The organism is Methylomonas sp. HW2-6 (genome assembly GCF_052474525.1).
Window position 1 is genome coordinate 3790573 of sequence record NZ_CP184124.1, and the last position, 57671, is coordinate 3848243.

At 56.7% G+C, this 57671-nt stretch carries 51 protein-coding genes (2 of these 51 only partly in view); 2 read left to right on the forward strand and 49 right to left on the reverse strand.

The genetic code is table 11. The features are described from left to right. Window positions 1-924, forward strand: the 3' portion of a protein-coding gene (locus ACH518_RS18250) for an OmpA family protein (RefSeq protein WP_445371109.1). Its footprint begins 258 nt before the window's first position; only the last 924 of its 1182 coding nucleotides appear in the window; the start codon falls outside the window, past its left edge; the stop codon is at window positions 922-924. Window positions 925-1114: 190 nt separating this feature from the next. Further along, window positions 1115-1501: a hypothetical protein gene (locus ACH518_RS18255; RefSeq protein WP_445371110.1), complete on the forward strand. Its 387-nt coding sequence runs from the start codon at window positions 1115-1117 to the stop codon at window positions 1499-1501. 154 nt (window positions 1502-1655) lie between these two features. Here ACH518_RS18255 and ACH518_RS18260 read toward each other — a convergent pair whose 3' ends face one another. The 49 genes from ACH518_RS18260 to rfbC form a co-directional block, all read right to left on the reverse strand. Next, window positions 1656-2306, reverse strand: a complete 651-nt coding sequence (locus ACH518_RS18260) for a retropepsin-like aspartic protease family protein (protein WP_445371111.1) — start codon at window positions 2304-2306, stop codon at window positions 1656-1658. Window positions 2307-2425: 119 nt separating this feature from the next. Next, on the reverse strand, window positions 2426-5914 hold the full coding sequence (dnaE, locus tag ACH518_RS18265; protein WP_445371112.1) for a DNA polymerase III subunit alpha: 3489 nt from the start codon (window positions 5912-5914) through the stop codon (window positions 2426-2428). 4 nt (window positions 5915-5918) lie between these two features. Beyond that, window positions 5919-6509 carry a ribonuclease HII gene (gene rnhB / locus ACH518_RS18270; protein ID WP_445371113.1) on the reverse strand — a complete coding sequence of 197 codons (591 nt, stop codon included), beginning with the start codon at window positions 6507-6509 and terminating at the stop codon, window positions 5919-5921. After that, complete coding sequence (gene lpxA, locus ACH518_RS18275) at window positions 6484-7254, reverse strand: acyl-ACP--UDP-N-acetylglucosamine O-acyltransferase (protein WP_445371114.1); 771 nt, start codon at window positions 7252-7254, stop codon at window positions 6484-6486. The genes rnhB and lpxA overlap by 26 nt, the downstream gene beginning before the upstream one ends. Then, window positions 7255-7698 carry a 3-hydroxyacyl-ACP dehydratase FabZ gene (gene fabZ / locus ACH518_RS18280; RefSeq protein ID WP_140911332.1) on the reverse strand — a complete coding sequence of 148 codons (444 nt, stop codon included), beginning with the start codon at window positions 7696-7698 and terminating at the stop codon, window positions 7255-7257. A gap of 106 nt (window positions 7699-7804) precedes the next feature. Continuing rightward, a complete protein-coding gene (locus ACH518_RS18285) occupies window positions 7805-8305 on the reverse strand; it encodes an OmpH family outer membrane protein (protein WP_445371115.1) in 501 nt (166 codons plus the stop codon). Window positions 8306-8384: 79 nt separating this feature from the next. After that, complete coding sequence (gene bamA, locus ACH518_RS18290; protein ID WP_445373016.1) at window positions 8385-10718, reverse strand: outer membrane protein assembly factor BamA; 2334 nt, start codon at window positions 10716-10718, stop codon at window positions 8385-8387. A 203-nt stretch (window positions 10719-10921) separates the two neighbouring features. Then, window positions 10922-12223 (reverse strand): FCSD flavin-binding domain-containing protein, encoded by a 1302-nt coding sequence (locus tag ACH518_RS18295; RefSeq protein ID WP_445371116.1) that lies wholly within the window; start codon window positions 12221-12223, stop codon window positions 10922-10924. After that, a complete protein-coding gene (locus ACH518_RS18300) occupies window positions 12223-12510 on the reverse strand; it encodes a c-type cytochrome (protein WP_445371117.1) in 288 nt (95 codons plus the stop codon). The genes ACH518_RS18295 and ACH518_RS18300 overlap by 1 nt, the downstream gene beginning before the upstream one ends. Before the next feature lie 4 nt (window positions 12511-12514). Beyond that, window positions 12515-13258 (reverse strand): 23S rRNA (guanosine(2251)-2'-O)-methyltransferase RlmB, encoded by a 744-nt coding sequence (rlmB, locus tag ACH518_RS18305; protein ID WP_445371118.1) that lies wholly within the window; start codon window positions 13256-13258, stop codon window positions 12515-12517. Further along, on the reverse strand, window positions 13255-15573 hold the full coding sequence (gene rnr, locus ACH518_RS18310; RefSeq protein WP_445371119.1) for a ribonuclease R: 2319 nt from the start codon (window positions 15571-15573) through the stop codon (window positions 13255-13257). Before rnr ends, rlmB begins: the two co-directional genes overlap by 4 nt. Before the next feature lie 62 nt (window positions 15574-15635). Continuing rightward, a complete protein-coding gene (locus ACH518_RS18315) occupies window positions 15636-17231 on the reverse strand; it encodes a hypothetical protein (RefSeq protein ID WP_445371120.1) in 1596 nt (531 codons plus the stop codon). 91 nt (window positions 17232-17322) lie between these two features. Beyond that, entirely contained in the window at window positions 17323-17649 is a 327-nt protein-coding gene (locus ACH518_RS18320; RefSeq protein WP_140911340.1) for a hypothetical protein, read from the reverse strand. Window positions 17650-17709: 60 nt separating this feature from the next. After that, window positions 17710-18156 carry a hypothetical protein gene (locus ACH518_RS18325; protein WP_140911341.1) on the reverse strand — a complete coding sequence of 149 codons (447 nt, stop codon included), beginning with the start codon at window positions 18154-18156 and terminating at the stop codon, window positions 17710-17712. 192 nt (window positions 18157-18348) lie between these two features. After that, window positions 18349-21366, reverse strand: coding sequence for a DUF748 domain-containing protein (locus tag ACH518_RS18330; RefSeq protein ID WP_445371121.1), 3018 nt, complete (start codon window positions 21364-21366; stop codon window positions 18349-18351). Next, entirely contained in the window at window positions 21338-23113 is a 1776-nt protein-coding gene (locus tag ACH518_RS18335; RefSeq protein WP_140911342.1) for a hypothetical protein, read from the reverse strand. The genes ACH518_RS18330 and ACH518_RS18335 overlap by 29 nt, the downstream gene beginning before the upstream one ends. A 207-nt stretch (window positions 23114-23320) precedes the next feature. After that, the gene (locus ACH518_RS18340) at window positions 23321-23719 is read right to left on the reverse strand and encodes an RNA-binding S4 domain-containing protein (RefSeq protein WP_445371122.1); all 399 of its coding nucleotides are present in this window, start codon (window positions 23717-23719) and stop codon (window positions 23321-23323) included. After that, complete coding sequence (locus ACH518_RS18345) at window positions 23712-24071, reverse strand: rhodanese-like domain-containing protein (protein WP_140911344.1); 360 nt, start codon at window positions 24069-24071, stop codon at window positions 23712-23714. The genes ACH518_RS18340 and ACH518_RS18345 overlap by 8 nt, the downstream gene beginning before the upstream one ends. A 16-nt stretch (window positions 24072-24087) precedes the next feature. Then, window positions 24088-25044: a 4-hydroxy-3-methylbut-2-enyl diphosphate reductase gene (gene ispH / locus ACH518_RS18350; protein ID WP_140911345.1), complete on the reverse strand. Its 957-nt coding sequence runs from the start codon at window positions 25042-25044 to the stop codon at window positions 24088-24090. Window positions 25045-25081: 37 nt separating this feature from the next. Next, entirely contained in the window at window positions 25082-25567 is a 486-nt protein-coding gene (gene rraA / locus ACH518_RS18355; RefSeq protein WP_445371123.1) for a ribonuclease E activity regulator RraA, read from the reverse strand. Between the two features lie 15 nt (window positions 25568-25582). Continuing rightward, complete coding sequence (trhP, locus tag ACH518_RS18360; RefSeq protein ID WP_445371124.1) at window positions 25583-26938, reverse strand: prephenate-dependent tRNA uridine(34) hydroxylase TrhP; 1356 nt, start codon at window positions 26936-26938, stop codon at window positions 25583-25585. Between the two features lie 118 nt (window positions 26939-27056). Further along, a complete protein-coding gene (locus tag ACH518_RS18365; protein WP_445371125.1) occupies window positions 27057-28196 on the reverse strand; it encodes a glycosyltransferase family 4 protein in 1140 nt (379 codons plus the stop codon). Continuing rightward, the gene (asnB, locus tag ACH518_RS18370; protein WP_445371126.1) at window positions 28193-30148 is read right to left on the reverse strand and encodes an asparagine synthase (glutamine-hydrolyzing); all 1956 of its coding nucleotides are present in this window, start codon (window positions 30146-30148) and stop codon (window positions 28193-28195) included. The genes ACH518_RS18365 and asnB overlap by 4 nt, the downstream gene beginning before the upstream one ends. Window positions 30149-30151: 3 nt before the next feature. Then, window positions 30152-31315: a glycosyltransferase family 4 protein gene (locus ACH518_RS18375; RefSeq protein WP_445371127.1), complete on the reverse strand. Its 1164-nt coding sequence runs from the start codon at window positions 31313-31315 to the stop codon at window positions 30152-30154. Then, window positions 31302-32105, reverse strand: coding sequence for a class I SAM-dependent methyltransferase (locus ACH518_RS18380; RefSeq protein ID WP_140911351.1), 804 nt, complete (start codon window positions 32103-32105; stop codon window positions 31302-31304). Before ACH518_RS18380 ends, ACH518_RS18375 begins: the two co-directional genes overlap by 14 nt. Window positions 32106-32214: 109 nt before the next feature. After that, on the reverse strand, window positions 32215-33114 hold the full coding sequence (locus ACH518_RS18385) for a class I SAM-dependent methyltransferase (protein ID WP_140911352.1): 900 nt from the start codon (window positions 33112-33114) through the stop codon (window positions 32215-32217). Continuing rightward, window positions 33111-34511 carry a capsular polysaccharide export protein, LipB/KpsS family gene (locus ACH518_RS18390; protein ID WP_445371128.1) on the reverse strand — a complete coding sequence of 467 codons (1401 nt, stop codon included), beginning with the start codon at window positions 34509-34511 and terminating at the stop codon, window positions 33111-33113. Before ACH518_RS18390 ends, ACH518_RS18385 begins: the two co-directional genes overlap by 4 nt. Continuing rightward, window positions 34508-35629, reverse strand: a complete 1122-nt coding sequence (locus ACH518_RS18395; RefSeq protein ID WP_445371129.1) for a polysaccharide pyruvyl transferase family protein — start codon at window positions 35627-35629, stop codon at window positions 34508-34510. The genes ACH518_RS18390 and ACH518_RS18395 overlap by 4 nt, the downstream gene beginning before the upstream one ends. Next, a complete protein-coding gene (locus tag ACH518_RS18400) occupies window positions 35622-36872 on the reverse strand; it encodes a glycosyltransferase (RefSeq protein WP_445371130.1) in 1251 nt (416 codons plus the stop codon). The genes ACH518_RS18395 and ACH518_RS18400 overlap by 8 nt, the downstream gene beginning before the upstream one ends. 12 nt (window positions 36873-36884) lie before the next feature. Further along, window positions 36885-38039, reverse strand: a complete 1155-nt coding sequence (gene wecB, locus ACH518_RS18405; RefSeq protein ID WP_445371131.1) for a non-hydrolyzing UDP-N-acetylglucosamine 2-epimerase — start codon at window positions 38037-38039, stop codon at window positions 36885-36887. Further along, on the reverse strand, window positions 38039-39124 hold the full coding sequence (locus ACH518_RS18410; RefSeq protein WP_445371132.1) for an acyltransferase family protein: 1086 nt from the start codon (window positions 39122-39124) through the stop codon (window positions 38039-38041). Before ACH518_RS18410 ends, wecB begins: the two co-directional genes overlap by 1 nt. A 15-nt stretch (window positions 39125-39139) precedes the next feature. Further along, window positions 39140-39925 (reverse strand): cephalosporin hydroxylase family protein, encoded by a 786-nt coding sequence (locus ACH518_RS18415; RefSeq protein WP_278211303.1) that lies wholly within the window; start codon window positions 39923-39925, stop codon window positions 39140-39142. Then, window positions 39922-40830: an NAD-dependent epimerase/dehydratase family protein gene (locus ACH518_RS18420; RefSeq protein ID WP_445371133.1), complete on the reverse strand. Its 909-nt coding sequence runs from the start codon at window positions 40828-40830 to the stop codon at window positions 39922-39924. Before ACH518_RS18420 ends, ACH518_RS18415 begins: the two co-directional genes overlap by 4 nt. Beyond that, window positions 40830-42056: a methyltransferase domain-containing protein gene (locus ACH518_RS18425; protein WP_445371134.1), complete on the reverse strand. Its 1227-nt coding sequence runs from the start codon at window positions 42054-42056 to the stop codon at window positions 40830-40832. The genes ACH518_RS18420 and ACH518_RS18425 overlap by 1 nt, the downstream gene beginning before the upstream one ends. Beyond that, complete coding sequence (locus ACH518_RS18430; protein WP_445371135.1) at window positions 42053-42613, reverse strand: dTDP-4-dehydrorhamnose 3,5-epimerase family protein; 561 nt, start codon at window positions 42611-42613, stop codon at window positions 42053-42055. Before ACH518_RS18430 ends, ACH518_RS18425 begins: the two co-directional genes overlap by 4 nt. Beyond that, window positions 42600-43676, reverse strand: a complete 1077-nt coding sequence (gene rfbG / locus ACH518_RS18435; protein WP_445371136.1) for a CDP-glucose 4,6-dehydratase — start codon at window positions 43674-43676, stop codon at window positions 42600-42602. The genes ACH518_RS18430 and rfbG overlap by 14 nt, the downstream gene beginning before the upstream one ends. Then, window positions 43666-44445 (reverse strand): glucose-1-phosphate cytidylyltransferase, encoded by a 780-nt coding sequence (gene rfbF, locus ACH518_RS18440; RefSeq protein WP_445371137.1) that lies wholly within the window; start codon window positions 44443-44445, stop codon window positions 43666-43668. Before rfbF ends, rfbG begins: the two co-directional genes overlap by 11 nt. Before the next feature lie 153 nt (window positions 44446-44598). Then, complete coding sequence (locus ACH518_RS18445) at window positions 44599-46380, reverse strand: ATP-binding cassette domain-containing protein (protein WP_445371138.1); 1782 nt, start codon at window positions 46378-46380, stop codon at window positions 44599-44601. 42 nt (window positions 46381-46422) lie between these two features. Next, window positions 46423-47295, reverse strand: coding sequence for a class I SAM-dependent methyltransferase (locus ACH518_RS18450; protein WP_140911364.1), 873 nt, complete (start codon window positions 47293-47295; stop codon window positions 46423-46425). A 1-nt stretch (window position 47296) separates the two neighbouring features. Further along, a complete protein-coding gene (locus ACH518_RS18455) occupies window positions 47297-48193 on the reverse strand; it encodes a glycosyltransferase family 2 protein (RefSeq protein WP_445371139.1) in 897 nt (298 codons plus the stop codon). 132 nt (window positions 48194-48325) lie between these two features. After that, window positions 48326-49396, reverse strand: a complete 1071-nt coding sequence (locus ACH518_RS18460) for a FemAB family protein (protein ID WP_445371140.1) — start codon at window positions 49394-49396, stop codon at window positions 48326-48328. A gap of 3 nt (window positions 49397-49399) precedes the next feature. Then, a complete protein-coding gene (gene pseI, locus ACH518_RS18465; RefSeq protein ID WP_445371141.1) occupies window positions 49400-50443 on the reverse strand; it encodes a pseudaminic acid synthase in 1044 nt (347 codons plus the stop codon). A 3-nt stretch (window positions 50444-50446) separates the two neighbouring features. Then, entirely contained in the window at window positions 50447-51973 is a 1527-nt protein-coding gene (gene pseG / locus ACH518_RS18470) for a UDP-2,4-diacetamido-2,4,6-trideoxy-beta-L-altropyranose hydrolase (protein ID WP_445371142.1), read from the reverse strand. Further along, complete coding sequence (locus tag ACH518_RS18475; RefSeq protein ID WP_445371143.1) at window positions 51970-53259, reverse strand: aminotransferase class III-fold pyridoxal phosphate-dependent enzyme; 1290 nt, start codon at window positions 53257-53259, stop codon at window positions 51970-51972. The genes pseG and ACH518_RS18475 overlap by 4 nt, the downstream gene beginning before the upstream one ends. 8 nt (window positions 53260-53267) lie before the next feature. Then, window positions 53268-54041, reverse strand: a complete 774-nt coding sequence (locus ACH518_RS18480; protein ID WP_445371144.1) for a cytidylyltransferase domain-containing protein — start codon at window positions 54039-54041, stop codon at window positions 53268-53270. Beyond that, the gene (locus ACH518_RS18485) at window positions 54038-54931 is read right to left on the reverse strand and encodes an aldo/keto reductase (RefSeq protein WP_445371145.1); all 894 of its coding nucleotides are present in this window, start codon (window positions 54929-54931) and stop codon (window positions 54038-54040) included. The genes ACH518_RS18480 and ACH518_RS18485 overlap by 4 nt, the downstream gene beginning before the upstream one ends. Then, window positions 54928-56094: a UDP-4-amino-4,6-dideoxy-N-acetyl-beta-L-altrosamine transaminase gene (gene pseC, locus ACH518_RS18490; RefSeq protein ID WP_445371146.1), complete on the reverse strand. Its 1167-nt coding sequence runs from the start codon at window positions 56092-56094 to the stop codon at window positions 54928-54930. Before pseC ends, ACH518_RS18485 begins: the two co-directional genes overlap by 4 nt. Next, window positions 56091-57089, reverse strand: coding sequence for a UDP-N-acetylglucosamine 4,6-dehydratase (inverting) (pseB, locus tag ACH518_RS18495; RefSeq protein WP_445371147.1), 999 nt, complete (start codon window positions 57087-57089; stop codon window positions 56091-56093). Before pseB ends, pseC begins: the two co-directional genes overlap by 4 nt. Window positions 57090-57132: 43 nt before the next feature. Next, window positions 57133-57671: the 3' portion of a dTDP-4-dehydrorhamnose 3,5-epimerase gene (gene rfbC, locus ACH518_RS18500; RefSeq protein WP_445371148.1), read on the reverse strand. Its footprint extends 10 nt past the window's final position; the window shows 539 of its 549 coding nt (coding positions 11-549); its start codon lies beyond the right edge, outside the window; it ends in the stop codon at window positions 57133-57135.

Below are 57671 nucleotides of genomic sequence, written 5' to 3' on the forward strand. Positions count from 1 at the left end.
AACAAAACCATCCCCTCCATTCCGTTAATGTCCGGCTTGCGCAGCTTCGGCTACGGGCCTTGCCTGGATTGGAGCGCTACCAAGCTGAACCAGCCCGTGCAAAACTACACCCAAGCCGGCTTCGACAGCGCGCTCACCTCTTTGCAATGCTCCAGCGGCGGCACCCCTTTAGCCGACGCGCTGCAGGAAACCAGCCACGATTTGGCTAACGCCTCCGGCAACATCGCGATGATCGTATTGAGCGACGGTATCGAGGAAAGCTCTCCGGCTCCCACAGCCGAATCGCTGAAAGCACAATACGGCGACCGCTTGTGCATCTACACCGTGTGGGTAGGCAACGAGCAAGACGAAGCAGGTCAAGCCGTACTGCAAAGCATTGCCGACGCCTCCGGTTGCGGGTTCTCAACCACCGCAGAGGCGATCAGCACTCCGCACGGCATGAGCGAATTCGTCAAAAACGTCTTCTTCAAAGCCGGCACCCCAGTCGCCGACTGCTCGAAACTGGATGACGATAAAGACGGTGTCAACAACTGCGCCGATAAATGCGCCGACACGCCTAAGGGTGCCATTGTCGATAAAAACGGCTGCTGGGCATTCCGCGGTCTGCTGTTCGATTTCGACAAAGCCGACATCAAATCCAAATACAGCCCGTTGATCCAGAATGCGGTGGAAGTGATGAAATTGAATCCCAGTCTGACCGTTGAAATTCAAGGCCATACCGACAGCTACGGTACCGACGCTTACAATGAGAAATTGTCCGAGCGCCGCGCCAATGCCGTCAGAAACGAGCTGATTAAACAGGGCGTGGACGGCAAACGCTTAACTGCAGTCGGCTTCGGCGAATCAAAACCGGTCGAAAGTAACGATACCGACGAAGGCCGCGCCTACAACCGCCGCGTCGAATACAAGCGTACCGACCGCTAAGCGTTAAAACCGAGGAGTTAATTCCGGAAGGGAGGCTGAGGCCTCCCTTTTTTATGCGCGTCAGCCCTGCTTAAGAGCACGACAAGTATCTCAACCCCAATCGGAAACCGAATTTTACCGATAGAATCGCCAACGAGATTCAACCCGCAATTCAATGCCGCGCCGTCAATCGGCCTCACCGGAGCAGCGTATGAAATACATTATCAAACAGATCGGCGACGACTTCATTTTCGACGAGCTGGAAGCCGCGCGCCTGCAGTTTATCGAGTCGCTAAATTACTCGATGGAAAGTGCGAAGCTTATTTTCGACAAAAATCCCAAGGAACCCCTGGATTTTTACATTGCCTACGATTTTCAACAAAAAAGCGGCGAACCGGTGGTGTACGGCTTCAATCTGCGCGATGAGTTGCTCAAATATTTCAAGCTCGACACCGATAAATACCACAACTCCAAATGGCTGCTGACCATCGGCCAAAACCTGAAAGCGTTAGCGGACGAACTGGCCGAGCGTTACGACCCTGAGCCGCCCAAAACCATCGCGAAAGAAAAAGACAAACAACAAGCCGAATACGCCTAGAGCGTTAACCGCTCCTACCGCGACGTGCTGAGGGAGGCCAAAGCCAAAGACGAAGCGGACCGCCAAGCCGACGGAAACGCCAATTTCGAGCGCAAGGATCGCCACCTTTGGCAAACGCTGATGCTAAAAGGCCGATTTAAATAGCTTAGAAGGATCAATTGCCGAACCTGGTGACGCAATGGTTGCGTGAATCGCACTCCACCGATTTAGTTATCGGGTTGGGCGACACGTAATAGTCGGTTACCGGCTGGCCTTGGCTATGCGGACGGGCTTCTTCCAGCGCTGTCACCCGATCCTCCAGATGGTTCTGTTTGATCAATTGCTTATTCAACTGCAAGGTCAGCAGATCGCCGGATTGGGTCATTTTGAAAAACCTCAGAGTATTCATACCCAATAAAATCTCGGTCAGGTGCTGATTCAGAACCGCTTCGACATGTTTCAACTCGGTGTCACCGATCACCAGACTGTCGATAACCGTCTGTTTGTCGATTGTTCTGCCGCCGGCGGTAGCCATGTCCACTTGGCTGCCGAACGGTAAGCGCGCTTCCAGCGCGAACTTCATCGGAATCGCGATGACGGTGGCCCCAGTGTCGATTAAAAACGGCAGTTCTTTACCGTTAACCCATAACTTGCCGCGAAAGTGGCCGCTGTGGTCGGCGCGCAGCACAATACCATTGGTCACTTCGGCCTTGGCGGCTTGAGCTTTCTGATAGCCCCCATCATCGGCGCAAACTGCGCCCGCACACACCAGCCACAAATGAGCTGCAATAAATCTACAGGAGATAAAACCAAGCGATCCGCGCATTCTTCCCCCCATAAAAATCAGCCAGGTGTCGGACTACACATTCACATACAAGCAGCCTAGCACCATCCAGGCAGAATCCAAAGCCTGGGCAACGGTTAGCATTGCCAAATCAACATTGCTTAATATCTGACTTTAACGCTGCCTTCGTTTAACAGCCTGCGCAAACGGATCAACAATTCGTCCGCCGGGCGCACCCGCCATTCGTCGCCTAATTTCAGCGCCGCCTTATCGCTGGCCGTGCGATATTCCAATTCCAGCGGACATTGCCCGCCGCGGAACGGTAACAGCGTATCCCGCAAACGCGCCAGCCAGTCGCTTGGCAGATCGGCGCTCGCGATATCGATTTCCAGCGTTATGCTGCGCGCAAATATTTCGCGCGCATCTTCCATGCCGTACAGTTTCTCGGCGGTCATGCGTAGACTATTGGTAAAGTCGTCCATGGCCAGCGAGCCTTCGGCAATCAAAATCGTATCTTTGCTCAACAGATTCCGATATTTATCGAAAATACCGCTAAACGCGGCGACTTCCAGGCGACCGGTACGGTCGTCCAATGTGGCAAAACCCATCATCTTGCCCTGCTTGGTCTGGCGGGTGCGCATTTCCACAATCAGGCCGGCCACCCGGGCTTCCATCTTGCCGCGCGCCCGGCCGGCATCGACTTCCAGGCTGCCCAGAGTGCCGTGAGTGATGTGCTTCAACTCCGGCAAGTACTCGGCTATGGGATGACCGGACAGGAACAAACCCAGGGTCTGCTTCTCGGCTTCCAGCTTTTCTTTTTCGGTCCAGGGCTCGACCATAGTCGAATAGGCGTCAGCCTCGTTGTCGCTTGCCTCGACTTCGACGCCCAAGCCAAACAAGTCGTTCTGGCCGGCCAACGCCATTTTGCCGTGTTGCTCGGCGACCCGCAGCGCGGTGGTCAACTCGGCCATGTGCGCGGCGCGGTTCGGGTCGATCGAATCCAGCGCGCCGGCCTTGATCAAAGCTTCCAACACCCGACGATTGACTTTGCGCAGATCGACCCGCTTGCACAGGTCGTATAAGCCGGAATAAGGGCCGTTGGTGTTACGTTCTTTTAGCAAATCGTCGATCGCGTTTTCGCCGACGCCCTTGATCGCGCCAATGCCATACACGATCTCGCCCTTATCGTTGACCGTGAAACGGAAGTCGGACAGATTGATATCGGGCGGGCAGATTTGTAGTTTCATCTCCCGACATTCCTCGATCAACACCACCACCTTATCGGTGTTGTCCATGTCAGACGACATCACTGCCGCCATGAACGCGGCCGGGTAATGCGCTTTCAGCCAGGCGGTCTGATAGGCCACCAGTGCGTAGGCCGCCGAGTGCGACTTGTTGAAACCGTAGCCGGCGAACTTTTCCATCAAGTCGAAGATGTAGGTCGCAATGCTCTGGTCGATCTGGTTCTTGATCGCACCCTCGGTGAATTTGGCACGCTCCTTGGCCATTTCTTCCGGCTTTTTCTTACCCATCGCCCGCCGCAGCATGTCGGCGCCGCCCAGGGTATAGCTCGCCATTTCGCGGGCGATTTGCATCACCTGCTCCTGGTACAAAATCACGCCGTTGGTCGGCTTGAGAATGGGCTCCAGCAACGGATGGGCATACTCGGCCTTGGCGCCGTGCTTGACGTTGATGTAGTCGTCAACCATGCCCGACTCCAGCGGGCCGGGTCGGAACAGCGCCACCAGCGCGATGATGTCATCGAAGCAATCGGGTTTGAGCTTTTTGATCAGCGCCTTCATGCCGCTGGATTCGAGCTGGAACACCGCCGTGGTCTGGGCGTTTTTCAACAACTCGTAACTGGGCAAATCGTCACGCGGAATCTGGGCGATATCGATCGGCGGCTCGCCTTTTTCGGCGCGCTGGCGGTTAATGGTCTGTAACGCCCAATCGATAATGGTCAGCGTGCGCAGGCCCAAGAAGTCGAATTTAACCAACCCGACCGCTTCGACGTCGTCCTTGTCGAACTGCGTCACCAGGTTGCCACCACCCTGCTCGCAATACAGCGGCGAAAAATCGGTGAGTTTGGTCGGCGCAATCACCACGCCCCCAGCATGCTTGCCGGCGTTGCGGGAAATACCTTCCAGCGAGCGGGCCATGTCGACCAGTTGTTTGACCTCTTCTTCGGCTTCGTACAGGTCTTTCAGCTCCTGGCTTTCCTGTAAGGCCTTGTCCAGCGTCATGCCGATTTCGAACGGAATCAGTTTCGCCAGCCGGTCAACAAAACCGTAGGCATGACCCATCACCCTACCCACGTCGCGGATCACCGCCTTGGCCGCCATCGAGCCGTAGGTAATGATCTGCGAGACGTGATCGCGACCGTAATGGCGGGCAACATAATCGATCACCTCGTCGCGGCGTTCCATGCAGAAGTCGATGTCAAAGTCGGGCATCGACACCCGCTCGGGATTCAAGAAGCGTTCAAACAGTAGATCGAATTCGATCGGATCGAGGTCGGTGATCTTCAACGCATACGCCACCAGGGAGCCGGCGCCGGACCCCCGGCCCGGCCCGACCGGAATGTCGTTGTTCTTGGCCCATTGGATGAAATCGGCAACGATCATGAAGTAGCCGGGGAAACCCATCTGCACGATCACGTTCAGCTCGATTTCCAGCCGTTGGTCGTAGACCTTGCGGTTTTCCTCGAAGCTGCCGTTACCAACAGGCGCATGCTGTTGCAAGCGCTCCTCCAGACCTTCGCGCGAGGCTTGCTTGAAATAATCGGCCAGCGTCATGCCATCCGGCACTTCGAAATCCGGCAGAAAGTTTTCGCCCAGGCGCAATTCGACGGTGCAACGCTTGGCGATTTCGACGCTGTTTTGCAAAGCTTCCGGAATATCGGCGAACAACTCGGCCATTTCTTCGGCGCTACGCAGATACTGCTGATTGGTATAGTCTTTCGGCCGCCGGCTATCGTCGAGTACCCGACCCTGGTGAATGCAGACCCGCACTTCATGGGCTTCGAAGTCGCTGGGGTTTAAAAAGCGCACGTCGTTAGTGGCAACGACCGGCAGGTCCATTTCGGCGGCTAACTCCACCGCCAGAGCAATATAGCGTTCTTCGTCCGACTTGCCGACGCGTTGCAATTCCAGATAAAAACAATCGGGGAACAAACCGCTCCAAAATTCGGCGCAGGCGCGGGCCTGAGCCCGATTCTCCGCCAGCAGCGCGGCACCGATGTCGCCCTGCATCGCCGCGGACAACGCGATCAAGCCGTTGTGGTTTTCGGCAATCCAATCTTTCTGCAGCATCGGAATGCCCTGGTGTTGGCCCTCCTGATAACCGCGGGAAACCAACTCGGTCAGCGTCACGTAACCCGGCTGGTTGCGGGCCAGCAAGGTCAAGCGATGCGGCGCCGTCGGCTCTTCGGGGTTATAAATCCAGACATCGGCGCCGGCTATCGGTTTGATTCCGGCCCCTTGCGCGGCCTTGTAGAATTTGACCAGCGAGAACAGATTGCTCTGTTCGGTGATAGCTGCGGCCGGCATTTGAAATTCGCCGAGTTTTTTTACCAGCGGCTTGATCCGGACGATGCCGTCGACCAGCGAAAACTCGGTATGAATACGCAGATGAACGAAGCTCGGACTCATCGGCTTAGAGGAATTTTTTCACGGGCGCGTAGGAACGGCGGTGCTGCGGCGTAACGCCCAGTTGTGCCAACGCTGCCAGGTGGACTTGAGTGGGATAGCCTTTGTGGCCGGCAAAATGGTAGCCGGGATACAGCCGATCCAACACCGCCATTTCGCTGTCGCGGGCGACTTTAGCCAGGATCGAGGCCGCGGAGATTTCGGCGATCAGCGCGTCGCCGCCGACGACCGCTTCGCCGGGACACGTTATGCCGGGCAGGCGATTGCCGTCGACCTTGATGTAATCGGGCTTGATCGGTAATTGCGTATAGGCGCGCCGCATCGCGACAAAGGTGGCTTGCAGGATATTGATGGCGTCGATTTCGCTGGCTTCGGCCCGACCGACCGCCCACGCCAGGGCCTGGGCCTGGATCTCTTCGGCCAGCGCGACGCGGCGTTTTTCGGTGAGTTTTTTCGAATCGGCCAGCCCGGCGATGGGCCGGGCCGGATCCAGAATCACCGCTGCCGCGACCACCGGGCCGACGATGCAGCCGCGTCCGACTTCGTCGATGCCGGCGATCAGTAGCGGGGAATTAGCGGAGGATGCCGCGCGTGACATTACGCAAGAAACTGACCATATTGGAGAGTTCGTTGCTTTCGCCGGCCATGCCTTCCATTTCTTCGATCGCGTCTTCCAGGCGCAGATTGTTTTTGTACAGGATTTTGTAGGCCTGACGAATCTGGCGGATCACTTCCGGCGACTTGCCGTTGCGCTCCATACCGACCGAGTTGATGCCGTGCGGACGGGTCGGCCGCCCCCCCACCATCACGTAAGGCGGAATATCCTGGGTGATCGCGCTGCCCATTGCCGAAAAGCTATACTCGCCGATCTGGGTAAACTGATGGACCAAGGTAAAACCGCCGAGAATGGCATGGTCGCCGAGGTGAACGTGACCGGCAATCGATGCGCCGTTGGCCATGATGACATGGTCGCCGATCACACAATCGTGGGCCACGTGGGTGTAAGCCATAAACAAGTTATCGCTGCCGATCAAGGTCAAGCCTTGATCCTGCTGAGTGCCGCGGTGCATGGTGCAGAATTCGCGGACCACGTTGCGGTCGCCGATTTCCAGCCGAGTAATTTCGTCGGCGTATTTTTTATCCTGCGGGTCTTCGCCGATCGACGAGAATTGGTAAATTTTGTTATCTCGGCCAATCGCGGTCGGCCCCTTGATCACCACGTGCGGCCCGATCTCGGTCCCGGCATCGATTTGCACGTCCGGCCCGATTACCGTGAACGGGCCGACGCTAACGTCTTCCGCCAAATCGGCGTGTGGATGGACAATCGCTCTGGGATCGATCATTTAAGCCACCGACACGGCGCACATGATTTGCGCGCTGGCTGCCAGTTCGCCGTCGACTTCGGCCCTGCAATCGAACGACCACAAATGGCGCTTGTGTTTCAGGTAAGTCACATGCAGACACAGCTGGTCGCCCGGCACCACTTGCCGCTTGAAGCGGGCATTGTCGATTCCGGCCAGATAATAGACGGCACCCTCGCCCAGCTTGTCGTCGCTTTGCGAAGTCAACAAAGCCGTGGCTTGCGCGAGTGCTTCCATAATCAATACGCCGGGCATGATCGGCTGGCTTGGGAAATGCCCCTGAAAGAAAGGCTCGTTGAAAGTGACGTTTTTCAAAGCCTTCAAGCTAATGCCGGGCTCGCAATCAACCACTTTATCCACCAACAAAAACGGGTAACGATGCGGGAGTAGTTTCTGAATCTGCAGAATATCGAGTGTTCCGGCCATAGCGCTTAGATGAAGACGGGTGGACTGGAAGGCGCGACAAACTCAAGCCTTCCGTAAAACTGAGCGGCGGCTTTCCGATATTTGGATCAGGAAAGCCGCGAAGAATTTACTGCGACAGGGTTTCCAGCTTTTGTTGGACGCGACTGGTGACATCAATTTGGTCGTTGGAGTAAATCACGCCGTCGGTCAACAACAAATCGAAAGATTCTTCTTTCGCCAGCGCTCTGACAGCTTCTACGATGCGTTTTTGCAAAGTACCCAACTCTTCATTGCGGCGCATCTGATAATCTTCACTTAATTCCTGTTGCGCTCTAGTGAATTCGCGTTTTTTATCCAATACGTCTTTTTCCAGTCTGCGGCGCTCGTCGTCACTCATCACGGCACTATCACGACCCAATTTCTCTTCCAGCGTTTTGATTTCTTTTTGTTGGGCAGCCAACGCTTTGTCCCGGGGCGAGAATTCGGTTTCCAGGCGGTTTTTTGCTTTTGCCGCTTGCGGCGCTTTCTCCAATACTTTAAGCACATTAACAAAGCCGATTTTCAGCTCCGCGTGGCTTATGCCGGCAAAAATCATCAGCATTAAAAACAAAGAAATTCTATTTTTCATGGTTAAAACCATCTCCGGTCAATTATGAGTTAAGACAAAACGCAGCGACGATTATAGGGCAAAACCGGCCTGAACTGAACTAAAATCCGGAACCGAAGGTAAACTGGAAAGCCTGGGTCCGGTCGGTATCTTCGGTATTCATCGGCTGGGCGACACTAACGGCCAAGGCCCCGAACGGCGACAACCATTCGCCGCTCAAACCGACCGAATAACGGAAGTATTTTTTCAGGTCCCCGGTATTGAGTCCCGGCGCCAAAGTTCCGGCGTCGATAAACGAACCGATCCGGACCGACTTGACGTCGCTCAAAAATGGCACTGGGAAAAACAACTCGGCCTTGCCGATCATTTTGGTGGAACCACCGACCGGGCGCCGGAAAGTATTGGTCGGATTCAAGTCGTTGGTATCGATGATACCGAGCGTATTCTGCATGAAACCACGTACGTCGTTGGTACCGCCGGCGAAATAGTTTTCGAAGAACGGCAGACCGGAATCGCCGCCATAACTGTCGCCGTGAGCGACTTCGCCCAGCAAGCGGAAGGTAAAGTCGTTGGACAACGGAAAATAATGCTGATGCTTGTAACCGATCTTGAAATATTCCAAATCACTGCCCGGCACCGTGATCAAACCCGATACCCGCTGCTGACCGCCGCTGTGAGCGAAGGTGGCCCGGTCCAGCGTATCGTGGGTCCAGCCCATCGAGGTGGATAAGGTGTTGAAACTTTTGGACTTGGTTACCAACGGATCGCCCTTGCTAAACCCCAAAAACCTCAAAATCGTATCCGACGACAAGGTCGTGTTTTCGATTTCGGTGCGCTTCAATTCGACGTCGAAACCGATCCGGTCGAATTCGTTCAACGGAATCCCGAAATTGACGCCGGCATTGGTAATGTTGGTGTTGTAACTGGCCAGGTTGGCGGCGTACGCGTTACGCGAGGTATAGCCCAGGTTATAACCGAGCGCCACGCCATCCAAGGTGTAGTAAGGGTCGGTAAAGCCCAGGTTGTAGCGGGTCAAGATACTGCTGTTATTGAAGGCGAAATCGACGCGTTTGCCGGTACCGAAAATATTGTCCTGCGACACGTTGGCATTGAAGATGATGCCTTGCACCTGGGAATAACCGATACCGGCCTGCAAGTTACCGGAAGCTTTTTCCTTGATCGAATAATTCACGTCGATTTGATCCGCCGCGCCAACCACCGGCGGAGTCTCGACGCCGACTTCTTCGAAATAACCCAAGCGGTCGAGACGGGTTTTGGTGCGCTCGATCTTGCTGCTGGCAGCCCAGCTGGACTCCATCTGCCGGGCTTCGCGGCGGATAACTTCGTCGCGGGTCTTGGTGTTGCCCTTGATATTGATGCGCCGCACGTAAACCCGCTTACCCGGGTCGACGAAGAACGTCATCGCTACGGTTTTGTTTGGTTCGTTGATCTCCGGCACCATGTTGACGTTGGCAAAGGTATAGCCTTCATCGCCCAGCCGATCGGAAATCGCTTTGGAGGTTTCGGTTGCGTTCTTGCGCGAGAAAATTTCGCCGGGACCGACCTTGACCAGTTTGATTAGCTCTTCCGGCGGCACGATCAAATCGCCCGACAATTTGACCTTGTCCAGCATGTACACGTCGCCTTCCTTGACGTTGATCGTTATGTAAATTTCCTTTTTATCGGCCGTGATGTCGACCTGGGTCGATTCGATCGAAAAATTGATATAACCGCGGTCCAGGTAATACGAGCGCAGCTTTTCCAAGTCGGCGGACAGCTTCTGTTTCGAATATTGGTCGTCTTTCGAATAAAACGACAGGAAGTTGGTAGTGCTTAATTCGAATTCCTTGCGCAATACATCGTTGGAAAACGACTTGCTGCCGACGATATTGATCTGTTTGATCTTGGCAACCCGGCCTTCGGAAATATCGATGTGAATGCCGACCCGGTTACGGGTGAGTTCGGTGACTTCGGTCTTGATTTTGAGACCGTATTTACCGTGACTGAAATACTGGCGGCGCAGCTCTTGTTCGACCTTATCCAAAACCTGCTTGTTGTAGACCTTGCCCTCGGCCAAACCGATTTTCTTCAAAGCTTCGGTCAGATCTTCCTTCTTGATGTCTTTATTGCCCTCGATCACCACTTTGGCGACGGAGGGCCGCTCCACGACATTGACGACCAAAGTACCGCCGTCGCGCTCCAGCGCAATATCCTTGAAAAAACCGGTATTGAACAATGCCCGAATCGCCTGGGCTTGCTTGTCTTCGGTAAAGGTTTCGCCGACGTTGACCGGTAAATAGTTATAGACGGTACCAGCCGAAATCCGTTGCAACCCCTTGACCTTGATGTCCTCGACTACAAAACTGCTTGCCTGGACAGCTTTGCCGGTCAACATGCTCAACAACAGGATTTGCAAAAGCGGGCTTTTCTTCACGCAGTCAACCAGAATGGATAAATGCGGCGATTGTAACATGCTGTTTTGCCATTCCCGCGCCTTCCAAGGTAAATACTGGTTAATTTTGGCCGAAAAATTGCTTTCTTATTTTTTTTCAAAAGCAAAGCAAAACAATAGAAACAAATCTCCAAAAAACAACGCCCAACCTTTTGAAATTTATAATTTTTAATGAGAAAACCAAATCAACCGAAACTATCCGCCACCAAATTGCGGTAGACAATTTGCGCATATTCGGCTTCGGCCCGCTCGACTTCGGCATCTTTTCCGACGCTGACACCGCCCGCCCCGCTGACCGGACTGACCGTATTGCCGGTATCGGGCTTGTAAACTCCGGCCACCGAAATCCCGTGCTCCGGCGTTACCAAGCTATAACAGGTATTCAGCCAATGCGCCTCGGCTAACGGCTGTTCCCGCAACAGCGACACAACCGCGAAAGCACAGGCTTTCGCTTCGGAATTGGCGGCAAAGGCCGACTTCGGAATCGGCGCATAGTTGGCCGCATCGCCAATCACATGCACAAACTCGTCGAATCTCGATTGTGCGCTGGCCGGCCGGACCGGACACCAGCCGCCGGCATCGGCCAAGCCGCTTTGTCGCGCAATCGAGCCGGCCGTTTGCGGCGGAATGATGTTCAGCACGTCGCCGGTAAAACGGTCGCCGAACTCGCTGACCAGAGTCTTGGCATCGGCGTGCAATTCCAGCAACGGATTGTCGGCCAGACTATGCCATTCGATCAGGCTGTTCGGCGTCCCGTAACCGTAATGCTTGGCCCAGCCGGCTTCGAACAAGGCCTGTTTGGAGAAACTGCGCTTGGCGTCGAGAATCAGAATCTTGGCCCGCGGTTTGTGTTGCTTCAGCCAGAATGCCATCATGCTGGCCCGCTCGTAAGGCCCCGGCGGACAGCGGTACGGGTCCGCCGGCACTGCGATCAACACTACGCCACCATCCGGCATGGCCTGCACTTGCCGCAACAGGACCAAGGTCTGCGGCCCGGCCTTCCAGGCGTGCGGGAAGCGTTCGGCGGCTGCCGAATCGTAACCGGCGATTACATCCCAACGAAAATCGATCCCAGGCGCCAGGATCAGGCGGTCGTAAGCCTGAGCGCCACCGCTTTGCAACTGCACCCGTTTCCGGGACAAATCCAATGCCGCAGCGGTATCGGCCACTACTTCCACGCCATAACGGCTGCGTAGCGCCTGATAATCCACGCGCAGTCGCTCCATGTCACCCAGCCCGGCAAACAGCCAATTGCTGGCCGGACAAGTGGTATAACGGGATTGCGCTTCGACCAGCGTAACGCGAATCCCGCCGTCCAATATTTTCAGATATTTGGCGACAGTGGCACCGGCGAAACCGCCGCCGACCACCACCACTCGCGGCTCGACAGCACCTAACGACGGCCACCGGCTGCAGCCGGCCAGTAAGCCGGCCCCCAACCCGACACAGCCGCTCAGAAATCGACGCCGCGACAATACGGATCGCATCAGTGCCGGCCCAGATAGGCCGCCACGGCGACAAGCTCCGCATCGCTATAAGCCTTGACCAGCCGCGGCATCAACGTTGCAGTCCGCCTGTCGTACTTAAACGCCAGCAAGGCCTGCTCCAGTTCGGCGGCGCTGAGACGGCCAAGCTCGGGCAAACGGCTCGCCGCCTGGCCGCTAGCGTGGCAATTCAGACAATTCATGGCGATGGCCTGAGCGGACAAATCGGCTTGTGCAGCCGGGACTGGAAAAAGCGCTAGAGCGCAAACGATGCCGCGCAGCCGCCGCATGCCGTTAGACCAGATGTTTTTGTCGAAAGATTTCGTACATCAACACCCCGGCTGCGACCGAAACATTCAGGCTTTCCACTTGGCCCAGCATCGGAATCTTGACCAAAAAGTCACAGTGCTGCCGAGTCAGATGACGCATACCGCTGCCCTCAGCGCCCATCACCAAAGCCAGTGCCATATCCAGTTTCATGTCGTAGACGGTCTGCTCGGCTTCGCCGGCCGCGCCCATGATCCAGATATTTTGTTCCTTCAACCAGCGCAAAGTCCGCGCCAGATTGGTGACTTGGTACACCGGCACGGTTTCGGCAGCGCCGCTGGCGACCTTGCACACGGTCGGGGTAATGCCGGCCGCATTGTCCTTGGTAACGATCACACCATGGGCACCGACCGCGTCGGCCGTGCGCAGGCAGGCACCGAGATTATGCGGATCCTGGACTTGGTCCAAAATCAGGTAAAACGCCGGCTCGGTTAACGCCTCGACATCGCTCTTCAACCGGTCCTCGCTGTGCATGGCCGGCAATTCGACGGCGACGACGATACCCTGGTGGTTCTTGCCGTCGGCCAGTTTATCCAACTTCTTGCGCTCGGTTTTTTCCAGACCGACACCAAGTGCGGCCAGCTCGTCGAGCAGCGGTTTCATGCGGGAGTCCTGCCGCTGGCTATCGACCCAGGCGCGGCGGATTTTTTGCGGCGAATATTCCAATGCGGCTTGCGCCGCGTGAATGCCGAACAGATGAGTCAAATTCATGAGCGGCGGCGCTTCCTAGATTTAGATTTGGCACTGGTCTTTGCCGGCTCGGCTTTGGATTTCTTAGCCTTTTTCTTGCCATTGTCCTTGGCAGGCGCAGCCTTGGCCTTGTTTTTTTTGCCGGCCTGCACCAACTCGAAGTCGATTTTCTTGTCGTCCAGACTGACCCGCACCACCCGAATTCGTACGCTGTCGCCCAAGCGGTAGCGAATACCGCTGCGTTCGCCGTACAGCTGGTGCTTGCTGGCATCGAAATTGAAATAATCGTCCTGCAACGAGGCGATATGCACCAAGCCCTCGACATAGATAGCCTGCAATTCGACGAAAAAGCCGAAGCCGGTCACGGCGGAAATTACGCCGGCAAACTCCTCGCCGATCTTGTCCATCATGTATTCGCACTTCAACCAACTGACCACGTCGCGAGTGGCCTCGTCGGCCCGCCGTTCGTTGGCCGAACAATGCTCGCCCAGCAGCACCATGTCGTCATGGCTGTACTGGAAGGTGTCCGGTTTATGGCCGGCCAGACAGTGCCGGATCGCCCGATGCACCAACAGATCGGGATAGCGCCGGATCGGCGAGGTAAAGTGGGCGTAAGCGTCCAGCGCCAAGCCGAAATGGCCTTTGGTCTCCGGGCTGTAGACCGCCTGCGACATCGAGCGCAGCAACAAGGTCTGAATCAAGTGGGCGTCCGGGCGCTGCTGTACCGATTCCAGCAAATGCATATAATCCAACGGCGTCGGTTCGGCCTTGCCGCCCAGATGCAAGCCCAACTCATTCAGAAAGGTCTTCAACGCCAGCAGTTTTTCCGCGCCGGGACCGTCGTGGACCCGCAGCAGGCGCGGCATTTTCTTGCGATTCAGGAAGCGCGCCGCCGCGGTGTTGGCGGTGATCATGAATTCTTCGATCAATTTATGCGCATCGTTGCGCACTAGCGGCACAATCTCGGCGATCTTGCGCTCCGGCCCGAATACGATTTTGGTTTCCTGGGTATCGAAATCCATCGCTCCGCGCAGTTCGCGCTGCTGGCGCATGACTTTGTACAAATCGTATAAAGTCTGCAGATGCGGCATCAGTTCTTGATGCTTTTTAATCAGCTTTTGATCGCCGTCCACCAACATCTTGGCCACAGCACTGTAAGTCAAGCGAGCGTGGGAGCGCATCACCGCTTCGAAGAAGCGCGAGCGCAACACCAGGCCTTCGCTGCTGATCAACAACTCGCAGACCATGCACAAGCGGTCCACGGCCGGGTTCAACGAACACAGGCCGTTGGACAGGATTTCCGGCAGCATCGGAATCACTTTTTCCGGAAAATACACCGAAGTGCTGCGGTTCTTCGCTTCATCGTCCAACGCGGTGCCGACTTTGACGTAATGCGACACATCGGCGATCGCCACCAGCAATTTCCAGCCTTTCGGCGTTTTTTGGGCGTAAACCGCATCGTCGAAATCGCGAGCATCCTCGCCGTCTATCGTCACCAACGGCAACTGGCGGATGTCTTCCCGACCCTGTTTGGCCTGTTCCGGCACTTCCGGCGTCAACGGCTTGATTTCCTTGAGCAGCGCATCCGGCCATTGGTTCGGCAAATCGTAGGAACGAATCGCCATTTCGATTTCCATGCCCGGCGCCATGTGCAGACCCAGCACTTCGCTGATGCGACCAATCGGCTGGCAGTGGGCGCTGGGTTGCTGCAGGATTTCGGCGACGACGATCTGGCCGTTCTTGGCGCCGCCGGTATCCTCCTTGGCGATCAACACTTCGTGGTTGACCTTCTTATTGTCCGGCACCACGTAGGCAACGCGGCCCTCGGTGAAAAAGCGGCCGACGATCTGATGGGTGTTACGTTCGGTAACCTCGATCACGGTAGCCTCGCGCCGGCCGCGACGGTCGACGCCGCTGACGCGGGCGATTACCCGGTCATTCGGCATCAGCGGTTTCATTTCCCGCGGCGACAGGAACAAGTCTTCGCTGCCGTCGTCCGGCTTCAGGAAACCGAAGCCTTCCGGATGACCAAGGACTCGTCCGGCGATGGTGTTGTGGCCGGAACCGATGCAATACTTTTGCCGGCTGTTAAAGCTCAATTGACCGTCGCGTTCCATGGCTCTGAGCCGACGCCGCAGCGCTTCCTGGGCATCGGCCGATTCCAGCCCGAATTGCTGGGCGATTTGTTGGCGTCTTAACGGTTTGCCGGCTTGCTGGATCAGCTCCAGGATCAGCTCGCGGCTGGGGATGGGGTTCTCGTATTTTTCCGCTTCGCGTTCGGCGTGCGGATCGACGAAAGTCGAAAAATCAGCGGGTTGATCGCTATTGGTGGTCATTGAGTCCGTCGCTTGGCAGCCACGCTCCCGCAATACGATGTATCGGGCGCTTGTGACATGGGTTATATAAAGTCATAGCCTTTCTTCTTGGGTTGTTGCGGTATGGTGGATTCGTCCAGAATCCGCCGGCACTCGAATTGCCAATACCCCAGGCCGATATTGCGCCGGCCGTTGAGGATGATCGGAAAGTTCTCGTTCCCCATATACATCCTGAGCAGGTCGCCGTCTTTCAATCGAAAAGAATCCATAATGATATAACTCTTCTCGCCTTCGTGGTCTTTCGCGCCGTAAATCAAGGCCTTTTTGCGCTCGTCGCCGGGTGCTGCATCCAGTGCCTGATAGGTCACCGCGTAGGTCTGGGCGGCGATCACCATCAACTCGAAAATCAGCTTGCTGTCCTGTTTGGGCACCAGTATTTTGCAGACCACGCCCAACGCTCGTTGCTGAGGCAAGGCGTCGATCTTTCTGAAGCTGACCAAACTGCCGATCGACAACACGCCTTCCTGGTCGAAATTGCAGGACAACGCGCGCTCCGAGTCGGTCTCGGCGCGTTTTTCCAAACCGGAACCGGCACCGGCGCGCGAGGTGTCGAGCAAGTCGAACGTGGCCTCCAGGCCGATCGCGACGTAGCGGTCGAGCCGGTCGCTGAAATAAACCGAACCCTGTGGCTCCTTGCCCTGCCAGCGCTGCAGTAAATAATCGAACAACTCGGCCGGCAGACGTTGCTGCTGGCTTTTTTCCATTTCCAGCGAGCTGAAGCGGGCTTCGTCCTTACTGGAAAATTTGTCGGGATGCTTGAAAACCTTGGCCAGCTTGCTCAGATTCAGATACAGCATCGCCGAATCCGAGCGGCGGTCGCTTTGCCCGCTGCTGGCCAGAAAGGCCGGCGGCAAATCCTCGTCCATCAGAATCGAACATTGCACGGCTTGGCCGGCGACCGGTTTAGTCTCGATCTCCAGCAGATCGGCGATTTTTTCGATGAACTCGTAAACCAGCTGGAATTCTTTCTGCATCAAACCCGACGGATAGGCCAGGCTGAGCAATAAAATTTGTTTGTAACTGTCCTCGATCGACGACTGCTTACTGAAAATGCCGCCCTGTTCGGCCGCTTTGACATCGGCTTTATCCAACTTCACGGCCAGCTTGTACAAGGAATGCAGGTCGATCCAGATCCAATCCGGAATCGGATAACTCATCATGTAATGGGTAATGATGATACGGCTCAAGCCCTTGATCGTACGCTGAATCGACAACACGGTCGGCTTGGCCTGCATCCAGCCAATCTCGCGCCGCGTCAGCTCGCGCGCCACGCTCCAGTAACCGATCGTAAACTGGCGTTCGATGCTACAGGTCAAGGCGAAAATTTTTTTTTCGCTATCGCCCTTGGGAAAACCCGACCGGGTCAGGCGGGAACGCAGGTAGTCGTCGATCAGAAAAAAACTGTCCCTCAGCATTTCCAGCGCGTGTAGCCGTTTGGCGGCCGGCATGTCTACCGATATCAACTCGCCCAACAATTCGTAGAACAAGCGCGCAGCCAGCCCTGGATTCGCCGTGGGAAGCTCGGTAATCCATTGTTTGAGCGCGTCGTCGCTGAACGAAGCCAACAGCTGGGGATCGTTTCTTTGCTCGGGAATGACTAAAAAGAACGAGTTTTTCACAAACAGCTCAAATAATGTACGCGCTTAGCGCGCTTTCGTAACGCCGCGGCCAACGCTGCCGGGTGACGCGAACAACTATAGCCCCCATTTTCTAGAAAAGCGCCTCGTCATCGACCATCGGACTTTGCAATGCGTTGATATCGTTTCTGAGCTGTTTTCTGGCCAGCAATTTGGATTGCACCCGCTCGGGCAACTCGGTAAAGATCAATACCTGCTTGGCCACCAGCAAATCGACCAAATCGTCTATCACCCGCACCATCTCGCTATCAGTGTCGGACAACGCCTGACGGGCATCCTGCTCGTAGCGGGCTTTGGCGTAGGCCAACCACTCTGGGTGGTCTGCCGCCAACCATTCTCCGTTACCGTTGTCGCTTACTGTGACAATAGCGCCGTCGGCGCCGCGTTGTACGAAAGGCATGCGCTTAGCTCCCTGTGGCTGCCTAACGACGAACACCGAACCCCAAGATGCGCGCTTGCATCAACGCGGCGAAATGGTCAGGGCACCCAAGGTTACGCCGATGTCTATCCCTCGCCCTTTACCCGACAGTGCCAAGGATATTTCGCCGCGGGTCAACACTTGGCCGTCAACCGATTTGGTCGCGCCGGCATGGCCTTCCAAGGCGACGAAATTACCGTAAATCTCGTTTAAATTCTTCACATCGGAAAACACCCCGGTACCTTCGATCTCGGACTTGCCGATGGTAAAGCCGATGCTTTTCGACGCCAAGGCTACCTGGGCGCGCTGACCGTTGCTGCAACTGATATTGCCGATACCGTCGTATTGCTTGTAAACCAAAGACCAGCCGCTCATTTTGTAGGTCATCGTGCACGAAGTAAACGCTTCGGCGAGCGCCGGGGCCGACGAAAACGCACCGGCCGCAGTCAAGGCCAGCGTCAACATCGAACGAACAAGCTTATTTTTCATAGCTACTCCAATGGGTTAGTAACACTAAACGAATTTCGCCGCGGCCCGGCTCAGCCTGAGCATTAGGCCTATCTTACACCGCAACGCTGTAAAGTTGGGTGCCGGCAGTATCGCGAACCGCACGCACCGCCCATTAGCCCAATCTTATTTATCACGGGTTTTCGGGCTGAGCGAGTCGCAGCCTGGCAGACCCTAAGGCCCTGCACTCAATGTTAACACCGACTTGATGCCGTCGGCTGCGTCTGCCTGGTTCAGCTCGGTCGCCAGGATGTAGACTCTGTCCCGACTGATTCCGCCCGGCTGATCGGCGACATATTGGGCGATATGGTTAGCCCTGGCTACCGCCAAATCGTTGAGTTTTAGCGGATCGGGTTGAAAAATGCTTTCCAGCCGCTCGCGCGCCGAAGCGTAAAAATCCGCGTCGGGTTTGCTTTTAATACGGGGCGTACCGAGCAGACTGCGTTCGAAATCTTCCGGAAACACTTCCGCGAAAAACTTGGCCAACAAGCGCTTGTAATCGTCATCGGCAAGCTGAATATATTCGTGACGAATCTTCTGGCCCTGATCGCGCAGTTCGCCGGATTTCATTTTTTTCAGTACATCCTGTAAGGCCTCGAACCGCATCGCCGGCCAATCCTGATTCTGATAGGCAATGCCTTTGATTTCCAAGGTCAGTTCCGGTTTGGTCAACAAGGCCTTGCTTAATTCGCCCAGCTTGGCCGTCTCATCCTTAGCCAATTCGGCACTACCCGGATTAAATTGCACCACACTGAAGTCCTTGTCGTCCCCCAATAGCGACGCAATGGCCTTGAACGGAGACATTGCCACCTTGGCGACCAAGTTGACCAACACATCGCGCACGAGGGCGCCGACGCTAAATTGCGGATCCTCCAGGCTGCCGGAAATCGGAAAATCCAGATTGATTTTGCCGTCGGCGTCTTTCAACAAGGCAATTGCCAAATGCAACGGCACGGACACTGCATTCGGATTTTCGACTTTATCACCCAAAGTCAATTGATCGATTAACAGTTTGTTTTGCACTTCAAGCTGGCCGCTCTTTATTTTGTAGTGCAAATCCAGAGCCATCTGGCCCTTCTCTATCCGGTAACCGGCAAATTCCGCCATATAAGGAGTGATCAACGGTAACGGCATATGGGTAAAATTCAAGGCAATATCGGAGTCGCCGCTCTGGAACTGGTACTTGCCCTTGATGCCCACCAAGGCCATATCGTAAACCTTGCCTTTCAAAGCCATCGTCGCGACGGCATCCTTGGCAGAAGAAAAACCGCTCACTTCGCCGTTCAAACCGTTCATTTCAGCTACGAACGGCAATATCAACGAATAGTCGGCGAAATTCGAGTTGCCGTTACGCATCTCGATCTTGCCTATGCTCAGACGGGGCTCATCCGCCTGGGCTGTCGCGGCTTCGGACTTGCCGCGAGCTTGAACCGGCTTTGTCGTCGGTACCGGTTCGGCTGCTTGTTCGACCAGGATATCGTCGATATTGGTACTACCGTCCTTTTTGATATTGAACCGCACATAAGGACGTTCCAATACCACGTTCGCCAGCTTGTAGTCTTGCGCGGCCAAATCGATATCGATGCCGTTCAGCGCCAGATTCGACCACTTCACGAAATCCTTGTTTTTCAGTTGGTCGCGAGTCAAAAGATTGTCGATGTCGGCATCGCCAGTGAATTTGAGTTGAAACGGCTCGGCGGCAGCCAGATGCAGTTTGCCGGCCGCATTGACGTCGCCGTCCACCACTTCCAGCTTTATGAACGGTTCCAAGTAGGGTTGGAAGGGTTTTAACTGCAGGTCCTTGAGATGCAAATCCCAATCGGCGACGAAGGGTTCCAGCGTCATATCGCCTTTCAGCGCCAAGCTACCGGCTTGATTCAAACGGGTATCGAACTGCAACGGTAGTTTGCCGGCCAGATCGGAACTGAAATTCTGTAATGTGCAATTCAACTCGGTCAGTTTGAATTCGAACGGTTTGGCTTGGCTAAAATCCGTAAAATGGATTTGGTAGTCGTGCAACGCCAACTGGCCCAACCGAATCGACCAGGGTTTGCCGGCATCGGCAATCGGAGCGGAGCTACCGCTTGTTTGAGTGGCGCCGGCTGCCGAGTCGCCAGCGTCGTCGGCGAACAAGGCCTGATAATTGACCACTCCGTCAGCTTGCAGCCAAGCCTTTATCGCCGCATTGTTGCTGACAACCGAGGTAATAGTGACGGCTTGACTGCCTAAATCGGCGCCGATGCCGCTGACAGCTAATTCAGGCAAATCGATCAAAGGCTTCCCGGTGGCTTTTTCCACGACCGCCAACTCTCGTAAGGCCAGCGTGCCGTTGTTCAGCACCGTGACGGCACCGGTATCGCCAACCGTTACTTGATATTCGATTTGCAGACCAGCCTGACCGGCCTCGATCCGCACCGGCAACTCCTGCAAAAACAACTGCCAAATTTTGTCCAACCGGATACCGTCGAGCGTTACTCGTCCCTTCGAGGCTAACGGCTGCAGACTTAAATCGCCGTTCCACTCGATGCTACCGCCTGACTCGAGGCCCAAAGTCAACTTGCCGTTACCGGTTTGATCAGCCAGAGTACTGATTTCCTGTAGGGTCAAATTAACCGGCAATAAAGTTTCCGCCAAAGTTTGACCGGAAGAGGCATCCGACCAGGCGACTTTGCCTTCGGCGATTGCCAAACGATGAATCGCCAGTTTGAACGGGCTGGCCGCGGCGTCCGGCTCCGGCGTATCTTCAGCTTCGGTTTGCTGCGGCTGCAGATCGGCAAAATTAAAGCTGCCGTCGGCCCGGCGACTAATATTGAATTGCGGTTTGGTCAACTCGATGCTGTCGACCACGGCACCACCCATTCCGACCGAACGCCAAAACGCCAGATCGATGCGCAGGCTTTCGAAACCGGCCAGCAGTTGTCCATCCCCGGCCGGCAACGAGAAATCCCGCAGCTCGATCACCAAGCTGAACGGGTTCAGACTGATCTGTTTCAACTGCGGCGTTTGCCCGGTTTGTTGCTTGATGATTTCCGGCAGCTTGCTCAAGGCAATTTTCGGCAGCAGGTAAAACCCGGCCAACGCATAGCTTGCCACGCCGGCGGAGACTGCCGCGGCGGCAATCAAGGCTTTTCTCCGGTTGATCGCGATCGGCATCGGCTTCAGATCAGTGCAATCGGTTGATGAATTCGGCATCTATCCGGCAACCGCCCAAATCGGGATAGTCCGCCAAATTTTGTTCGAAATCGCGAAACGACGGGTGTTGAAACGCCAAACGGCTGATTTTGCCTTGCACCAATTCGAATTCCAGCGCACCGCCTTTCTCGCGCGGACTGCCAGGTTTGGTCGCGAACAACATGATGCCGATATTCGCCAGCGGCTGGCCTTGTTCCTGAGCCGGCCGCGCGCAACTGAAACTCTCGACGTTGAGCGCGCCAAACACGCTGGCCAACTGCGCCGCATTGATCACCACACCGTCATCGGCAATATTCGGCAGTTGCAACAAGGCTTCCAAGCCAAAGTTGCTCAAATGATTCTGTAGCAATACCGAACCGTTACCGGATTTTTCGGTATTCAACAACGGATACAGCTGCCGGGCCGCTTCATCCTGATTCGGATTTTGCAATGCCGACAAAAATTGGCGCGCCGCCGATTGAATCGGACTGATCACACCCTCTTTCTTCTGCCTGGAACTGGTCAGATTATCCCAGTCCTGTAGCGTGTTGACCGGCAGCCGCATGTTTTTCATGGCCGTATAGTCCTCGGCCGCCAGACAGGCGGAAAAATCCTTGGTCCGGTACTGCTCCAGCAGTTTGGGCCGAATTTCGTCGGTCATGGCCTTCTGCGCCGAGATATTGAAGTTTTTCCAATCGGTGGATTTGGCCAGGAAGTAGTACAACACGGCATCGCGGTCGAACTTATTGAAGCCCAAATCCTTCATCACCAATTTCAGCCGCCGGCATTGGCTTTCCACGTCGTCATAGTTACGCCAATCCGGTTGCAAATTGGGCTTGGCGGCCGGGTCGACTTGGTTAATCAATTGTTGCAGGCTGATCTCGCCGTTAGCGGTTTGTACCGGCGCCCGCCACAACTCCTCCAGCGATAAATCATGCGCGTCCGGAATGGCGTCGCCGCCGGTTTTTAATAACAGCGAGGTGGCGACTTCCGGGTAAATCCTCAATTCGCCGAGCAGCCTGGTTTCCGAACTCCAGGCTTTCCAGCCGCCTTCAACCACTTCATAGACCGCCAACCGGCTCTGGTTGAAATTACCGCTATCGCCGGCCAACACCACGCTGGCAGGCAAGGAGTGGGTTTCGGAACTGTACTTACCGCTAGCGGCCGGTGTCTTCGCTACCACCTGCGGGCTGGTCTCGACCCAGTTACCAGCCAACTTTCCCATCACCGCCATGCCGGCACCTACCCCGGTCAACGCGAACAAACCGCTGGCGGCGTTGACGTCGCTGACCAATTGCGACAGGTTGGCTTCGTGGCTGTTGCTGGTTAAAAAGTTGTAATCAACCAGCGTATCTTTGCCGGTATCCAGCCTCAACCACGGCGTCAGGTTGGCTTTTTTGGTCTCCAACTTGAAGTTGCATTTGCCGGTAGTCGCTTGATAAAGAAAACCGCTCACCTCGCGTTTCAGTTTCAAAGTCTCGTTATGGACGCTGAATACCAAAGCCGCCGACAAATCGCCGTTCTCGTAATGACCGCCCATTTCGTTACAACCGCCTTTCAGCGCGCTGTCGCCTTTGAACTCGAAATCCGACACCAATTGCACGTAATAATCGTCGCCGCCGACCGTCGCATGACCGCGTAAGGGTTTGATCGGTAAGGTTTCGGTTTTGGGATAATCCACCGCGATCTGCCGGGTCGTGGCGCAACCGGCGATCAGGCTACCGGCAATTAGCGTGACGGGTAGGGAAAATAATCGGCTGATCGGCATTAATGGTCCTAAACAAATTTGGCAAGGTTCGACGGCCGCTGTTGCCGCCGCTGTTTTCAAGCTAGCGGGGGCGGCTTAGGCTTTGCTTAACGGAATCGAACTGCGAGTGTATTACAAAATCGCCAAGCTCAATTCACTACATTCAGCACGGAATAATAAATTGAAGCTTGCGAAGTGGCTACCGTTTTATCCGCTCGCCGTAAGACTTTACAACGAGTCCTGCTTGAAACGGTGGATTTGCCGGCGTTGTTTCTTGTTAGGTTTGTGTTCGCGTTCGGATGGATGTTGTAACGCTTGTTGCTGCTTGCGCAATTCGATTTGCTGATGGCGTCTTTCCGAGCTGGTCTCGTCTTCGTGGTAAAGCCGGGCGGCTTCCTGAGCCGGACGCCGCTGCTGATTTAGATCGGTTACCCGCAGTTCCCAGGTGTACTGGTCTTTGGTCACCGTGACCAGATCGCCGATTTTGATGTCTTTACCCGGCTTACAACGTTGGCCGTTGACATGAACTTTACCGCCGTTGACGGCATCGGCCGCCAGACCGCGGGTTTTGAAAAAGCGCGCGGCCCACAGCCATTTGTCGATCCGGATCTGGCTTAACTCATTCAACCTTGAGTCCACTCTCCGCCCAAGCCTTGAAGCCGCCGGCCATGCTAACCGCGCCGGAATATCCCAACTGGTTCAGGACCTGGGTTGCCAACGCGGAGCGACCGCCGCTCTGGCAGTAGACCACGATACCGGCATCCTGCTTACCCTGAAACGCCGGGTGCCCGCCGATTTGAAACTCCAAGACGCCACGCGGAATGTTGACCGCTCCCGGCAAATGGCCGGCGGCAAATTCGGCCGGCTCCCGCACATCAAGCAGCAAAGCGCCGGACAATCGGGCGTTGGCGGCGGCGACGTCGATTTCGGTGATCTGCTGCTTGGCGGCAGCAACCAATTCCTGAGCTGTGATCGACATAAACGACTCCTAAAAATCAGGCTTCCATGGCTTTTTTCAATTCTTTCGGAATCGAAAACACCACTTTTTCTTCGATACCTTTGTTCTCACGCACGGCAGTGTCTTCACCGCCCCACTCCTTCAATTGGTTGATCACTTCCTGCACCAGCACTTCCGGGGCCGAGGCACCGGCGGTGACGCCGACCACTTCGATACCGTCCAACCATTCTTGTTTCAAATCCTTATAGGTGTCGATCAGGTAGGCCGGTTTGCCCAGTTGTTCGGCAATCTCCCGCAAACGATTGGAATTGGAACTGTTAGGCGAACCGACCACCAGAATCAGATCGGAGATTTTCGCCAAGTCGTGTACGGCATCTTGGCGGTTTTGGGTGGCGTAGCAAATGTCGTCTTTCTTTTGTTCCTTGATCGACGGAAAGTGTTCGCGCAACGCGTCGACCATGACTTTAGTATCCGTCATCGACAGTGTGGTTTGCGTCACGTAAGCCAGATTGTCCGGATTGTTGACCTTCAGGTTTTTGACGTCTTCCGGCGTTTCGACCAGATAAATATCGCCGTGCTCGGTGCATTTATCGTACTGGCCCATGGTACCCTCAACTTCGGGATGACCGGCGTGGCCGATCAAAATCACTTCCCGGTCTTGCTTGGCATGTTTGGCCACCTGCATATGCACCTTGGTCACCAGCGGACAAGTCGCATCGAACACCGTCAACTGGCGCTCCTCCGCTTCTTGCTGCACCGCCTTGGACACGCCATGCGCACTGAATATCAGATAAGAGCCGACCGGCACGTCACTGAGTTCTTCTATAAAAACGGCACCCTTTTCCTTTAAGCCATCGACTACGGTGCGGTTGTGCACCACTTCGTGTCGTACGTAAATCGGCGCACCAAACGTATCGATCGCTTGATCGACGATTTCAATGGCCCGATCGACGCCGGCACAGAATCCACGGGGGTTAGCGAGTACTATTTGCATATTCTTGAGTGTTTTACTGGGTTAAGACGGAAGAATTCTAATCCAATTTCGCATCCGAGACGATAATTCCGTCGCCATCGGCATATAAATAGTGGTCTTTTTTGAAATTGACGCCGGCAAACGTGATCATCACGTCGCGGTCGCCGTGGCCGTGCTTGTTGCTGCGTAACGGATTCGTGTTCAACGCCATCACGCCGATCGGCATCTGCCGGATCAGTTCGGAGCCGCGGATACTGCCGTAGACCACGATGCCCTGCCAACCGTTCTCCAGCGCCAAGCCGGCCAGGGTATCGCCGATCAACGCGCAACGCTTGGAACCGCCACCGTCGACCACCAATACGCGGCCGTCGACTTTTTCCGCCAACACGGCGCGGACCAGCGAATTGTCCTCGAACACTTTTAGCGTCGTGATTTGACCGCAGAACCGGCGGTTACCGCCGAAATGGCGCAGCACTGGTTCTGCCACCTGAAAACTGTCGGTTTGGGCAAAACGGTCGCATAAATCCGCCGTATCGAAGCTCATACTCGCCTCCGCGAATCAGTAATAACGGGCCAACAAACCGTAATCGCACTCAGCGGTCGGCAACGGAATCTTCACTTCGTAGCCGCCACCGGCCGCTTCCTGCATCGGCTGGCCGTATTTATCGACCATGTGTTCCACGACGATATCCCGGTTGCCGCTCGGCAGAATCAGTTCCAATTTGTCGCCCAGCGCAAACTTGTTTTTGACGCTGACATCGGCCATGCCGGTCGCGGCATCGAAACCGGTAATTTCGCCGCAAAACTGTTGTTGGTGGCTCTTCGAATAGCCGGACAGATAATTTTGGTGTTCGTGGGTGTGGTGGCGCTGGTAAAAGCCGTCGGTGTAGCCGCGGTTGGCCAGATTATCCAGAATACCGAGCAACTCCGGTTGGAACGGCCGTCCGGCTAGAGCATCGTCGATGGCCTGGCGGTAAGTCTGAGCGGTGCGCGCCACATAAAAATGCGATTTGGTGCGGCCTTCGATTTTCAAACTATCGATGCCGATTTCCACCAAGCGCTGCACGTGCTCAATCGCGCGCAGATCCTTGGAATTCATGATGTAGGTGCCGTTCTCGTCTTCCATCACCGGCAACAGCTCTCCCGGCCGCCCTTCTTCTTCCAGGAAATAAATATTGTCGGCGAGAGGATGCCGATCGGCGCCGCCGCAACTGGCGGTGTTTAGCCCCTGGTTCAAATCGTTCATGGAAATAACCGCGCTATCGGCCAACAAATAATCGCCTTCGGCGTTTTCCACCGCCGGTTTGGTATCGTATTTCCAGCGGCAGGAATTGGTACAAGTGCCTTGGTTCGGATCGCGATGATTGAAGTAGCCCGACAGCAAGCAACGGCCGGAATAAGCGATGCACAGCGCGCCGTGCACAAACACTTCCAACTCCATATCCGGGCATTGCTGGCGAATCTCGGCGATCTCGTCCAGCGACAGTTCGCGCGACAAAATCACCCGTTCCACGCCCATGCTTTTCCAGAACCGAACGCTGGCATAGTTGACGGTATTGGCTTGCACCGACAGATGAATCGGCATCTCCGGCCATTGCTCGCGGGTCATCATGATCAAACCCGGATCGGCCATGATCAGCGCGTCGGGCTGCATCGCGATGATCGGCGCCATGTCCTTCAAAAAGGTTTTGACTTTGGCGTTATGCGGAATCACATTAGCCGCCAGAAAGAATTTTTTCCCCAACTGATGGGCTTCGGCAATGCCTTTAGCCAGATTCTCGGATAGGAAATCGTTATTACGCACCCTGAGACTGTAGCGCGGTTGTCCGGCATAAACCGCATCGGCACCGAATGCAAACGCGTAACGCATATTGCGCAAGGTACCGGCCGGGGAAAGGAGTTCGATGTGTTTCATGTCAGCTCGAGAAAAGGAAATGGCGGCCATTTTAGCAAAATTTCGGGCAAAATCAGGCCACTACGAAAATCACCGTCGTCCGCTCGTTCAGTGCGGGATTTAAAGCGGCACCGAATAATCAGACGTCGGCAGCTTCAGAGATTAATTCGCGGTAAATCGCCAGATGAGCGTCGACGATAGCTGCGACGGCATAGCGTCGTTCGGCCAGTTGCCGGCCCCGCCGCCCCATCTCCCGCCGCAAACCGCCATCGGCCAATAGACGCCGAATCGCATCTGCCAGCGCAACGGCGTCTCTCACCGGTACCAACAAACCGCTGACATCGGCTTCGATCGCATCCCGACAACCCGGAACGTCGCTAGTAATGACCGCCCGCCCGCAGGCGGCCGCCTCTTCCAAGACTCTGGGCAAGCCCTCGCGGTAGGAGGGCAATACCACGATATTGGCAGCGGCCAATAATTGCGGCATATTTTTTTGAAAGCCGAGAAATTCGATATTCGGATCGGCACGCAAGGCTTCGACTTCCTGACGGCTTAAACTGGAAGGATTGCCGTCGTCCCGATCGCCGACCAGCACAAAGCGCGCGTCGACACCCTGTTCACACAACAAGCGGGCGGCCTCGACGTATTCCCTCACGCCTTTATCGTACAGCAAGCGCGCCGCCATCAACACGACCGGCCGGCCTTCCGGCTCCGGGATAACGGCGAAGCGCTGCAAGTCGACCCCGGAACCGCGCACCAATACGGTGTTCTGCGGCAACACGACACCTAGCCCGACCATCAGATCGCGATCGGTCTGATTCTGAAAGATCACGCGAATACGCCGGTGCCCCAGCGCCACGCGGTAGAGCCGGGAAACCAAAGTTCGGAGGATCCGGGTTTTAAGCCGGGTATCGGTAAACAGATAGCCCATACCGAATACTGCGGCAACCACGGCCTTGACCCCGGCCAAGCGCGCGGCGATGCCACCGTACAAAATCGGCTTTACCGTCATCAGGTAAACCAGATCGGGTTGCACCCGCTTGAACAAGCCATACATCGCCCGGAGCGCTGCCAGCTCCGCCATCGGGTTTTGGCCGCTCCGGGTCAGCACCAGCTCGTGATAGATAAAACCGAGATCGCGGATTTCCGCAACCCGCGTCCCGGGCGGGGTCGCAACGTGGACTTCGTAACCCTGTTTCAGCGCCCCGCTGGTTTCCGGCAGCCGGTGCAGCAGAAAAAAATCCAGGTCGTTGCAAACCACCAATAGTTTGTTACTCATTGCTGATCGAGCCAGGCATTGAACATCAAAACATCCCACAACAAAAATCGCCAATTCCGCCGACCGGACAAATGCTCGGCCCATTTGCGCCTGATCGGCTCCGGATCGAAATAACCGTCGCGGCTGAGCCGCGAGCGGTCAAGCAAGGCCTCGGCCCAGTCGCGCAACGGCCCGCGCAGCCACTCTTCGAGCGGTACCGCGAAACCCATTTTCGGCCGTTCGATCAATTCGCGCGGTACATGCCGGTACAACACCCGGCGCAATAGCCATTTGGCTTCGCCGTCACGGACTTTCATCTGCCTCGGCAATTTCCAGGCGAACTCGAACAAACGATGGTCCAGCAGCGGCACCCGGGTTTCCAGGCCGACATTCATTCCCGCCCGGTCGACCTTGACCAGAATGTCGTCCGGCAAATAACTGCAGCTATCGAACAACATCATTTGTTCGAGCAACTCCGGCAAAACCGGCCAACTTTTCAGCAACGCATCTCCAGAGTTGCTGTCGAGCACCACATCGGCCGGTTGCCAATGGCTGATCAGGTTCAAGTACAACTCGGCCGGATTGGCGCTATGTAACAAGCCAGCCCCTTTATGAATCTTGTCCCCCGGGAAACCGCTACGCATGCCGGCCGGCAACAAGGGCTGGACAACAGCGTACAGAGCGTCCCAGCCTTTGACCGGTACGCCTTGTAAAACGCTGGCTAGCACATTCCGCAGCGGCAAAGGCACCGCTGCCAGCTTGGCCCATAGCCGCTGCGCCATCCGGTAGCGGCCGTAGCCGCCGAACAATTCGTCGCCGCCGTCGCCGGACAAGGCCACCGTAACCTGCTGTCGGGCCATGCGCGAAACCAGGCACGTCGGCAATTGCGACGAATCGGCAAACGGTTCGTCGTAAATCGCCGGCAACTCGGGAATGATGGCCAATGCGTCATCGGAGCTGACGTAAAGTTCGCTATGCTCGGTACCCAAATGCCGGGCCACCGCCTTTGCGTAGCGGGCCTCGTCGAATGCATCCTCGCCAAAGCCGATGGTAAAAGTCTTGACCGGCGGTGCACCTGCAGCCCGCGCCTCGGCCTGCATCAACGCGACGATCGTCGACGAATCGACACCGCCCGACAAAAATGCACCCAATGGCACATCGGCCACCATCTGGCCGCGCAAGGCCTCGCGCAACTGTTGTTCCAGCGCGTCGGCCGCGTCGTCTGCGGAATTAAACGTAAACGGCTCGGCCAAGCCGTCTCTAGCCGCAGCGGCGGCGGACCAGAACACATCGGGCTCCGGCAACTTGCCCGATGCAATCTGGCTGCGGTCGAAGGTCAACAAACTGCCCGGAACCAACTTATTGATCCCGCTATAAATACTGAACGGGCCGGGAACGTAGTTATGCCGCATGTATAACGCAAGGGCTTGACGATCAATTTCGTCAACGAAGCCCGGAATTGCCCGCAAGGCTTTCAGTTCCGAAGCAAAAGCCAAACCGGCGGCTACCCGACCGTAATACAGCGGCTTTTCGCCCAAGCGGTCCCGCGCCAACGACAGCTCACGCTTATCCCGATCCCATAAAGCCAGCGCAAACATACCCACCGCCGACTCCAGCGCTTTGCGCAAACCCCAGGCGGCGATGGCCGCCAATAAGGTTTCGGTGTCGGAATGCCCGCGCCAGATCGGCGCCTGCCCGGAGCGCTCGAGTTGTTCGCGCAACGCCGGATGGTTGTAAATTTCGCCGTTGAAAACGATGACATAGCGCCGACAGGACGACAGCATCGGTTGATGCCCAGCCGGCGACAGGTCGACGATGGACAGCCGGCGGTGCACCAAGCCGATCCCGTCCTCGGCACTTCGGAAAATCCCGCTATCGTCGGGGCCGCGACTGCGAATTGCATCGCCCATCGCTTGCAGCACCGCTTCCGGGTCGGACAGGCCAATGCCGAAAAAACCCGCTATGCCGCACATCGCTTAAGCATCCTCGGCCGCAGCCAAACTGCGGTATAGATCTTGATAACGCTGTGCCACCGCTTGAATCGAAAACTGCTCCAGCACCCGCTGCCGGGCCTGCATACCAATCGCCTGTCGCCGTTCCGGCGCCAAATCGAGCAGTTCGCCAATTGCGGCCGCCAACGTCTGCGAATCCTCGGCAACAACGACTCGGCCGCCGTCGCCCAAAACCGCCGCGGAATCGCCGACATCGGTCACCACGCACGGCACCGCGCAACTCATCGCTTCGCCGATCGCATTAGCAAAGCCTTCCGAAACCGAAGGCGTGACGGCGATATCCAGCGCGGCAGTGATGCTTGCAATATCCTGGCGTTCGCCCAAAAGATGCAAACGGCCTGGTAAAGCGGAGCTGCGTTCGGCGTCGACAAACACGCGGTTTTGGGAGTCGACCCCACGCCCAGCCAGCACGAAATGCACATCGTTGCGCCGCTCGGCCAACAGTTGGGCGGCCTTTAGAAAATTGGCATGGCCTTTCATCGGATCGTAGCGGGCGACCATGCCGACCAACGCCGCTTGCGGCTGCAAGCCGAGCTCTTCCCGTAATGCAGTCCGCGCCGCCGGCTCCGGCCGGAATACGTCGGTGTCGAAACCGTTCGGCAGCCAATCGCCGCGCTCCGGCGCATAACCTATGTTTTCGTGGTGCTGTCTGGCGGTTTGCGAGTTGTACAGGATTTTGGTCGCCGCTCCGGACAACCAGGCGCACAAGCGGATGATTTTCGCGGTACCCGGCTTTTCTTTATTGATGTCGTAAAGACTCTGCCGTACACCCCAGATCAACGGTACCCGCCGGCCGATCAGCAAACGGCCCGCCCAGGCCGCAAAATTACCGTGGTACATCCAGCCTTGCACAATATCCGGCCGTGCCGCGAGCAAATATTTGCGCAAACGGCCGACGGCTTTCAAGCCGCTCACCGGCGACCGAGCCCCCAAACACAATACCGGTATGCCCAAGGCGCGGATATCGTCCGCAACCGGCCCGTCGCCAATCAGGCACACCACCCGCATGTCGAACCGCTCCCGGTCGACATGGGCCAGCAATTTCCACAGCATGCGCTCGGCACCGCCGACGTTCAGACCGGTGATGACGTGGACGACGACGATGCGATTGACGTTAGCGGTTGGCAAGGCGGAACACAAATTCGTTACAGCCCATGCGGCCGCCGCAAGTCGTCATTTCGGTCAAAGTAAAACCGCGATCGCGGAAATAAGCGAAGACTTGTTCCGGCTTGGCCACTTCGAACGGATAACCGCCCAACCAATCGATCATGTCGTACCAGATCGTCATGCCGCGCTCGATCGACAGCCGTCCGCTGGCAGCGCGCACCAGCCAGCGCAGGCCCAGCAAGTAAGGGGCATGGCATGCGATCAATACCGGTTTGGCAATCCTGCTGCGGTTGTACAATCGTTTGACCCAGGTCCAATAGCGGCTAATCCAGCCCTGGTCGTTGTAGATCGCGATAAACAGCAAACCGCCCGGTTTGACGCAAGCGGAGATATTGGCAAATGCCGCAGCCATATCGCCGGTATGGTGTAACACGCCCCAGGAATAGACCACATCGAAATCACCTAATGCCGAGACATAGGCTCGATCCAGTACCGATCCGCTCTCGATCCGCCAGCGTTCGCAGTCCGGGAATTTAAGCTGCTTGATCCGTTCGGTACATTTAACCGAACTCGGATCGAAATCGAAGGAATGCACCGTTGCCCCCAGGCGCGCCGCCGCCAGCGAAAACAAGCCGCTGCCGGAGCCCGCATCGAGAAAGGTCTTGCCTTGCAAAGACTCGACGCCCAGCATCCGTTTCAGCGACGCCTCCGCCGCGGCGATTTTTTCATCCGACAGCTCGGCCAAGAAACGCGCCCAATTTTCGCCGAATTCAAAACGTTCTCCGGACTCGACCTCAGCCGCGTGCCCCATGCCAGTTCTCCCCTATTCTCAAAACGGTGCGGACAAGCCGCACCCCAAATTTGCCGTTTCCGGCCTCTGGCCGGATGCCTGAAGTGCCGTTACGCATAAGCAATCCAAACTATTTCCGCAACAGTTTTTTTAAACCGTTTACCAGGCAGCGGTAAGGCCGACCCAACAATTTAAAGCGCCAGGCCTGGCTCATGTGCAACCAGTAGTCGCGGCGCGGAAACGCCCGCGGCGCAACGGTTTGGCCGGGTTTTGCCAAAATCATGATCGAGCCTTTCAATCGGCGGCGGGCAATCACGACGAAACCTTCCTGCTCCAGCAGATAGACCAGCGCATCGGCGCTCGGATACCAGGTGTGCGCATAACCCGGACAACTGTCGCTAAACGACGACAACAAATCGCTGACGATAACGACGAACAGGCCGTCGGGCTTCAGCATCGCCGCGACCTGCTGCACGAACTGCCGCGGCCGGCTGACGAAATAAATCGCATGCGCGATCGAAACCACATCGAAAGCAGCTCCCGGCTGCAAATTCTCCACCTGCCCTATCGTCACCGACACTCCGGCTTTTTCGTGGAATTGCCGCGTGTTCGGGTCGGCATCGACCCCTTCCGCCTGCCAACCCTTATCGCGGAACAGGGCGACGGTTGCGCCCAGCCCGCAAGCGACATCGAGAAAATGTTGCATATCCGGCCGTAAAAACGGCGCGACAAAGTCGTAAGTCCGCTGCGCCCAAACTTGGCTGGCCTGCCAACGGCCTTGCCAGACAGCCTCGGCCTCGGCGGCAGGCGTATCATCGATTACCCGGTTGCGATCCCAATATTGCTGCAGTTCCGCCAACGACACCGTCTGCGTCGGGAAGGCATTGCCGCAAGTGCCGCATAAACGCCAATGGTAACCGGCGGTTTTCAACACCCGCAGCCCGGAATCGGGGTCGCGGAACGGTATCGGCCTGGACTGCTCGGCAGCGCAAATCGGGCAGACATGGGCTTGTTGCGGCACCGTATTCATTTGCCCACTCCGTCGATAGCACGGCAATGTTGGATGAAGCCCTCGGCAAACGCAGTTACATTGCCCTCGCGTAACACCGGTTCGCCGGCCATGCCCGGCGAACCGAACACGATGTCCTTGCGTACCGAAAACACGCGGGCCAGAAAATCGATAATCTCGGCGTCGTCGACTTTGCCATCCAATTTCTCGGCAATTTTGGCGCGTAAATCGCGGAGATTGCAGACGCCGCCCAAAGCCTCGGAAAAAAAGGCGTTGCCCAAGGTAATCGACGGCCGGCCCAGCAGATAGGCTTCGAAGGTGGCGGTGCCGGTCACTGAGATCGTGATCCGCGCCCGTTTTACGATTTCCGCCGACGGCATCGCGTAATGGGCCACCACGACACCGGATTTATGCAGCAACTCGCGGACGAAACTGCCGCTTCGCAGCAGTATGCAGGCCGGGTGTTCTTTGATCACTAAAACCACGTCGCTGGGCAGCGCATGTCGAATCGCATCGATTGCCCGCATCTGATCGACGAAATACGGTGCCGGGGTATTGATCGAAGACTCGGGCGAATACTGCAACGGATAAAACACGAATTTGTCCGGGAGCTGTTCCAAACCGGTAATGTCGCATAGCCGTTGGTTTTTCCAGCGCCGCAAATTCCAAATAGCGTCCCGCAGCCAAGGCAGGTTATTCAAAAACGCCGCACGCAGGTAATCCCATTCGAAGCTTTCCCTGGCGTCGAACCGGCGTTGTAACGCCAAGCCCACACGCTGCAACAATGGCTTTTGGAACGTTGGCAGAATCTTGTCTTCCGCTACAGCCTGGCCGACCGCCGGCGCTTTTGGCGCTTCCCGGAACTCTCGGAGAAACCATTCGCCGGACTGCCTGGCAGTCGAATCGCCCGCATTCGCATATGGCGGCAAGGATTCACTATCGTCCGGCGAAAAAAATATTCCGCCCAAATTGCGGCAATGGGTCGGCACGACGACCGGTATGCCCATCTGTTTGGCGCACGCCAGAAACACCTTGCCGTCCAGACCTTCCACCTGAGACACCAAAGCATGGCTCGGCGCGAAGCGCGCCATGAACCGTCTGGCACCGCGGTACAGGTTCATCGCCCGTTGCAATTGGAGCTGCGAGCGGGCGAATTTGAAATTGCGTTTTTCGCTGTCGATATCGCGGTGCAGGCTGCCCGGATACAGCCAATTTTTTTCCTCCGCAGTGCAGGTAGCGTCGTTGGCGTTCAACACGAACACGTTGTCCCGGCCGAGCAGCGACACCATCAAGGCCTCGTGGTGCGGCGACGACAAGATCATCGCCCATTCCACTTCCGGATAGCGGCGTCTGGCATATTCGATCACGTGGTAAAACAGAATAGGGAACGAGCCGAACCCGTGCAAAATCACCCTCATTTCAGATATTCCTCGATTGGGCCGAAATTTTCCGCAGACAAGGCTTGCCAGGAGGCAAGATTGGCGCCATCGACCATTCGGCCGGCTGCTCCCTCTATCGTTTCGGCGATCACCCCGGTCCGCGCCTCGGAAAGCGAAAGGAACGGCATACCGGCATCCAGGCAAAAATCCGACAGCTTGCTGTCGCGGCCAATCCCGACAAACGGCAGGCCCAGCAAAGCCGCCATGACCAGACCGTGAAACCGCATCCCGACAACGATATCGAGTTCGGCGAATTGCCGGCACAATGCATCCGGGTCCGACGAAACCCTGAGCAGTTCGACGCGCTCGCCGGCGATGCCGACGGCCTGCAGCAACTTGGTATCGGACACGCCGGCCTGCGGACCGTCCAGCTCTTGAAACGACAACAGCCGGATCGACCAACCATTGTCGCGTAATTCCGCCAAATCCGCGGCAAGTGCGGCAAAAAACTGCGGATACGCGTCGGTCGCAGCGCCGATATCGCTGGCCGCCAACGTGACGCCGACAGTTTTGCCGGCCGAGGTTGTCGGCACCGTCGGCAACTGCAATGAGAACACCAGATCAGCCGTACGCCTGACGCGATTGCCGCCGATCACCTGCCGGCAATGGCGCCACGACGAGGCGTCGCGCACGGCAAAATCATCGCTCAGCGCCAGGATCGCCGCCATTAACAATCTGGCCGAAATGCCGGGCATTTCGGCGACGCCGGCCCCCAGCACAAACACTCGGGCGCCTCTGAGCCGGGCTTGAACGACGGCCAGGAAAATCAACACCAGATTGGTCAACGCGCCGCCGCGGGCGTGAAACAGCGTACCGCCACCGAAAACCATGGCCCGGCAACCGGCCAGCGACCGCCAATTGACCGCCAGATAGTCGAGCAGACGCCGCCACTTCGGCAGATTCGGCTGCAACAGAATCCGCTCCTGGCAGCTGAATTCGACGTTTTCGCTTTGCAAGTCGGCTACCGGATGCAGGCTGCGCACGACAAAACCCGAATCCGGCGCGGCCGAGCGCAAGCGCCGCAAAATCGCCGCCAGCAGCAAATCGTCGCCGACGTTGCCGAAGCCGTAATAGCCGTAGAGAAAAACCTTACCCATCCGCAGCGCTGCCGGCCAGTTCGCCGAGAATAGAACGGAACCGTTCCGCCACCGCATCGGCGCTGTAAGCCGCGCGCACTTGCGGATCACCCCAGGCCGACGTAATTCCCGCCGCCCTGCGCTCGCGAATAGTGTGCAAAACCTGCTGCAGAGACTCGGCGATTTCGGCCGGTCGGCGCGGATTGGCGACGACGCCGCCGAGCTTGGCAATTAACTGCGCCGATGCGCCGGGTGGTACGATGCCGAAAATCGGCACGCCGGCGCCCAAATAATCGACCAGCTTCCCGGGCAGAAACACGCTTAGGTCGTCCGGCGCATCGATCACCAATAACAAATCGGCTTGCTTCATCAATGCCAGCGAGGCCGAATAATCGACGGTAGGCACCACGGTGACCAATCCGTCCGGCAAGGACCGGTAGGCCGCCGATTTCAGCATCCTGGGCGGCACTCCGCCGACCAATTCGATGCGGACGCCGCACAGTTCGTCCGGCCGCTCGCGCAGAATGGCCGCCAAAGCCTCGAACAACGGCTGCGGCGACCGGTGGCCGTAGAAATTCCCCAAATAACGGATCAACAGCGGCGCATCCGGATCGCGTGGCGAGTCGCCGTAAGCGTCGGGCTCGAAACCGTGCGGCAGGACCCGGGCCTTCTCCCGCCACGCCGCGGGATACTTGGCCATCACCAAATCCACGGTTTCCTGCGAGGTAAAAATGATGCGGTCGGCGGCGGCAACCACTTCGCGTTCCAATTGGCGGTTACGGATGTTCGCCAGGAAAAACCGGCGCCGGAACGGGTTATCCGCCCAGGGATCGCTGAAATGCGCCACCCACGGCAAACCGTAGCGGCGTTTCAAACGCAGGCCGAGCAGATGGTCCGACATCGGCTCGCCGAAGCTCAGCAATGCGTCCGCCGCAAAATCGCCCTGCGCCAAACGCTCGACCACGGCACGCTCGGCCAGCGGCACCCAGCCCAGGAATTCGTCGGGGGCCCGCGCGTAAAAGGGCAGCAGATTCGCCGCAATTCGATGCCACAGGCCGGATAAGGGCGCACGGTACGCCACCGGCAATCTAAACAGTAAGCGGCTGTCGAAATCGGGATACGCATCCAGCCCGTTCGCCAAGGCCTCCACCTGCCCCGTGACGGCGGCTATCGGCAGCCGGGCATGGTAAAGCAGACGGCCGATTTGGATGGCCTGCGAATAGAGATTGGGCGGCAGCACGTAGGATACGGCAAGTAGTTTCATAGTAAGGCGAGGTCAAACCGGGGAATGGGCGGCGATGGCATCGATAATCCGTTCCGACGCCAGTCCGTCGCCGTAAACATCGGCGCTATCCGCCAGCGGCCAACGGCCTTCCAAGGCGTCTATCGTAGAAGCGGTTATTTTATCGGGATCGGTTCCGGCCAAGCGAATCAAACCGGTGTCGAGGCCCTCGGTCCGCTCGGTCTCGTCTCGCAACACCACGACGCGTTTACCCAGACTCGGCGCCTCTTCCTGCACGCCGCCGGAATCGGTCAAAATCAGTTCGGCTTCCGCCATCAGGCTGACGAACGGCAAATATTCCAAAGGCTCGATCAATTGAACGTTGGCGATACCGCTTCCCAGCAGCCTGTTTACCGTTTCCCTGACCCGTGGGTTCGGGTGCACCGGGTAAATAAAATCGTAACCGGGAAAACGGCCGGCAAGCAGCACTATCGCCGAGCAGATGGCCTCCAGGCCGGCGCCGAAACTCTCCCGCCGGTGGCAGGTGACCAGTACGTAAGGCCGGCGCTCAGACAAGCTCACGGCTTTCAAACCGGCCGCGTTCAATAATTTCGCCGCCCTGTCCCGCAACATCGCGTCGTCCGTCAAGCGCTTGACCAGGCCTTTCAAAGCGTCGATGCCGGTATTTCCGGTCACCAACATTCTGTCCGGCGGAATCCCTTCGGCCAGCAGGTTTTCCGCGGCAGACCGGGTCGGCGGAAAATGCAGCATCGCCAATTCGGATACCAACCGCCGATTCATCTCCTCCGGCCACGGCGCGTAGATATTGCCGGTGCGTAAGCCGGCTTCTACATGGGCTACCGGCACCTTCCGGTAAAAAGCCGCGAGTGCCGCGGCAAAACTGGTCGTGGTATCACCCTGCACCACGACCCAATCCGGCCGGCAGCGGTCCAGACAATCCTGCATCCGCGTCAGGATATCGACGGTGATACCGGTCAGGGTTTGTTCGGCACGCATGATGTCCAAATCGAAATCGGCATGCAAGCCGAACAACTCCAACACCTGATCCGACATCTGCCGATGCTGGCCGGTGTTGCACACCAGAAAATCGAATTGGCTCCGGTTTTTGCCGGCCAAAACCAAAGGCGATAGCTTGATCGCCTCCGGTCGGGTACCCAAAACCACCAAAACCGTTTTTCCCGCTGCCATTACCGTGTCCAAACCCTGGAGAGCCGCCCCTGAAACCGTGGCTCATGGGTTTTGCAAAACCGTACCGCCGGCAACTCGACCAATATGTAGCTCAGATAAGCCACCCAGGTCGACAGCATTGCCGCGCCCACAATAGCTATCAGATTGCCGGCGAAGGTCTGCTGGCGGCCGATCCAATCGAGCAACGAGTATCCGACCAGCGTGTGGTACAAGTAATTGCTATAGGAAACCTTGCCGAAAAACGCCAGCAAAGCCATCGAGAATCCGGATTGCAACAGTCCAGCCATCGCCGCAGCGCCGCCGAGAATATAGGCCATCGACCAGAGCGGATAGATGCCGTCGAACAAGGCAACGTTAAGTCCAGCCAACAAGGCGATCAAAGCCAACCTTAACAGGCTTCCCCCTGCCCAATCGGATTTCTCCGCCAAAAACACCTGAATACCGACAAAGAAAACCGGAAAATACGTCAATAACTGGCTGGCCTGGCCCCTAAGCAAAAACATCGCAGCATTAGCCAGAGTAAACAATACCGGTACCGCCAAAACGAAACGATTCCTTAAGAAATGGGAATACAAAGCGATAAACACGTAAAACTTCACTTCGATCAACAGGGTCCAATATACGTTGCTGACATTGGGTAACCTGAACAGGTCGGACAGCATCGTAAAATTCGCCAGGTAGGTCGCATTGGAGTGACTTGCCAAACCGAAACCCAGTTGGCCGGCAATGAACAACACCAGCAGGTTCAACCAATACGCCGGAAAAATTTTGAAAAACCTCCGGCATAGAAAGGGGCCGATATTGCAGTTCTGCAAACTTTTGAATATCAAGTATCCGCTGAGCAAAAAAAACACAATCACGCCGCCCCTGCCCATGGTGGCAAACGATGCCGCCAAATCTCCGAAGACCAAGCGCTGCGGCAGAAAATGGCCGCAAATCACCATCAAAATGGCGATGCCGCGAAAAAAATCCAGCGTTGCAATACGTTCGCCGCGTTGCGCCACGGCAGCCGGAGCGCCGGCAAAACCGGCATTGGCGGCAACACCGTGGGCAATCGGCACAGAAAGACCAGGAAAACGGAGCATCGGCAAGGCCGGCGCTTAGCGTAGGCGTTTCAAAAAGCCGTCCGGGGCCACCGAAATCTGCAGTTTATGGTCCAGGCCTTTGTCGATCTCAAATTCGGGATGCGACTGCAAATATTGTCTGACCGCGGTTTTCGGATTGTCGCCCGGCCCCCAAGGACGATCAGGGAACAGATCGGCCGGCATGTCTTCGACCATGGTATCGAACACCACGCAGTAACTGCCTACCGTCGTCAGCGGCGCGTAGGCTTCCAGCTCGGCCAGCACGTGCTCGTGGGTGTGGTTGGAATCGAGGCACACCAGAATCCGCTGCGAACCCTCCGCGCGAGCTTTGACCTCGGCCACGGTTTCCGGCGCGATGCTGGAGCCCTGGATCATTTCGATCCGCGAGCTCATCGGGTGGGCTTCGATCGCCGCCCGGTTATGGGCGCGAATATCGATATCGATGCCGATCACTTTGCGGCGGAAATCGCGCAGATTCAGCGTCTGCTCGCCGGCTTCGATCGCTTCGGCCATGTCCAGCAACGCCAGCATCGATGCGCTGAAAATCAAGGATCCGCCGTGAGCGATACCGGTCTCGACGATCAGGTCGGGCTTGACCGACCAAATCAGCTCCTGCATCGCCACGATGTCCTGCGGGTATTGAATGATCGGCCGTCCCATCCAATCGAACTGGTAAGAGTATTTGCCGGCTTGAGCGAAATTCATCCAGGCGCGAGTCAGCTGTTCGCCCTCTTTGTTTGCCGCGAAAGCCTGGCGGATAGACTCTCTTTCATGCGCAAACTGTGTTACCGGATCCATCATTCACTCCCCTTCAATTCGTTAATTTTAATTCGGTAATCGGCAAGGCCGTCGCGGATCGATATTCGTGCGGCCCAACCGGTTGCAACCAGTTTATCCGCGCAGCCGACCAGCAGCAGCGGATCGTATTCGGCCACCGGCACGGCGCCGAATTCGACCGCCGGCACGGTTTGGAACAAACCGGCGCAGATCGCCACGATATCCGCCAGCCGCATCGGTTCGCCCGACGCGACGTTAAACACGCCGGCCGCCGAAGTATTTGCCGCCAAATGGGCGAAAGCCGATGCGACATCGCTGGCGTGCAGAAAATCGCGAAACTGCCGGCCGTGGCTGCACTTCAAAACTTCGCCCCGGGCCATGGCCGAGAGCACCGACGGCACGAATCGCGCCGTCGGTTCGCCCGGCCCGTACGGCGTAAAAATCCGCCCCCACACCCAGTCAATGCCGTTGTCGCGGCAAAAACCTTCGGTAAATTGCCGGGTGGCATCCTTACACTTGCCGTACAGCGTTACCGGCGCAGTTGGCGTTTTGCCTTCGACGCAATAGCCGTAATTCCAGTCGTACTCGGCGCAGGTCCCGGCAATCACCGCCCGCTTGCCGCCAAATTCTTTAAATGCCGCCAGCAAATTCGCCGTGGCATCGCACCAGGCAAAATTTTCGGCTGCGGTCCAGAACCGGCCGTGCTCGACGAACCAGGCCAAATGAATCAAGCACTCGGCTTCGGCTTGAGCCATCGCCTGCCTGGCTTGGCCGACATCCAACAAATCGGCCGGTAACCAGGTCAGGCCGGGCTGCGGCGCATGATCGGAACGCCTGGAAACGGCAGCCACCTGATGGCCCTGCGCCAGCAAGATCGGCAACAGATAACGGCCGATGAAGCCGTCGGCCCCGGTAACCGCGATTCGCATTAGAGGACCGTTAACTCCGGTACGGCAATAGCGAAGCGGCCGCCCCAATCCCGCAGGTAATCGAGTTGTGCAACCACTTCGCGCTGCAAATTCCACGGCAATATCAGCACATAATCGGGCTTGTCGCGTTGCAAATGCTGCTCGTCCACAACCGGAATCCGGCTGCCGGGCAGCCATTTGCCTTGCTTGGCCGGATTTCGATCGACGACATAGGCGATCAGATCCGGCCGCACTCCGGCGTAATTGAGCAGGGTATTGCCTTTGGCCGCGGCACCATATGCCGCAACTTTCTTGCCGTTGCGGGCCGCGTCCAGCAAAAAGCTTAGCAGATCGTTCTTCAACGCATCGGCCCGCTTCTGGAATCCGGCGTAAAAAGCCACTCCAGCCATGCCGGCCTGGACTTCGCGCCGCAACAGTTCGGCAACGGTAGGCTCGACCGGCTGCGCGCCAACTGCAGTGCGCTGGGCAAACACCCGCAAACTGCCGCCATGGGTCGGTAATTCCTCGACATCGAATACCGTCAAACCGTTTTCCGCGAATATCCTTTGCACGGCGGTCAGCGACAGGTAGGAAAAATGCTCATGGTAAATCGTATCGAACTGGTTGCTTTCGATCAGATTTAGCAAGTGCGGAAACTCGAAGGTCGCAACCCCGGCCGGCTTCAGCAACACCGCGAAGCCGCGGACGAAATCGTTAATGTCGGGGACATGCGCCAGCACATTGTTCGCGGCCATCAAATCGGCCCGGACGCCTTCGGCGACCAACCGTTCGGCCAGTTGCGCACCGAAAAACTCCTCTACTATTCGCAAGCCCTTATCGCGGGCAGCTTGGGCGGTGCTTGCGGTTGGTTCGATACCCAGGGCGCCGATGCCGCGTGCCTGCACATATTGCAACAAATAACCATCGTTCGAGGCTACTTCCACCACCAACGATCCGGCATCCAGACCGAAACGCCGGGCCATCGCCGCGACATAGTTTTCGGCGTGTTGCAGCCAGGTCGACGAGAACGAACTGAAATAGGCGTAATCGGCCGAAAAAAATTCGGCGCAATGGGCATAGTCCTCGGTCTGTACCAACCAGCATTGTTGGCAGACCAGTACCCGCAGCGGGTACCAGCGTTCCGGGGCATGCAAGGTTTCGGCGGTCAGATAGGAGTTCGAAGGCGGCGCGCTGCCGAGGTCGATCAGCGGCAGAGAGAGTTCGGAACCGCAATGACGGCATTTCATAGCTCGATACCTTGAAAATCGGATGGTAGGTTTGAGTGTTGCCGGTCGCGCTCGGACATTTCGGCAATCGCCAACGGCCAGTCGATAGCCACTCTCGGCTCCAACGCATGCAACGCGCCTTCCGCACTCGGCGCATAGGCGGCGCTATGCAAATACAACAATTCGCAGTCCTCCTCCAAAGTCTGGAAACCGTGGGCGAAACCTTGCGGAATCAGCAGCGACTCGCGGTTGTTAGCTGACAACTCCACGCCGTACCAGTGTAGAAAGGTCGACGAACCGCTGCGCAAATCGACCGCAACATCGAATATCCGCCCGCGAAGGCAACTGACCAGTTTGGTCTCGGCGTGGGGCGGATATTGGAAATGCAGGCCCCTGACCGTACCGCGGCGGCGAGTCAGCGTTTGGTTGATCTGAGCGATCGGTTCCGAAAAGCCGGCAGCGTTTAATTCGTCCGCGCAGAAAAACCGGGAAAAATAACCTCGGCTATCTTCCGAACAGCGCCGCCGAATCAATTTCAATCCGGCTAAAGGCGTCGCGACGACTTCAAATTGCGCCAAGACCGTCTCCATGCGGCGCTTGCCGGTAGTCCCGAATTTGTCCGGCGCTGAACTCGGCCATGTCCTCGCCGTTGCGCCAAGCTCGGTGCCAGGCGGCAGTTCTTTCGATGGCAATCTGCAAACGCCAGCGCGGTTGCCAAGCCAAACGCTGCCGGGCTTTGCTGCTGTCCAGGCTCAGAAAATGCGCTTCGTGCAGATCGCTGGGTTCTGAGCGCCAATTCAGAGTCGGGAAGCGCTTCGCCAATTCGCCCAGCACCCAGGCCACAGGCTTGGCGTCCTGTTCGTGCGGTCCGAAATTCCAGCCCTCGGCGAACGCCTCGCCATGCTCGAATAAATGCTCGGCCAACGCCAAATAACCGGATAGCGGTTCCAACACATGTTGCCAGGGCCGCGTCGCATTCGGTGCCCGAATCACCAATTCTTCGCCGCGGTCCAATGCACGCAGCGCGTCCGGAAGCAAACGGTCTTCCGCCCAATCGCCGCCACCGATCACGTTGCCGGCACGGGCCGACGCCAAATGCACACCGGCCTGCGCCAGAAACGACGCCCGGTAAGCGGTCGTCACCAATTCCGCGCAGCCTTTGCTGGCCGAGTAAGGATCGCGGCCGCCCATGGCTTCGTTCTCGCGGTAGGGCCACAGCCACTCGCGATTTTCGTAACACTTGTCGGTGGTCACGTTGACAACGGCGCGGACCGAGCTTTGCCGGCGCACCGCCTCCAGTAAATTTACCGTTCCCAGCACGTTAATCTGAAAAGTCTCGACCGGCTCGCGATAGGAATAGCGTACCAAGGGTTGGGCCGCCAGATGCAACACGATATCGGGCCGGGCCTGATCCAGCGCGGTCGCCAAAGCAGGTAGATCGCGAATATCCCCCAATACATGCGCGGCGAGCAGCGATTCCACGCCGGCCTCGACAAACAGCGCCGGTGCAGTGGCCGGAGGCAAGGCATAGCCGTAAACCGTCGCCCCCAACGAATGCAACAGCATCGTCAACCAGGAACCTTTGAAACCGGTATGGCCGGTGACGAACACCCGTTTGCCTTGCCAGAATTCAGGATTCATGCCAAACCTTCCACGGTGCGGCCCCGGATTGCCACAACTCCTCAAGCTGATTCTTGTCGCGTAGCGTATCCATCGGTTGCCAAAAGCCGGCGTGTTCGAACGCCATCAGTTGGCTTTGCTGCGCCAAACGGGTCAATGGCTCGGCTTCCCAATGGGTTGCATCGCCGTCGATGTACGTCACGCACTCGGGAGATAACACGAAGAAACCGCCGTTGATCCAGCCGCCGTCGCCTTTCGGTTTTTCCATGAAGCCTTTGACCCGGGTTCCGGCCAAATCCAAGGCGCCGTAGCGCCCGGCAGGCTGGACCGCGGTGACGGTGGCCAACTTGCCGTGGTCTTGATGAAAACGAATCGCAGCGGAAATATCGACATCGGCCACGCCGTCGCCGTAGGTGAAACAAAATGCCGTTTCGTTTTGCAGATAGGCGGCGACCCGTTTCAAGCGGCCGCCGGTCATGGTGTCGTCGCCGGTGTCGACCAGCGTCACCCGCCAAGGTTCGGCGTAGCGATGGTGGACTTCCATTTGGTTTTTTTGCATGTCGAAGGTGACATCCGACATATGCAGAAAATAATTGGCGAAATACTCCTTGATGACATATCCCTTGTAACCGCAGCACACGATAAACTCGTTAATGCCATGCGCGGAGTATATCTTCATGATGTGCCACAGAATCGGCTTGCCGCCGATTTCGATCATCGGTTTGGGGCGGGAAACGGTTTCTTCGCTGATGCGGGTACCGAGCCCGCCGGCCAGAATGACTGCTTTCATGAATCAACTTTAAAAAGGTCGGCAGCCAATCGGCGGGGCTGTAACGGACGCACCATTTTATTTTTCAACGCGAGCGAGCTAAAGAAAAAACGGTGGATGATACACGATAGGCCGCCGGCTTTCACCTGCGAAATTTGTGGATTCCCAGGTCGGTCAACCTTCGGCCGGCTCGCGCTTGCGCAGTTCCTCGACCAGCGGCGCCACCTCGGCATAGCTGCCGATCGCGGCCAAGCGGCCGGCGTCCATCAAGACAATCTTGTCGAACCCAGGCAGAACGTCCCAGTTATGAGTCACCGCGACCACTGTTTTCTGAAAATCGGTGGCGCACAATTTTTCGAACAGGCGAGCCGACAATACCGGGTCCAAGGCGCTGGACGGCTCGTCGAGCACAACGATTTGCGGGTCGTGGTACAACGCACGGGCGATCGATATACGCTGGGCTTCGCCGCCGGAAAGCGCCACGCCGTCTCCGCCCAGGACCGTAGCCATACCGCGCGGCAAATTGCCGACCACGTCGCCGGCCAATGCAAAATCGGCGACCTCACGGCAGCGCCGTAGATCGATGGCATCGGCCGGAATGCCGAACGCGATATTCTCGGCAACCGAGGCACCCAAGATCAGCGGCGCTTGCGGCGCGTAGCCGACCAATTCGGTCGCCCATGACAATCGTTGATCGGCAAGTTCGATCCCGTCGATCGCGATCGTTCCGCTTGCAGCCGGCACCAAACCCAGGATCAAATCGAGCATGGTGGTTTTGCCGCTCCCGGAAACACCGACAATCGCCACCTTTTCGCCAACAGCGATTTGCAACGACACGCCGGCAAGCGCCGGGCTATCGCTGCCCGGATAGGTATAGGCCACATTTTCGAAGACGATGCCCCGGCCGAAGTGCTCTATCCTGGTAACTCCCGCCGTCCGCGCCCTGGCTTCCGCCAGACATTGGCCGAGATATTCGACCGCAGCGGCATTGAATTTCAGAATACTCAGACTGGCGTAAACCTGCTGCAAATTCGGCAGCAGGCGATAGCCGGCGTAAGCGAACAAGGCGATGAACGGTACCAGCGAACGATATTCGCCGCCGCTCCAGGAACGGTAGATCGGCAAGGACAGCAACATCGAAAACGCCAGCAGTTCTATCAGGTATTTGGGGACCATCGGATACACCCTGGAAACCTGATCGGCATGATGGTACTCATCCAACCAGCCGCACACGCCGTCAACAAAGTAGTTCAGATTGCCGCGCACCAACACCTCCTTGGCGGAAGCGAACAGATCGGTGGCCGCGCGGGTGGCATTTCCGGTAGCGTGCAAAATCGCCTCGCCGGCTCCAGCCATTTTCTTTCGCAACACGCGAAAGAACAACGAGTACATGATGATCGCCGCCAACCCGAAAACCGCGGAAAACAAAGGCGAAACCAAAGCCAGCAGCACAACGACCAAGGCTACCTGAAAGGTTTTACTGACGATTAGGCACAACTGCAGAATGCCGCCCGAGACAGCCCGATCGATTTCTCTGACCACGTAATTGGCATGAATCGTAGGGTTCTGCGACCGCAAAAACGGCAAGCCCCTGGCGAAAAAGCTCAGCGATAATTCGCCGGCCAATCTGACACCCAACTGCGCCGAAAACCGGATCGACAACCACATCGACGCCAGGCCGAGCAGATTGCCGAACACGAACAAAAACAGTACGACCAGACCCACCACGTGTACCGGTATCTGCTCCAACGGTACGGGACTGACCAGCGCGAACAACTGGCCGGTCGAGGACTTGGTCAGTGCCGCAGGATCGGACAACAAGGCGACGAACGGCATGATCGAGGCTACGCCAAGCATCTCGAACACGCCCAACAACAGATACAACGCGACTAGGCCAAAAAACCGCCGATGCCAATCTTCCGGAATGATTCTGAAAACCAGCATCAAAAAGCGCATTTTTGCTCCTTAAAACGACAGCCCATCGGCTCGCTTCCGCGATTAGCGTTTAAAGATCAACGCTTGCCCGGTAGGCAACGGCAGCAGCGTGCCTTCCTTGCCTTTCAACCATTGCAGGATTAAATTGCGGGTATCTTCGTAACCGGCCCAGGCATAATCGTCGAACAACACCACCCCGCCCGAAACCATGCGCGGCCAAAAAAAGTCGAGCGCGGCAATGGTCGGCGTCGCGGAATTCAAATCGATATGTATCCACACAATCGCCTCGGGATTTTCCGATTGGGCAAACGATTCGGGGATATAACCCTTGTTGAAGCGAACCCTATCGCCAAACTTGGCCAGATTGGCCCGAGTCACATCGACATTCAGGTAGCCGTATTCCCCCTGATTGGCTTTCTCGCTATCCAACAGCAAATCCCCGCGCATCGCCTCCCAAGCATCGTACAAATAAGCGCCCCAATCGTTACCGCAGCCGGATGCGGCACTCAATGCAAAAAATGAAGTCAGACCGTCGCAAACTCCGCATTCGACAAAATTATGCGTCCCGCGCGGCGCGTATTTGGCGGCAAAAGTGGCGCTCCAGAAGACGATGTAATGCCGCCACATCAACGAATTCAACATGCTCAACCGTTCGGCCGGCTTGAATTGGGTCAGTTTGAATCCGTCGTTTTTAACCAGTTCGGTTAACTGGCCGCAGGTTTCGTTGAAAGCCTGTTCTATGTCGCCCAGATCGGTCGCACTGCCCCACGGCGTATGGGTAAAGGTCGACATACCCCAACCCTGAAAAGTCGGGGTAAAGCCGACGCGCAACAATCTCCGCAAGAGTGGTGCATCGGCAAAAAAGTTTTCCACTTTTTGCTTCGACCCCGGATAGTTTGTATACAGCCAATCCTTGAATTTGGTTTTTACGCTCATTTCAGACCTTTCTCAGTGTGTTTAATCTTTGACTCAAAATCATGCCGAGCCGGCGGCAAAACAAATAACCCACCGCAACCGGCGAGAACATCACACCCGGCCAACTGGCGGCCGCATACGCGGCATAGGCAAACCGGCTCTCCATTTGCAGGTGAACCGAGACGTACATTAGAAACAGCAGCAGATGGCGCCAACCCAAACTTGGCGAATGCGGAAAAGGCGATCGGCCGCCGACGAAATGTACGGTATTTTCGCTACTGGCGTTGCAAAAGCCGCCCGAGCTCAACAGGCCGAAAATAAAGGCGTAACTGACGAAATTATATTCAAGAAACGGCCAAGCCGCGGCTAGCTTCGGCGGTATCCGCCAAAAGCGCAACAACCCGGCCAATTTCCGGCCCAATGCGGTAGGAAACAGGCCGTAAAACACGGCGTCGGTGTCGAGACGAACGAAATTGGTCATCGCGGCCAGTCTGCCCAATGCCGTTTTCATTTCCTTCACCACTCGGTCATCGCCAGCTAAGTCGACATCGACTATCTCGCAACGGCCATAGGTCAAAGCCGCCCCGCTTTGTTCGGCTGTGGCCACTATATGTTCCAAATACTCCGCGCACCAATAATCGTCGTCGGCCAGCCAGATGAAATAACGGCCGGTGGCGGCATTCAAGGCCGCCCGGAAATTAAAAAACGCCCCTTGGTTGACCGGATGGAACAGGCACTTGATGCGCGGGTCGTTAGCGGCAAATTCTTCGATAATTTGCCTGACCAGCGGATCGGTACTGCCGTTGTCGCTAATGACAATTTCCACGTCGCGGTAGGTTTGCGAGGTCGCCGATTCGATGGCCCGTTTCAGCAACTCCGGCCGGTTATAAGAGACGATGCCAATGGAAACATTTGCCATCAACAAGCTCCTTGCCGGCTCGAAAATCTGCGGCCGCTGTTTTTGTCAGGGAATGGGCTGAATGTTATCGAGTGCATACGGAAAGACGATAGACGGCTGTTTGTTCGCAGGACAGGTTCCAGGACTCAGAAATCAATGGCATAGGCTGGCGGTCAAGCGATAGCACGGGAAAATATGCGAGGCAAATCCCTGTTTGAATTCGGCGATCCGCAGTTCCTTTTCGCTGGGCGGCGGCTGATCGCCGGGATAGGGCCGGGCGCCGATTTTGTACCAACGGACGCCGCGGCTTTTCATTTCTTCTATGGCCCGGTATTGCACGGCATGCCCCAAAGGTTTGTCGAATAGCGCCCTATCGTAGGCAGCCACCGCGTATACGGCTTCGTCGCGGGTCACCTGAAAAAAGCCGCCGCCGACCATGCGTTGCGCGCCGTCGCGCAGGTACACCAGAAACGCATCGCCGGACGCGACGGCTGCGTGCTGCAAGCGCCAACTGTCGTCGCTGCGCGTCACCCTGCCGGCGACCTCGCGATGCAGATTTTTGAATTCGTCCCAGACCCGATCGTCGCGGCCGTCAAGAACCGCAATCTGCCACAGTTTGGCACCCAACGACACCAACGGCCGGTAACTCTTGCGAAAGCCGGACTTAATCTCGGCAACGGAACGATGTAAATCGATAAACAATTCGTAGCTGCAGGTAACGGTGGCACCGCGGCACAAAGCCAAGTGCTGCCATTCGCTGACACTGGACTGATTTTCGAATGCAGCCAGCGACTGCCATTGGCCGATATCAAATTTCCTCGCCAGCGTATCGACGAAATCCAGGCAACTTTGCAACAGCTTTTTTCTGACGTTTGGCGTCAGCCCGGCAACGAACAGCGGCGGCAACAGCGCATCGCCGTTGCTACCGAGACGCACGCCATCGGCGGCGACAAAGCTCAACGGCCAGATACCGCAGGGATGCTTGTCCTGGTAAAGCACGAGGGATAGGTCGAATAGCGGTTGTCCGCTGCCGCGCCAATATGCCAACTGGTAGTCGATCATGGCCCTGCTATATGCCACCGGCAGATATTCGGCACGCACGGCCGCGTTACACCAATGGCCTGGATTTTCTGAATACGGCCGGGCCGGCAAATTCGCCGCCGCCAAAGCTTCATCGAGATCGAAAGGTAAACGATCCAACCAAGGTTGTTCGATTTCCGCCATTATTCAGCCGAGCAAATCCCAGGACATCGGCGTCCCCATTTTCACATCCCGGTTGACCTTGCGCCCCAGCAAGGTTTCGTAGTACTTGGGCGGCAATCCCAGACCGGGCCTGACGCAGCGCAAATTCTCGCTGGTCAAAACTTCGCCGGCAACGACGTCGCGGGCGATGTAAATCGAACGCCGAAATTGCAGCGATTTTTTTTCGGCGTCGGTTACGCCGTAGCTGATTTCGCCCAAGGCCTGCCAGGCGCGCTCGGTTTCGACCACCAATGCCGCCATTTCCGCGGGCTCCAGCGAAAATGCACTATCGACGCCGCCGTCGGCGCGACACAGCGTAAAGTGTTTTTCGATGACACTGGCGCCCAACGCCACGCTGGCCACCGCGACGCCGGTACCCATGGTATGGTCGGACAAACCCACTTCGCAGCCGAACAGTTCGCGCAGGTGCGGAATGGTGCGGATGTTGGTGTTCTTGGGCGTGGCGGGATAGGAACTGGTGCATTTCAACAACACGATGTCGTTGCAGCCGGCTGCGCGCGCGGCGCGCACCGTATCGTCCAGTTCGGCTACGCTGGCCATGCCGGTGGAAACGATCATCGGCTTGCCGGTTGCGGCCACTTTGCGTATCAACGGCAGATCGATATTTTCGAACGAGGCGATTTTGTAGCAAGGGACATCCAACGTCTCCAAAAAATCGACCGAGGTCGAATCGAATGGTGTCGAAAAACCGATCATCCCCAATTCACGGCAACGGTCGAAGATGGGCTTATGCCATTCCCAAGGCGTGTGAGCTTGCTGATAAAGTTTATAGAGTGACGTACCCTGCCATAACGACTTGTCGTCCGAAATAAAAAACTCGCCCTGATCCAAATCCAACGTCATGGTATCGGCTGTATAGGTTTGGATCTTCAGCGCGTGCGCACCGGAACGCGCCGCCGCTTCGACGATCTGCAATGCGCGCTCGAGCGACTGGTTATGGTTGCCGGACATTTCGGCAATCACGAAAGGTTGGTGGGAAGGCCCGATAGGCCTGTTTCCGATATGCATGGATCAATTCCTGATTTTCTTTTCGTAAGCGTACGATTTGCTTCGAAAACCGGCTTTGGAAAAGGCGGATACGGAAGGCAAATTATTCGCCATTATAATGGCCTCGACCGTTTGCACCCCAGGCCAATTATTCTCGACCCAAATACAGCCGGCTTCGATAAGGTGCACGCCTATGCCTTTGCCGTAATGACCAGGCACAAGGTATACGGATATCACCGAGCGTTCGCTGTCGCGATCGAAACGCAACACGCCCACCGCCTCGCCGTCGATCTCGCCGATCAGTACTCGGCGATCAGGATCCAATAGAACTTGGCTAAACCAATTTCGATGCCGCTCGAAGTCGATAGCCTGCGCATCCTGAGAATATTTTCGGGTCGATTCGGCATTGCGCCATTGATAAATCGGCTCGCAATCGCCAATTTCCGCCGGCCGTAATGCTAACCGGGCCTGAAGCAAATGCGACACCACCCGATTCGTCCCGAGACCATCGGCCACCTCCAAGCTACGTTGCGCAATACTCTCTATTAAGCCGACTGCGTTAACCGCAACCGATAATGCCGAAGCGACTAACTCTGTCGTTACCCGCTCGGATTGCCCCAGATACAGGATCGCACCCTGCCTGGCCATGGCTTCGCATCCCGGTTGCTGGTTAGCGGCCACGCTGACAACGATAGTCGGCAAGCCCAGACAACTACGTTCCCACATCGCGCCGCCGCCGGCTCCGACCGCCAGATCGGCATTTGCCATCAACTCCGCCATATTGCCGACTTGGCGATATAGGGTACACGCGGGCAATTGCTCGGATAATCCCAACAATTGCGGGTAATGCGAATTGGCGCTACCGACGACGACATCGACGACCAATTCCTCGCGAGCCAGACTCTTTAACGCCAGTAACACTTTTGCGGTTTCGTTGCCGGGATCGCCGCCGCCGAAAAAAACCAAAACGCGCTTGACCGCGCCGGACCTGATCCGCGCAGCATCCCTTAGTGCTTTAAATTCGGGACGCAGCAACGCATATTTGGGCCCGATCAACGTGACTGCAGTGGACGGCAGCAAACCGTCGTAGCGGGTTTTCCCGGTTAGGTCCTGCAGATTTTGGTCCAACAACAAGTCGCAATCGTGCCGCCGGTCCGCCAAATCATCGATCACCATGATGCGCCCGACCAACGGCCGTAACGTTGCTTCCCATTCCGCGTCGATCGCGTAATGGTCGACGATCAGCCAATCGGGAGCGCCAAACTGCCGTAAAACTGCAGCGGTTTGTTGGGCATCCTCGGTTTGCGTTGTTCCCAACCACGCGGCATGGGCAAGCCGGGTATCGGGAGCGGACGTCGATTCCGGCAACCGCAATAACAGATGGCCGGAAGCCTCGATCAGCGAAAACAGATTGCCCGGATGTTCACGACTGATAAAAGCGACTTCGGCGCCGCGCTCGTATAATGCATCGGCCAAAGTCAGGCAACGCATCACGTGGCCGCTGCCCATCTGCACCGAGGCGTCGGCGCGAATCGCGACTTTCAAACTCATCTGACCTTGAACAGCGGTTCCAGCGCCTGGCAACGCAGCATTTTCGGCAACGAACCTTCCTTGACGGCGGCAACCAGCAGCGGAATCACCGTATCGTAAGCCGAAAACAACTGATCCAGATCGCTATCGTTGTGGCTATAACTCATATTATGAGTACCGAAGGTTAAGATGCCGCGCTCCAACATTTCCTGCATGAACAAGGTTTTCAATTGCCAAGACGTATACGGTTCGGCATCCTTGATCAGCAAAAAGCTCCACACCGGATGGCCAGTAACACTGAGGAAATGCTCTGCACCGTGCGCAGTTATCACTGCATGCAGGCGCTGGATGATTTTTTCGCCTTGCCGGCGCATCGTCGCCACGACCGGTTCGCGCTGCAATTTCTGCATCGTCGCCAATGCCGCCGCCAACGACAAGGTTTCGCCGCCGAAGGTAAACGAGAAGAACACTTCTTCCATCAATTGCATCAAGTCCGCCCGCCCGGCGACGGCGGATACCGGATACCCGTTGGCCAAACCTTTGCCGAAGGTCGCCAAATCCGGCGTCACCCCGAAATATTCCTGCGCACCGCCGTTGGCGTAACGAAAGCCGGTAATGGTTTCGTCAAAAACCAACACCGCGCCGTGTTTGTGGGTTAATTCTTTAACATTTTCCAAAAACCCGTCCTGCGGCTCGACCACATTCATCGGCTCCAGAATCACCGCAGCGATCTGATCCGGCCATTGCTTGAACAGACTGTCCAACGAGGCGATTTCGTTATACATGAAGGCATGCGTCAAATCGCGGGTTGCTTGCGGTACGCCGCGGTTACGCAAGGTGGAACCGATATACCAATCCTGCCAGCCGTGGTAACCGCAAACCGCGACATGATCGCGACCGGTATGGGCGCGTGCCAGACGAATGGCGCCGGCCGTGGCGTCGGAACCGTTTTTGCCGAACCTGACTTGTTCCGCGCAAGGCACCAATTCGCAGATTTTTTCCGCGACCTGCATTTCTATCGGATGAGACAAGCTGAATATCACGCCGTCTTCCAACTGCGCCTTGACGGCTTCGGTGACGTCCGGATCGTTGTAGCCCAACGTGACGGCCGCCAAGCTGTTGATGAAATCGACGTACTCGTTGCCGTCGACGTCCCATACGTGGCTGCCGCGCCCGCGTTGGATGAAATACGGCGACACGCCGTGCGGGTATTGGGTTTTGCTTTTGCTAAAAGTTTGGGAACCGAGCGGGATGGTTTTTAACGCACGTTCCAATAGCGTTTCGGAGTTACGGTAACGTTCGGACATAAGGACGATTAACTCGCTGGGTTTGACGATTGCTGAGCATCGGCGGCAACAGATTTAAGATAACCTTCATTGCGTTGATGTTGCGTATTCCAATTGGCCAGTTCGGGCCGCTCGGCTAATAACTGCAGGATATCCGGCGTCGAAAAATCCGGATGCGCCGGGTACAAAGCGGCGTAAATCTGCGAGACCAATTCAAAATCTCGTGGCTCGTCGACAGTCCAGCGCAGATGCGACAAGTCTTCGCGATTGAAAAAATGGCCAAGATTGAAGCGTTCCGGCTGCTGGTGAATGAACGGCGTGACGTGTTCGCGTTGCGATGGCAGCTCGGCCTCGCGCCAAGCCTGTTCCAGGCAGGCAAAGCGGCAGATTTCGACATCCAAGCCGTCCGGGAAGGTCGGCTGTATGGCGTTACTGGCATAGTCGTAACCGCCGGCCAGATAAAATTCGATGACTTGGTCGATCAAACCGGGATCGGCCAACGGGCAATCCGCGGTCAGCCTCACCACGTGATCCGGGTGGTAACTCGCTGCCGCTTGATAAAACCGGTCCAGCACGTCTTGCAGATTGCCGCGAAAGCAGTCGACTGCATGTTGCTCGCATAAGCTTGCTATCGCATCGTCCGCCATCTCGCTGCTGGTAGCGACCAGTAGCCGGTCGATGTGACGGACTTTTTGCAGCCGTTCGATTTGCCTGAGCAACATCGGCTCTCCCAACAACGGCATCAACACCTTACCGGGCAAGCGGGACGACGACAGCCGAGCCTGTAATATCGCTAATATCATGATTTTCCTGGTTCCAGCCGCCACAAAGCCGGATTGACTATCGCTTCTGCGCCGATGGCGAACCCGGCAAACTCGCCGCAATCGAGCTCGACGTTGGCGGCGTCGCAGATATCGCGTAGTTGCTGCGCATTGTTCACGCCGCAAATGATTTGGTCGATTTCGGTCAAGCCGGACACGAACCCCACTGCGGCTTGTAGCGGCGTCAATCCTCGGGCGCGAACAAATGCGTGATAGGCTTCGAGAACATGCCGCACCGGAGCGAAATACGCCGGAATTTCCGACACATCCATCAGCAACAAGCCCTGCAAAAATACCGAGCGGGCATGCACCTCGACTCCGGCCGTTTTTAGTTTTTGCAAATGGCCGCTAACCAGCAAGCGCTGATCCAAAACACTGATCGGCAGTTGCACCAAATCGATATCAAACCGCTGCAGAATTTGGTCTATCTGCGCCGAGTCGTACACCGAAACCCCGATCTTGGCAACCAAGCCTTGCTGCTTCAAGCCGGTTAACGCAGCCATCAAACGTTCGCCGCCGGGCACGAACAGATCGTCCGCCCGATGAATCAATAAGCCGTATACCGAATCGCAGTTCAGCTTTGTTAACGACTCGTGGAAGACTTGTTGCAATCGTTCGGCATCATCGGCATCCAAAACCGGTTTGGCAAATTGCGGGGTTTTGGTCACGATATCGAACCCGGCCGCCGCCGGCAAACAATGGCCCAAGACCTGTTCGCTATCGCCGTACAGGGTGGCCGTATCCAGCACCCGAACCTTCAGCTCATCCGCCGCCGCCAGAATAGCGGCGACTTCGGCAGCTGGCGTTTTGCCGTCTTTATTCGAAACGCCGTAATCGACGCCGAATTGTACGGTACCCAAACCGATCTTCATTGCAATTGTCCACGCAACGCTGCGACGACGCGGTCTTGGTTGGCTTCGGTCAAGGTCGCATAGAGCGGCAGACTGATCGCGGCGCGGTAATAACCTTCAGCTTCCGGAAAGTCTCCGGGCTGGAAACCCAGCTGTCGGTAATACGGCTGCAAATGCACCGGGATGTAATGCACGTTGACGCCGATACCGGCTGCGCGTAGGCCTTCGAACACACTCAGTCTGCTGTAGGCAGAGACACCTTCCGGAATTCTGATCGGGTACAAATGCAACGCGGAATAATTGTCCGGGTGCTGCCAAGGAATCTCGACCGGTAACGCCGACAACAAACTGTCGTAACGCGCTGCTAGGCGCTGCCGGTTTGCCACGAATTCGTCCAGCCGCGATAGCTGGCTCAAACCCAGAGCGGCCTGGATATCCGTCATGCGGTAGTTGTAACCGAGCGCAATCTGTTGGTAATACCAGGGGCCATCGGCCTGGTGCGTCATTTGCGCCGGATCGCGGGTAATACCGTGGCTGCGCAGCAGGGCCAGCTTATCGGCCAACCCGGCATCGTTGGTCAGCGCCATACCGCCCTCGGCGGTCGTGATGATTTTGACCGGATGGAAACTGAATACGGTGATATCGGCATAGCGGCAATTGCCGATCGGCTGGTTCCGATATTTTCCGCCGATCGCGTGCGAAGCGTCTTCAATGATTTTGAAGCCGTATTTTTCGCCTAAGGCATGGATCGCCGCCATCTCGCAGGATTGCCCGCACAGATGCACCGGTATCACCACTTTGGGTAGCTTCCCGTCCCGTTCGGCCGCCTGCAGTTTCTGTTCCAATGCCGCGACGCTGAGGTTGTATGTACGCGGATCGATATCGACGAAATCGACCTTGGCACCGCAGTACAAGGCGCAATTGGCGCTGGCGACGAAAGTAATCGGGCTGGTCCAGACCACGTCGCCGGGCCCGACGCCCAACGCCAGGCAAGCGATATGCAGCGCCGACGTCGCACTATTCACGGCAATGGCATGGCGCGCGCCACAATATTCCGAAACCGCGGTTTCGAAAGCCGGGACTGCCGGCCCTTGCGTCAGAAAATCGGACTTTAAGACATCGATGACCGCCTGAATGTCGGCTTCGCTGATATCCTGGCGGCCGTAAGGAATGACTGCGGTCATATTTTGCCGACTTTATCGCGGTTCTGTTCCAGCCAGGCCTGCAACTCGACCACGCTCATCCATTCCGTATTGTTGTCCGAACAATAGATAAAATCCGGCGCCACCCGCACCCCCTGGTTGATGCGCTCGGGATCGGAACTCCAGTTATGAATCGCCGGCAGAATTTTGTAGTAGTCGTCGTACTCGTAGGTATAAGGCGCGTCTTCCAGCCCTATCATTTGCTCGTGCAATTTTTCGCCGGGGCGAATGCCGACGATTTCGTGCTGCGCATCGGGAGCCACCGCACGGGCGATATCGACGATATTCATCGACGGGATTTTCTTGACATAAATTTCGCCGCCGACCATGTCGTCGAAGGCGCGCCAGACCAGATCGACACCTTGTTCCAACGTGATCATGAAGCGCGTCATCCGGGCATCTGTGATCGGTAACACGCCTTTATGAGCGATGGATTGGAAAAACGGAATCACCGAACCGCGAGAGCCCATCACGTTGCCGTAACGCACCACGGCAAACCGGGTTTCGTTTTTGCCGGAGTACGAATTGCCGGCGACGAACAATTTGTCGGAAGCCAGTTTGGTCGCTCCGTACAGATTAGCCGGGCTGCTGGCTTTATCGGTAGACAAAGCGACCACTCGCTTCACGCCCTGATCGATACAGGCGTCGATCAGATTCATCGCGCCGATGATATTGGTCTTGACGCATTCGAATGGGTTGTATTCCGCAGTCGGCACGATTTTGGTTGCCGCGGCGTGTACGACGTATTCGATACCGTTCAACGCGCGGGCCAGACGGTCTTTATCGCGCACGTCGCCGATGAAAAAGCGGACGCGCGGATCGTCGCCGTACAACTTCGCCATTTCCCACTGCTTCATCTCGTCGCGGGAGAAAATCACCAGGCGGCGCGGATTGTATTTGGCCAAAGTCAACGGCACGAAGGTGTGGCCGAAGGAACCGGTACCACCGGTAATCAGTATGGTTTTGTCGTGAAGCATATTAATCAAGAAAGAATTTTATAGCGCCGGCCGTCGAGCGGGTTCAAGCAAACAGTTCAGCCTCGTCCAACGACACGCCGGCTTGGTCTTTTCCGGAGAGAACCGGTTCGCCGGCATAAGGCCAATTGACTTGCAGACTCTCGTCGTTCCAGGCAATACAGCGCTCGTGCTGCGGCGCATAGTAATTCGTGGTTTTGTAGAGAAATTCCGCAGTATCGGACAGCGTCACGAAACCGTGGGCGAAGCCTTCCGGTATCCACATTTGCCGCTTGTTATCGGCCGACAATATTTCGCCGACCCATTGGCCGAAAGTTGGCGAGCTTTTGCGAATGTCCACCGCGACGTCGAATACTTCGCCCTGTACAACCCGGACCAGCTTGCCTTGGGCCATCGGCGGCATTTGGTAATGCAAGCCGCGTAACACGCCTTTTTGCGATTTCGAGTGGTTATCCTGCACAAAGTTGACTTCGACGCCGGTCAATTCCCTGAACAATTTTTCGTTGAAACTTTCGAAAAAAAAGCCGCGCTCGTCGCCGAACACTTTAGGGGTGAATAATACGACATCGGGAATGGAAAGACGGC

Excerpts from the sequence above, each read along its gene's own strand:
- ACH518_RS18255 (WP_445371110.1), top strand. The coding sequence starts at position 1,115 with ATGAAATACATTATCAAACAGATCGGCGACGACTTCATTTTCGACGAG.
- ACH518_RS18260 (WP_445371111.1), bottom strand. The coding sequence starts at position 2,306 with ATGCGCGGATCGCTTGGTTTTATCTCCTGTAGATTTATTGCAGCTCAT.
- dnaE (WP_445371112.1), bottom strand. The coding sequence starts at position 5,914 with ATGAGTCCGAGCTTCGTTCATCTGCGTATTCATACCGAGTTTTCGCTG.
- rnhB (WP_445371113.1), bottom strand. The coding sequence starts at position 6,509 with ATGTCACGCGCGGCATCCTCCGCTAATTCCCCGCTACTGATCGCCGGC.
- lpxA (WP_445371114.1), bottom strand. The coding sequence starts at position 7,254 with ATGATCGATCCCAGAGCGATTGTCCATCCACACGCCGATTTGGCGGAA.
- fabZ (WP_140911332.1), bottom strand. The coding sequence starts at position 7,698 with ATGGCCGGAACACTCGATATTCTGCAGATTCAGAAACTACTCCCGCAT.
- ACH518_RS18285 (WP_445371115.1), bottom strand. The coding sequence starts at position 8,305 with ATGAAAAATAGAATTTCTTTGTTTTTAATGCTGATGATTTTTGCCGGC.
- ACH518_RS18295 (WP_445371116.1), bottom strand. The coding sequence starts at position 12,223 with ATGCGATCCGTATTGTCGCGGCGTCGATTTCTGAGCGGCTGTGTCGGG.
- ACH518_RS18300 (WP_445371117.1), bottom strand. The coding sequence starts at position 12,510 with ATGCGGCGGCTGCGCGGCATCGTTTGCGCTCTAGCGCTTTTTCCAGTC.
- rlmB (WP_445371118.1), bottom strand. The coding sequence starts at position 13,258 with ATGAATTTGACTCATCTGTTCGGCATTCACGCGGCGCAAGCCGCATTG.
- rnr (WP_445371119.1), bottom strand. The coding sequence starts at position 15,573 with ATGACCACCAATAGCGATCAACCCGCTGATTTTTCGACTTTCGTCGAT.
- ACH518_RS18320 (WP_140911340.1), bottom strand. The coding sequence starts at position 17,649 with ATGCCTTTCGTACAACGCGGCGCCGACGGCGCTATTGTCACAGTAAGC.
- ACH518_RS18325 (WP_140911341.1), bottom strand. The coding sequence starts at position 18,156 with ATGAAAAATAAGCTTGTTCGTTCGATGTTGACGCTGGCCTTGACTGCG.
- ACH518_RS18330 (WP_445371121.1), bottom strand. The coding sequence starts at position 21,366 with ATGCCGAATTCATCAACCGATTGCACTGATCTGAAGCCGATGCCGATC.
- ACH518_RS18335 (WP_140911342.1), bottom strand. The coding sequence starts at position 23,113 with ATGCCGATCAGCCGATTATTTTCCCTACCCGTCACGCTAATTGCCGGT.
- ACH518_RS18345 (WP_140911344.1), bottom strand. The coding sequence starts at position 24,071 with ATGTCGATCACAGCTCAGGAATTGGTTGCTGCCGCCAAGCAGCAGATC.
- ispH (WP_140911345.1), bottom strand. The coding sequence starts at position 25,044 with ATGCAAATAGTACTCGCTAACCCCCGTGGATTCTGTGCCGGCGTCGAT.
- rraA (WP_445371123.1), bottom strand. The coding sequence starts at position 25,567 with ATGAGCTTCGATACGGCGGATTTATGCGACCGTTTTGCCCAAACCGAC.
- trhP (WP_445371124.1), bottom strand. The coding sequence starts at position 26,938 with ATGAAACACATCGAACTCCTTTCCCCGGCCGGTACCTTGCGCAATATG.
- ACH518_RS18365 (WP_445371125.1), bottom strand. The coding sequence starts at position 28,196 with ATGAGTAACAAACTATTGGTGGTTTGCAACGACCTGGATTTTTTTCTG.
- asnB (WP_445371126.1), bottom strand. The coding sequence starts at position 30,148 with ATGTGCGGCATAGCGGGTTTTTTCGGCATTGGCCTGTCCGACCCGGAA.
- ACH518_RS18380 (WP_140911351.1), bottom strand. The coding sequence starts at position 32,105 with ATGGGGCACGCGGCTGAGGTCGAGTCCGGAGAACGTTTTGAATTCGGC.
- ACH518_RS18385 (WP_140911352.1), bottom strand. The coding sequence starts at position 33,114 with ATGAATACGGTGCCGCAACAAGCCCATGTCTGCCCGATTTGCGCTGCC.
- ACH518_RS18390 (WP_445371128.1), bottom strand. The coding sequence starts at position 34,511 with ATGAGGGTGATTTTGCACGGGTTCGGCTCGTTCCCTATTCTGTTTTAC.
- ACH518_RS18395 (WP_445371129.1), bottom strand. The coding sequence starts at position 35,629 with ATGGGTAAGGTTTTTCTCTACGGCTATTACGGCTTCGGCAACGTCGGC.
- ACH518_RS18400 (WP_445371130.1), bottom strand. The coding sequence starts at position 36,872 with ATGAAACTACTTGCCGTATCCTACGTGCTGCCGCCCAATCTCTATTCG.
- wecB (WP_445371131.1), bottom strand. The coding sequence starts at position 38,039 with ATGGCAGCGGGAAAAACGGTTTTGGTGGTTTTGGGTACCCGACCGGAG.
- ACH518_RS18410 (WP_445371132.1), bottom strand. The coding sequence starts at position 39,124 with ATGCTCCGTTTTCCTGGTCTTTCTGTGCCGATTGCCCACGGTGTTGCC.
- ACH518_RS18415 (WP_278211303.1), bottom strand. The coding sequence starts at position 39,925 with ATGATGGATCCGGTAACACAGTTTGCGCATGAAAGAGAGTCTATCCGC.
- ACH518_RS18420 (WP_445371133.1), bottom strand. The coding sequence starts at position 40,830 with ATGCGAATCGCGGTTACCGGGGCCGACGGCTTCATCGGCCGTTATCTG.
- ACH518_RS18425 (WP_445371134.1), bottom strand. The coding sequence starts at position 42,056 with ATGAAATGCCGTCATTGCGGTTCCGAACTCTCTCTGCCGCTGATCGAC.
- rfbG (WP_445371136.1), bottom strand. The coding sequence starts at position 43,676 with ATGAATCCTGAATTCTGGCAAGGCAAACGGGTGTTCGTCACCGGCCAT.
- rfbF (WP_445371137.1), bottom strand. The coding sequence starts at position 44,445 with ATGAAAGCAGTCATTCTGGCCGGCGGGCTCGGTACCCGCATCAGCGAA.
- ACH518_RS18445 (WP_445371138.1), bottom strand. The coding sequence starts at position 46,380 with ATGCGCTTTTTGATGCTGGTTTTCAGAATCATTCCGGAAGATTGGCAT.
- ACH518_RS18450 (WP_140911364.1), bottom strand. The coding sequence starts at position 47,295 with ATGAGCGTAAAAACCAAATTCAAGGATTGGCTGTATACAAACTATCCG.
- ACH518_RS18455 (WP_445371139.1), bottom strand. The coding sequence starts at position 48,193 with ATGGCAAATGTTTCCATTGGCATCGTCTCTTATAACCGGCCGGAGTTG.
- ACH518_RS18460 (WP_445371140.1), bottom strand. The coding sequence starts at position 49,396 with ATGGCGGAAATCGAACAACCTTGGTTGGATCGTTTACCTTTCGATCTC.
- pseI (WP_445371141.1), bottom strand. The coding sequence starts at position 50,443 with ATGCATATCGGAAACAGGCCTATCGGGCCTTCCCACCAACCTTTCGTG.
- pseG (WP_445371142.1), bottom strand. The coding sequence starts at position 51,973 with ATGAGTTTGAAAGTCGCGATTCGCGCCGACGCCTCGGTGCAGATGGGC.
- ACH518_RS18475 (WP_445371143.1), bottom strand. The coding sequence starts at position 53,259 with ATGTCCGAACGTTACCGTAACTCCGAAACGCTATTGGAACGTGCGTTA.
- ACH518_RS18480 (WP_445371144.1), bottom strand. The coding sequence starts at position 54,041 with ATGATATTAGCGATATTACAGGCTCGGCTGTCGTCGTCCCGCTTGCCC.
- ACH518_RS18485 (WP_445371145.1), bottom strand. The coding sequence starts at position 54,931 with ATGAAGATCGGTTTGGGTACCGTACAATTCGGCGTCGATTACGGCGTT.
- pseC (WP_445371146.1), bottom strand. The coding sequence starts at position 56,094 with ATGACCGCAGTCATTCCTTACGGCCGCCAGGATATCAGCGAAGCCGAC.
- pseB (WP_445371147.1), bottom strand. The coding sequence starts at position 57,089 with ATGCTTCACGACAAAACCATACTGATTACCGGTGGTACCGGTTCCTTC.